Here is a 53850-nt window from a genome sequence, read left to right on the forward strand (position 1 = left end):
CGCCAACAACCGCTACCGCCTGCGCGAGATGTATTCGGGGCCGAAGACGCACGAGGCGTTCAGCCGCTTCGACATCCTCGAACGCCGCGTCGACGACGCGGAGGGCCGTGCAGAAGCGCTGGGCCTGGGCGCGCCGAAGAGCCTCGAGGACGAGATCGCCGAGCTGCGCGCCAGCGACAAGGTCGACGCCGAGCTCGCCGCGCTCAAGGCGCGCATGAAGAAGGAGGATTGAGATGGACTTCGAAGGAGTTCTGGCGATCTTCCTAGCGCTGATCGGCCTGCCGTGGCTGATCTTCCACTACATCACCAAGTGGAAGCAGGCGCCGAAGATCACCGACGAGGACGAGAAGCTGCTCGACGAGATGTTCAATCTCGCCCGCCGCCTCGAAGACCGCCTCAACACCGTCGAGCGGATCGTCGCCGCCGACAATCCGGACTTCAAGCCGGGCCTCAATGCCCCGCACCAGTCCACCCCTTACCAGATCGACCGGAGGAACTGAGATGTCCGCCCGCACCAAATTCTACGTCGACAAGCAAGAAGGCAAGTGGCTCGGCGTCTGTGCCGGGATCGCGGACTACACCGGCTTCGACATCACGCTCGTCCGGGTTGCGATGATCGTGCTGACGCTGGCGACCTCGGGCTGGGTGTTCGTCGCTTATGTCGCGGCGGGCTGGCTGGCGCCGAAGAAGCCGCTCGGCCTCTACGAGACACAGGAAGACGCCAAATTCTGGCAGGGCGTCCGGACCAATCCCAAACGCTCCACCGCCGAGGTGCGCAGCAAGTTCCGCGACATCGACCGCCGGCTCGCCGACATCGAGCTGCATTACACCAGCCGCAACAGCCGGCTGGCCGAGGAAATCGACAGCCTGCGCTGAGCAACGACTCGGCGCGGCAGGGCTCAGGGAGAATCACGATGGACATGGGTTGGATGGTGCCGGTCGGCGTCGTCGGTGCGATCAGTGCGCGCCACGCCTTCACCACCTGGGTCAAGGCCAAGCATGGCTACCCGATCGAAGACGACAGCCGGCGCAGCCGCCGTCGCTGGCGCGGCGCCACCGGGGCCGAGGATATCGAGGCGGAGCGCAAGATCATGCTGCTCAGCAACGAGAACGACAAGCTGACCGGGCAGGTCAGCCGGCTGGAGGAACGGATCGCCGTCCTCGAACGCATCGCCACCGATCCCGCCGAGCGTACCGCCCGCGAGATCGAAGCGCTCCGCGACAAATAAGAAGGAACCGGAATCATGGGTCCCGATCACGTCTTCTGCATGGTCCTCGGCGCGGCGATCACGCTCGCCATCCAGTGGTACGGCCGCCGCAAGGTGCGGCAGGCGACCGTCTCCCCCGATCTGGAGGCGCGCCAAAACATCGACCTGCTCGACGCCGAGAACGCCCGCCGCATCGGCCAGATCGACCGGCTGCAGGAGCGGCTGGCGACGGTCGAGAGCATCGTCACCGACCGGGCGCACCGACTTGGCCACGAAATCGAACAATTGCGCGCCGGCTGAAAGGACTGACCGATGAACCCCATGATGATCCCCATCCTCGGCATCTGCTGCGGCCTGCTCGCGATCTTCGGCGGCGTCTTCGTCAAGCCGTGGTTCGCGCTCCAGCACCGCCGGATGGAGATCGAGGCGGACAAGGTCGCCGAAAAGGCCGCGCAATATGCCGCGCAGACCGAGCGGCTCGAAGAACGCGTCCGCGTGCTCGAACGCATCGTCACCGACCGCGGCGCCGATCTGGCGCAGGAGATCGAGGGGCTGCGCGATCCGCACGTCGGGCGCCTGCCGATCAACTGACCGACGCTACCCGCAACCACGATACCGACCGCCTCGCGCGCGAGGCACCGACCGACCGACGCGCCCCATGTTGGCGCGCGTCATCACCCACATCCGCAGCACCGCCGATCCCCACTTATGCGATCGAAGGCTGCGCGACCGCTAACGGAGGCCGATCATGACCGATCCCAACGTCTATCTCACCCTTTCGCTGGTGGCGCTGGCCGGGCTGGCGATGCTCGTCACCGCTTGCCTCTCGGGCTGGCGCGGCTGGCTGGCGCTCAAGCACCAGCAGCTCGACGCACAGGCGCCGATCGCGGCCGGCCCCTCCGCTGGCTCGCGGATCGAGATCGCCGATCTGAAGGAGCGCATCCGCAAGCTGGAGGCGATCGCGGCGGGGGTGGATCTGTAACGGGAAGTCCTCCCCCCACCCACCGTCGTCATCCCCGCGAAGGCGGGGATGACGAAGAGGGAATAGGCGGGACTTACGGCCCGACGGTTGCCCCTCCCCGTCCCCGCCTGTACCGCGCAGGGCATGACCAGCATCGCCGACATTCGCGACGAATACGACTTCCTCGATCCCGACGATCGCTATCGCCTGTTGATCGATCTCGGCCGCTCGCTGGAGCCGATGCCCGAGGCGTTGAAGACCGAGGCGACGTTGGTACGCGGCTGTTCGGCGTCGGTCTGGGTCTATCCGACGCGGCGCGACGACGGCACGCTCCACTTCCTCGCCGACAGCAACGCCGCGATCACCAAGGGCATCATCGCGCTGGTGCTGCTCACCGTGCAGGACGGCTCGCCGACAGCGATCGCCGGCGCGGATATCGAGGGCGAGCTGGCGCCGTTCGATCTGAAGAACCAGCTCAGCTCGAACCGGACGCAGGGCATTCCCAACATGATCGCGCTGATCCGGGAGACCGCGGCGCGCTACGTCTGATTGCGGGCGGCGGGGGCCGGCCCCGCCGCCAGCCGCGCCGTCAGTTCGGCGACATCGGCGTCCTTCGGCACCACCAGCCACGTGCCGGGCGCGCGACCGTCGATCATCGCCACCGCATTGCGCGGGCACAGGCCGAGGCAGCGCGTCTCGACCACGCCGAGTGTCGCCTTGCGCCCCTTGCCCACGCCGAGGATCTTACGCAGCAGCTTGGCGAGCGGCGTGCGCCCCTTCTTGCCGAAACCGCCGTCGAGCTTCTTCGAACATTTGCCGCAGACGAGGATCGCGCCCTGCCAGGCGCTGGGGACCTGCTTCAGCGGGGGCGCCACTCGCGCCGCTCCTCTGCCGCGCGCAACACCTCATAGGCGGCCTGCACCGCCTGAAAGCGGACCGCGGCATTGCTGTCGCCGGGGCGGATGTCCGGATGGTTTTCCTTGGCGAGCTTGCGCCACGCCGTCTTCACCGCATCGAAGTCCGCGTCGGTGTCGAGGCCCAGCGCCTCGAGCGCATGCATCTCGTCGCGCGAGCGACTGCCGTCGCCCGAACCGCCCCAGGCATAATGGCTGGCATTGGCATAGCCCGATGCGGCGCTGGTTTCCGACGCCTCGCGACGCGCCGCCTCTTCCGCCGAAAGCCCCTCGAAATAATTCCAGCCGCGATTGTATTCGGCCGCGTGCGTCGCGCAGAAATACCAGCGATCCGGGCTGTTGGGCGACTTCGGCGCGGGGCAATTGCCCGGCTCGTCGCAGCCGTGGCGGTCGCAGATGCGCACCGTCGTCGTCTCGCGGCCCGAGCCATAGCCGCGCCAGCGCGGAAACCCCCAATCGTTCGAACGAGATGTGCTGCGCGCCATCGGGACCACATAAGCCTTGGGCGGCGCGGCGCAACGGGGGCATGATGTCAGAGGGTCTGTAAGCCGGGTTCTGTCCACCCCCTTGCGGAGGATAGGCGACCATTCCTCTAGGACGACGCTCGCGCGCCGCCTCAAGCAACCAACCCGGGCGACGAGCTGAAACGAAGCCCATGTGCCGCCCCTATTCGGTCTTGCTCCCGGTGGGGTTTGCCGTGCCGCCCCTGTTACCAGGCGCGCGGTGCGCTCTTACCGCACCCTTTCACCGTGGCGTGGCCGAAGCCGGCGCCGTCTGCTCTCTGTGGCACTTTCCCTGGGGTCGCCCCCGCCGGGCGTTACCCGGCACCGTCGTTCCGCGGAGCCCGGACTTTCCTCGCGTATCTCAAGAGATACCCGCGGCCGCCCGACCCTCTGACGTGACACCCCCTACTCATCCCCCTGCGGTTTGGGAAGCAATAGCGCGAGCAGGATCATGCGGCATTCGGCGTCGATCTCGCCATCGACGAGTTCGGGGCGGTAGCGGCGCTGGAACGCCATGATCGCCGCCATCGGATCGCTGACGTCATAGCCGAAGCGTTCAAGCGCGAGCAGGAAGCCGCCCTGCGGCCACATCGGGTCCATCAGATTGCGGGTCGGCCGCGGCAGCGCGAGCCGCAGCTTGGCGAGGCGATACCAGGGGAACAGCTCGCCGGGATCGCGCTTGCGCGCGGGTGCGATGTCCGAATGGCCGACGATATTGCCGCGGGTGATGCCGTGGCGGGCCTTGATCGCCGCGACCAGCGGGATCAGCGCGTCGATCTGCTCCTCGGTGAAGGGACGATAGCCCCATTCGTGGCCGGGGTTGACGATCTCGATCCCGACGCTCGCCGAATTGATGTCGGTGATGCCGCGCCAATGCGAGCGACCGGCATGCCAGGCGCGCATCGCCTCGTCGACCAGCCGGCAGACGGTGCCGTCCTCCTCGACCAGATAATGCGCGGATACCTTCGCCTCGGGATCGCGCAGCCGTGCCAGCGCCGACGGCCCGTCCTGCATGCCGGTATAATGCAGCACGATCATGGTGATCGGCAGCGACCGCTCGTCGAAGTTCGGCGAGGGCGTCTCGAGGATTGTCATCCGCGCAGCCTAGCGAAGCCCGAACGGACGCGTAAGGGGGATCAGGCGGCGGCGCGGGCGGCGGTGCGTTGGTACAGCCCGCGCAGGGCCCGGCTCGGCTCGAACGCGCTCGTCTGGCCGATCACCGTCTCGCCCGCGCCGAGCGCCAGCGTGCCGCCCGGCCGGATCGCCGCCGCGAAGCGCGCGAACACCTCGCTCTTGGCGGCCACGGAGAGGTAGAGCAGCACGTTGCGGCACAGGATCACGTCGAACGCGCCAGGCGGCGGCGGTTCGGCGACGAGATTGTGGCGGCGCACCGTCACCAGCCGGGTCAGTTCGGGCTTGGCGACCCAGTCGCCGCCGTCGGCGTAGAACCAGCGGACCATCCGCCGGATCGGCAGGCCGCGCTGGATCTCGAATTGCGTGTAGCGGCCGGCGCGGGCGCGGGTGACCGCCGCCTCCGACACGTCGGTCGCGACGATCTCGGGCACCGCCGCGCCGCCCTCCGCCCGTTCGGCGAACAGCATCGCCAGCGACAAGGGCTCCTGCCCGGTCGAACAGCCGGCACACCAGATACGCGGCCGGCGCCCCGCCGCCTCGGCAGCGGCGACCGCCTCCAGCACCAGATCGAAGATCGGCGCGTCGCGGAAGAAGGAGGTCTCCTGATTGACCAGCGCATTGACGATCTGGTCGCCGACCCGCGCATCCTGGCCGTCGAGCAGCAAGGTGACGAGCTGGTCGAGCGTGTCGAGCCGGCGTTCGCGCAGCAAGGGCTTGAGCGCGGTATCGATCCGCCACGAGCGATAGCTGGCGATCTGCTGGCCGGTGCGGGCCTCGAGCAAGGCGCTGAAGACGTTGAGGGCAACCTGGGAGATTGCGGGCGGAGCGGCGGGGCGCGGCGCGGCGGTCATGGCCGCCGCCGCGCCGCGGCGAGGCGGCCGATCGCGTCGGGGGGCAGCACCGCATCGGCGCTGCCGCCGTCGGCGACCGCGCCCGGCATGCCCCAGATCACCGAACTCGCCTGGTCCTGCACCAGCACGCATCCGCCGGCCTGACGGACCAGCCGTGCGCCCTCGGCGCCGTCGCGGCCCATGCCGCTCAACACCACCGCCAGCATGCGCGCGCCGAAGACCTCGGCCAGCGAGGCGAACATCGGATCGACCGAGGGCGTGCAGCCGCTCGCGGCGGCATCGTGGGTCAGGCGGATCGCCGCCGATCCGTCGCCGAGCGCCACGCAGCGCATATGCGCGTCGCCGGGCGCGACGATGATCCGGCCGGGCCGCAGCCGCAACCGGTCGATCGCGACCTCGCACGGGCGGTTGCCGATCACCGCGAGCTGCGCGGCGAAATAGGGCATGAACGAGGCCGGCAGATGCTGGGTGATGAGGATCGGCAGGCGAAAGGTCGCCGGGATTTGCGCGAGCAGCGCGCTGAGCGCGTGGATGCCGCCGGTCGACGCGCCGATCGCCATCACGTCATATTCGTCGGCCGCCGGCACGGCGCGCGGGACCGGCGTGGCGGCGGTGCGCAGCGGCACCACGGCAGGCGCCGGCCGGCCGGCGCAGGCAACGCTGGCGAGCCGGTCGAGCTTGTCGATCAGGATCTCGCCGAACTGGCCCAGCCGCTCGCCGCTCGCCGGCTTGAAGACGGTATCGGTCGCGCCGAGCGCCAGCGCCTGGACGGTGGTCGCGGCGCCCTCGGCGGCCTGGCCGGAGACGACGAGGACGTTCGCCCCCTGCCCCGCCGCGATCAGGCCGGGCAAGGCGGTGAGGCCGTCGACGCCGGGCATCTGCACGTCGAGCAGCACGAACTGGACGCGCTCGCGGGCGAGCACCGCCAGCGCCGCGGAGGCGGTGCTGACGCTGGCGACCACCACATAGCGGTCGGTCGCGGCGATGATCCGTTCCATCACCGCACGCGCGACCGCCGAATCGTCGACGATGAGCACGCGCGCGGGCGAGCGGCGGCCCGCTGCGGCGTCCGGCTGGTGGAGGGGATGGGCGGCGGTGGCCATGGCAGGGCTCCCGCCCGTCAGGCCATGCCGACGATCTGGAGCTTCGATTCGAGCGTGTCGCGGTCGAACGGCTTCATCACATATTCGTCCGCCCCCGCCTCGATCGCGGCGCGGATATAGGCCATGCCGTTCTCGGTGGTGCAGAACACCACCTTGGGGCGCGAGGCGATCGGTGCCTCGCGCAGCGCGCGCAGGAAATCCATGCCGCTCATCACCGGCATGTTCCAGTCGAGCAGGATTACGTCCGGCGGCGAGGCGAGGCAGGCGTCCAGCGCCTCACGGCCGTCGCACGCCTCCGCCACGGTGAAATCGAGCGTCTCCAAAATGTGGCGCGCGACCTTCCGGATCACCTTCGAATCGTCGACTACGAGGCACGTCTTCATGGATAAGCCTTTTTACCAGCGATGACCGCTGCTTGGCATGATGGCAGCGAAGCGTAAGCGTCGCGTTAAGCGGCCAGCACCTGTTGCGGGACGAGAGCGGCGAGATCGACGATCAGCAACGGTTCGCCGTCCCGCTCTACCAGCCCGACGCCGACCTGCGCCCAGCCGCGATCGAGCGCGAGGCCGGGCGACAGCGGCTGGCGATCGAAGACGGACACGTCCTCCAGCTCGTCGACCAGAACCGCATAATGATGGCCGTCGATCCGCGTGATCACCGCGCGCCGCGCCGAATCGGGGGTCGGATCGAGGCCGAGCGCGGTGCCGGTGTCGATGACGGTGACCACCCGGCTGCGCAGCGCGACCAGCCCGCGCACCGCGGCCTCCGCACGGGGCACCGCGACGATCTCGGCGATGTCGACCACCGAATCGACTTGGCTGGTCTCGATGGCGACGCCGCGGCCGGCGATCTGCGCGATCAGGAACAAGCCCATCAGCGGCCTCCCACGGCATGCGCCAGCGCGTCGAGCAGCGCCGGCCGGTCGTAACGATAGATGCTCGCGGGATCGCCGGCGTCGTGACGCTCCTGACGCAGCCGCACGACGTTGCGCGCGGCGGCAGGGGCGATCGCGACGTCGTCCATGACGAGTGCGACATCGGCCGGGCCGTCCGGCGGCGGCTGCATCACGCAGCGATAGCCGAGCGCCTCCAGCATCGGCCGCAGGAACGTCTCCATCCAGCCGCCGGCATCGGGTTGCAGCCAGCACAGACGATCACCGGCGAGCGGTTGCAGCGCACCGGCGAACAGCGCATGCGCATCGAGCAATTCGACCTGCTCGCCATCGATCATCACCACCCCGGCGACCGGCCCGACACCGCGCGCGGGCGCAACCTCGGTCGGCAGCTGGACGATCTCGACCGGCTCGTGGATCGCATAGGCGATCTCGGCGACGCCATCGGTCAGGCGCAGCACCGGCACGTCGCGGCGATCGCCGATCGGCGCGACGGAATAGAGCGGTACCAGACTGCCGCCGATCGCCAGCCGCAACTGGCCGCCGGTACGACGGATCGTCTCGGTCGAGACCGGCTCGACGCGGTCGATCGCGGCGAGCGGCAGCACGCGGCGCTGGCCGTCGAGATCCTCGAACATCAGCGCAAGCACGCCGGGCGCCGCCGCGGCGACCGCAACGTCCTGCTCGGCGGCGAGGCCGTGCAGGAAGCGCAGGCCGGCGACCGCGGCGATGCCGGATGCGTCGAGCAGCAGCATCGGCAGGCCCGAATCGGGCAACGTATGGCCGGCATAGACGCCGGTCGCCATCACCGCCGGCGCGGCGGGCTTCACCACCAGTTCCTCGGTATCGATGACGTGATCGATCGCCAGCGCGTAATCGCCGTCGCGGGTGGAGACGATCGCCAGCGTCGTCTCGCCGCCGTCGCCGATGCCGAGCAGCCGGCCGAGCGACACCAAAGGCAGCCGCCGGCCGCGGACCGTCGCCACCTCGGCATCGCCGACGGTGTCGATCCGCACCGATTCGCCGCGCACGCGCAGGATCTCGTCGACCGACTGGCGCGCGATCGCGAAGCGCTGGTCGCCGACGCCGACGACGATCGTCGACATGATCGACAGCGTCAGCGGCACCGCGATGACGATCGTCAGCCCCTGCCCCGGCCGGCTGGCGAGCTGGATACGCCCGCCGATATGTTCGATGTTGGAGCGCACCACGTCCATGCCGACGCCGCGGCCGGAGATGGCGGTGACGGTGTCGCGGCTCGACAGGCCGGCGTGGAAGACGAGATCGAGCCGCGCCGCGGCGTCCATGCCGGCGAGCGCGGCATCGGTGACCAGCCCCTGCGCCCGCGCCTTGGCGGCGAGCCGGTCGACGTCGATGCCACGGCCGTCGTCGGCGATCTCGACCAGGATCTGGTTGCCCGACTGGCGCGCCGAGACGAACAGCCGGCCGATATCGGGCTTGCCCGCGGCACGCCGCTCGGCGGGGCGCTCGATGCCGTGATCGACCGCGTTGCGGATGATGTGGACCAGCGGATCGCGCATCAGCTCGATCATTTCGCGGTCGAGCTCGACGTCGGCGCCGTCGATGCTGAGCGCCACCTGCTTGCCGAGTTCGCCGGCGGTATCGCGCACCATCCGCGGCAGCGCCGAGAAGAGCGCGTCGATCCGCTGCATCCGCGTGCGCGTGACGGTGTCGCGCATGTCGGAAACGGTCAACGACAGCCGTTCCAGTGCCGCCTCGACCAGGGGATCGACCTGTTCGTCGCGCAGCCGGCGGGCGAGTTCGTTGCGCGCCAGCACCATCTCCGACATACCGCTCATCATCCGGTCGAGCAGGTCGACGTTGAGGCGGACCGAACGGCTGCTGGCGCGGACCATCGCGGCGGGCTGAACCTGTGCGACGGGCCGTGCGTCCTCGGCGAGCGCGGCGATCAGCAGATCCTCGCTGGAATCGTCGAGCGCCGTGCCCGAATCGATCGCCTCGACCAGTTCGCCGATGCGATCGACGATCGCGAGCACCGCATCGACCAGCAACGTGTCGGGCACGCGCTTGCCGTCGCGCACCGCGGCGAGCACGTCCTCGGCGGCGTGACTGAGCCGCGCCAGCCGCGGCAGATCGAGAAATCCGCAGCTGCCCTTCACCGTATGGACGAAGCGGAAGATCGCATCGAGCCGCGCCCGATCGGTCGGCGCCGCCTCCCACGCGACGATCTCCCCCGAGAGCGCCTCGAGCGTCTCGCGGGTCTCGGCGATGAATTCCTGTAAAAGGTCGTCCATGGGTCCCCGGCAGTTCGTTACGGCTCATGGGGGGAGACAGGTTAAGGCGGCGTTTAGTCGTCGGGAGCGTGTATCGCGGAGGACGCGGGACCTATTCGAATGTCCGTAATGTCGGCGGATCAACACCGTGTTCCTGCGAAAGCAGGAACCCAGGGCCAAGCAGGACAACAACTTACGGCATACGGAACCCTGGGCTCCTGCGTTCGCAGGAGCACTGGCGGACTTTGCCGAGGTCGCGCGCAGGCTTCACCCGACCGATGCGATGCGCCGCCGCTTACACAAAAGGCACACAGAGGCCGGCTATCCTGCGCGGATGGGGACCACGCCAGCTTGTGATGGCCGGACGCGATCGGCGCTGGCGGCGGCAGTCTCGCCCTATCTGCTCGCGCATTTCGCCAAGAGCCAATTGTGGCATGCCAGCACCTTGCTGTTCGGCTTCTTCCTCACCGAGGCCTGTGGCCTGAACGCTTCGGCGATGAGCCTGGTGATGGCCGCGACGCTCGCGCTCAACGGCGTGGTCGATGCGGCTCTGGGGGTCCACTGGCGCGGGCGGATGGTCGGTCTCGCCGGCGCGGCGCGGTTGCAGCTTGGCGCCACGCCGGCGACCTGCCTGTTCTTCCTGTCGTTCTGCGCGACGCCATTGCTCGGGGCGGAACTGCGGCTGCCGTGGGCGCTGGCGACGTTGCTGGGGTTCCGCGTCGCCTATCCGTTCATCGACGTGCCGCAGAATGCGATGGTCGCGCTGGCGCCGCTCGACGAGGACGGGCGCTGCACGCTGCTCGCGCGGCGCAACGTCGCCTCGGGGCTTGCGAGCATCGCGGTCGGTGGCTGCGGCGGGCCGCTGCTGATCCACGGCCATGCCGATCTGCCGTGGCTGGCGTGGGCGACGACCCTGTCGCTGCTGGTCTGCGCGACCGGCTGGTGGCTGGCCCGCGCGCCGGTCACCGGGGTCGCAGGGCCGCCGGCGCGGCGCGACGGGGACGGTAACGGGGCGGCCCTGCGCTTCACGACGATCCTCGCCGCGTTGACGGTGATGGTGGCGGCGAGTTCGTTGTTCCGCGCGCTCGAGCCGTATTATGCCGCTTATGCCGCGGGGGGTGTCGGGCTGCTGCTGTGGGCGGGGATCGGCGGGCTCGTCAGCCAGCCGGCGTGGCTCGCCTGCCGGCGCCGGGTGCGGACCAGCGGCGCCTTGGGCGCGGCGGCGCTGGCGTTGCTGCTCGCCGCGCTGATCCTGCTCGGCCCGCTGCGGACCACGGCGGCGGGCGTGATCCTCGCCGGGCTCGGCTTCGGTGCGGGGACGAGCGGCCTGTGGCTGATGCTATGGGCGGCGATGATGCACCGCGCTGCGGCGGGCGGCGCGACCGGCTATGTCGGCGTCTTCACCTGCGTGTCGAAGCTGGCGCAGGCGGCAGCGATGCTGCTGCTCGGCCATGTCCTCGCCGGCTCCGCCTATCGCGATACGCTCACCGATCCGCACTCGCCGCCGTCGCTGCTGATCGTCGCGGCGCTTTCGACGCTGGCGGCGACGTGCGTCGCGCTGGCGCTCGCCTGCCGACACCGCGCGGCGTCCGGCGCGAGACTGCGGGCGGCGGTCAGCGGCAGCTAGGCGATTCGGTGCCGTCGGTCCCGAACCGCCAGATCGTCGTCTGCCGATAGGTCTGGCCCGGTCGCAGGATCGTCGTCGGGAATTGCGGATGATGCGGACTGTCGGAGACGTGCTGCATCTCCAGCGCGACGCCGTCGCCGGGCTGGTAGACGTGGCCGCTCGGGCCGGCGTCGCTGCCGTCGATATAGCCGCCGGTATAGACCTGCACCGACGGCTCGGTCGTCTCGATCGTCAGCGTCCGGCCCGACGCCGGATCGATCAGCCGCGCCACCGGCGCGAGCGTCCCGACGGGCTTGTCGAACAGCCAGGCGTGATTGTAGCCGCGACCCTTGAGCACCGGGCTGGCGATCCGCTCGCCGATGCGGCGCGGGCAGCGGAAGTCCATCGGCGTATCGGCGACCGGCGCCAGCGCGCCGGTCGGGATGCCGCCGGCATCGGTGACGATCGCTTGCGCCGCCTTGAGCTGCAGCCACTGGCCGAACACGCTGCCGCTGCCCTCGCCCGCGAGATTGAAATAGCTGTGATTGGTGATGTTGAGCGCGGTCGGCCGGGTGGTGCGCGCGGTATAGTCGATGTGCAGCGCATTGTCGGCGGCGAGCCGGTAGCGCACCGTCACCGTCAGGCGGCCCGGAAAATTCTGGAAGCCGTCGGCACTGACCAACGTAAAGGTCGCACGGTCGCCGCCCGATCGGCGGCTCAAGCGCCAGTCTGCGGTGTCGAAGCCGAACGGGCCGCCGCCATGCAGCGCGTTGGCGCCGTCGTTGGCGACCAGGCTCACCGGCCGGCCATCGATCGCGAAGCGCGCGCCGGCGATCCGCCCGGCATAGCGCCCGATCGTCGCGCCGAACCCGTTCTTGCGGATCTTGGTCCGATAATCCGCGGCCCTGGGATAGCCGAGCACGACATTGGCGACGCGGCCGGTCCGGTCGGGCACCTCGATCGCGGTCACGATCGCACCCTGCGGGATCAGGCGGACCGCCATCCCCTTGCCGTTGCGCAGCGTGATCGTCGGATCGGCCGGGGTCGGCGCGGTGGCGGCGACGAGGAGCAGGAGAAGCATCACCCGCCGGTTCTATGGCAGTGCTTCCATCGGCGCGAGCTTCTTTTCACCTTGGTTGGCGCGCCGACGGGGTACGATTCCTGAACATCGGATACAGCCAAGGTTCAGCGCTTATGCTTAATATCGCCGTCATGATTGACTCCGATCTGCCAGCAACCGGGCCGCAAACGCCGCAGGCGACGCCCAAGATCAAAGGCGTGGCCGACGACATGGCCGCGATCTTCGGGCGCGAATTGCGCAGCGCGCCCGCGGCACTGCCGGTCCTCGCCCACCCGGAACGGCTGCGCCGCAGACGTCGCCCGTGGCTGGCGATGCTCGCCGCCGGCGGCGTGCTGGCGATGCTGACCGCGGGAATTGTCGGCGGCAGCAACGTCATGGAGGCACCGGTCGCCGCGCCGGCGAAGCGCGTCGCGACGAAGCGACCGCAACCCCTGCCGCAACCGGCCGCCGTACCGGCCGTCGCGCCGCAGCCGGTCCAGATCGCCGACGCCACTCCAGCTTTGCCGCCCTCGCCCGACGCCGGCACGGAAGACGCGCCGGTGACGCCCGAGGCCCCCGCCCCCCGTCCTTATACGCCGGCGCGGGAGATGAGTGTCGACGCGCCGCCGCGCCCGGTTGCGCCCCGCGTCGAACGGCCGAGCTCTGCACCCGAGCGTGCCGCCGTACTGGCCACCGCACCGGTCCGCAGCGCCTGTTTCGACGAGGCGAGCTGCCTTGCGCCGCAATTGCGCAGCGCGGAGCGCACCGTCGCGATCGCCTACGACCAGGCGACGATGGCGCAGGTCCGTGCCGGCACGCTGCGCGATTATCGGGACGAATGGCTCCGCGCCCGCCGCGTCGCCGTCCGGCGGCCGCGCGAGGCGTTGCGCATTTATGGCATGATCGCCGCCGACCTGCGCCTTTTCGCCGAGGATGCGCCGGCGGGGGATCGCGTGGCGCTGCAATGATCGGCTTCCGGCGCGAGCGGCTCGCGCCGGCGGACGGCGTGCGGGCGGGCGTGCAGCCGCTCTATGCGATCGGCGACGTCCACGGCCGCTACGATCTGCTGCATGCACTGCTCGCCGAGATCAACCGCGATGCGGCGGAGCGCTATCCGGGCGTGACGCCGCTGCTGGTGCTGTGCGGCGATTATGTCGATCGCGGGCCGGCGTCCGCCGAGGTGCTCGCCGCGCTGACCTGGTTATTGCGCTCGACCGCCGTGGAAGCGCGGCTGCTCGAAGGCAATCACGAAGCGATGCTGCGCGACTTCCTCGAACGGCCGACCGATCATGGCCGCTGGCTGGCGGTCGGCGGTGCCGCGACGGTGCGATCGTACGGCGTCGACCTGCCCGAGCCGGCCGAGCTGGAACGACCGGCGGCGCTGACCGCGCTGCGCGACAGCCTGCTCGATGCAATGCCGACCTCGCATTATCATCTGCTTCTCCGGCTCGAACTGCTGATCGAGATCGGCGATTATGCCTTCGTGCACGCCGGTGTCGTGCCCGGCGTCGCGCTGCACGCCCAGCGCCGCGACGACCTGCTGTGGATCCGCGAGGGGTTCCTCGACCATCCGAAACCCGCCGCGTCGATCATCGTCCACGGCCACACCTGGACGGGCGACCGCCCGACGGTATTGCCGCACCGTATCGGCATCGACACCGGCGCCTACAAGACCGGCGTACTCACCGCATTGCACCTGTGCGAGGATCGCGCCGAGATCATCCAGGTGATCGACGGGAGCACCGCGCGCTGACCGGATTCAGGAATAGCGTTCCTCCGTCCAGGGATCGCCGCGCATGTGATAACCGTTGACCTCCCAGAAGCCGGGCGCGTCGGCGCCGAGGATGTCGATGGCACGCAGCCATTTGGCGCTTTTCCACAGATAGAGATGCGGGACGAGCAACCGCGCCGGGCCGCCATGCGCGCGCGTCAGCGGCGCACCGTCCCAGCTGTGCGCCACCATCGCCTGCTCCGCCGCGAAATCGGTGAGCGGCAGATTGGTGGTGTAACCGTCATAGCCGTGCAGCATGACGAACGCCGCCGCGGCGCTCGGCTGCACCACGTCGAGCAGGTCGCGCGTCGCGACGCCGGCCCATTCATTGTCGTAGCGCGACCAGGTCGTGACGCAGTGGATGTCCGACCGGTCCTGCGTCTGCGGCAGCGCCATGAACGCCGCCCAGTCGAGCGTCACCGGCCGCTCGACCAGGCCGCCGATGCGCAATTCCCACCGGTCGGTGGCGATATCCGGCTGGCGACCGAGATCGAGCACCGGCCAGTCACGCACCAGATGCTGCCCGGGCGGCAACCGCTCGCCCTCGGGTCGCGCGCCATGGCCGGTCAGGAACTTGTGCTCGCTCGCCCAGCGCCGCTTCGAGCGGGTCAGCTTGCTGTCGGGCGGCGTCGCATCGTCGGTCATGTCGATCTCCGTTCCGTTGTACATCCCGCATCATCGCCCCCGATGGCAAGCGGGATGACGGGCAGGTGAATTCCGCGTCACGATGACGTGTCGGGGGCACGGCGAGGTTGAACGCAGCGGGTCGGCGACCGATCTCCGCCGCCGTTCACTGCGAGGACGAAGCATGACACCCGACGAACGCACCCTTCTGACGAATTTCCTCAACGAGCTGGTCGCGACGCGCGGCGTCGCCAAGGACAATGAGGCGGACGCGCTGATCCGGCAGGCGCTCGCCGCCAATCCCGACGCGGGCTACGTGCTGGTCCAGCATGCGATCGTCGCCGACCAGTCGCTGCACGCCGCGCAGGCCCGGATCGCGGAGCTGGAGCGGCAAATCGCCCCGCCGGCGCCATCGCCAAGCTTTCTGCCGACCGACCGCGGACCATGGGGCGGGTCGCAACCCGCTTATGCGCCACCGGCACCGGAGGCACGGCCCGGCATCCTGTCGGGGGGTGGCGGCCTCGGCAGTTTCCTGCGGTCGGCCGGCACCACGGCGGCGGGCGTCGCCGGCGGCGAGATGCTGTTCAGCGGGCTTTCCGACCTGTTCGGCGGCCACCACGGCGGTGGCTTCGGCGGTGGCGGCCAGGGCTTCCTCGGTGCGCCCGAAGAGAATGTCGTGATCAACAATTACGGCGACGACGACGACGATAGCAACGACAGCAGCGGCTGGTAGGTGCCGGCGCGGGCCGTGCCGCGCCGGACCATCGTCACTTCCCGCTCGGCGTGGCCCGCATGCTGGTGTAGCGAAGCGCACGACACCGCCCCTGTAGGCGACCGATCGAGGCAGACGCATGGCCCGCAAGCACGGCAAATTCCGGTACGACGACGACCTCCCCGCCGAGGAGGAGGCGGCACCCGTGCCCCCCTGCTGGCTGTGCGGCCGGCCGACGGGCAAGACGATCGTCTGGCATCATCCGGTGCCCAAGAGCCGCGGCGGGCGCGACGTCGTGCCGATGCATCCGATCTGCCAGCAGACGGTGACCGCCAATTTCACCAATTCCGAGTTGCAGCGCCACGGCATGAACGCCGAGGGGCTGCTCGCCGACCCGGCGACGCGCAAGTTCGTCGACTGGGTGGCGAACAAGGACCCGGACTTCACCGCCACCATCACCAAGAAGCAGCGCTGACCCGGCGTCTATCGTGACGCGAGCGGGACCCCCTGCCGCGCCGGCAGCTCGGCGATGTCGGACGAATCCGACCAGATATTGATCCCGCCATCGACCGCGGCCGCGTCGATCGCGGCGAGTTCGTCCGCCGAGAATGCCGGATTGTTCAGCGCGTTCAGCGAATCGTCGAGCTGGGCGACCGATCGCGCGCCGATCAGTGCGGAGGTGACGCGGGGATCGCGCAGCACCCAGGCGATCGCCATCTGCGCCAGCGTCTGGCCCCGTGCCCGCGCGATCCCGTCGAGCGCGTGGATCGCCGCCACGTTCGCCTCGCTGAGCAAGGTCTGCGACAGCGAACCGTCACGGCTGGCCCGCGCATCGCCCGGCACGCCATCGAGGTATTTTGCGGTGAGCATACCTTGTGCGAGCGGCGAAAAGGCGATGCAGCCGGTACCCAGATCCGCCAGCGTCGCGAGCAGCTCGCGTTCGATCCAGCGGTTGAGGATCGAGTAGCTCGGCTGGTGGATGAACAATGGCACCTTCTCCTCGGCGAGGATCGCCGCCGCCTGCCGGGTCAGCCCCGGCTCGTAGGAGGAGATGCCGACGTACAGCGCCTTGCCCTGGCGGTGGAGCTGCACCAGCGCGCCCATCGTCTCCTCCAGCGGCGTCGTCGCATCGACGCGGTGGGAGTAGAAGATGTCGACGTAATCGACGCCCATGCGCTTGAGGCTCTGGTCGCAACTGGCGATCAGATACTTTTTCGAGGAGCCGATGTCGCCATAGGGACCGGGCCACATGTCCCACCCCGCCTTGGTCGACAGGATCAGCTCGTCGCGATGCGCCCTGAAGTCGGTCGCGAGGACGCGGCCGAAATTCTCTTCCGCCGATCCGTAGGGCGGGCCGTAATTGTTGGCGAGATCGAAATGGGTGACGCCGCGGTCGAAGGCGCGACGCAGCACCGCGCGGCCGGTCTCGAAGACGTCGGTGCCGCCGAAATTCTGCCACAGCCCGAGGCTGATCGCCGGCAGGCGCAAGCCGCTGCGGCCGGTGCGGCGATAGGACATGCCGGCATCGTAGCGGCCGGCAGCGGCGGTATAGGGTTCGGGAAAGGCCATGAAAAATCCTCGATCACGCAGCTGGGGAGACAGCGACCAAAGCCATCGCCCGGGCAAAAGGTTGCCGGATCGCCGGCGACTACATCGCGAGCGGCTTGTCGTAGCCGGTCAGTTCCAGATAGCCGCGCCCGCCGGGCGTGCGCACCGCCCCCTCCCAATAGACCGGCAGGCCGCCGCGCCGCGCGTCGAGTTCCTGCGCGGCGAACAGCGGCGTCAGCCGGTGCGTCGTGACCTTGCCGTCGACGCGAATGCTGAGATCCTGCATCACTGGATAGACCGCCCCGGTCGCGCGGCTGCGCCAGGTGGCGACCGGCCGGAAGGCGACGTCCCCCGGCGCCAGTACCGTCGTCCGTCCGTCGGGCCGGCGCAAGGATCCGCCCGTCCAGAGCGTTCCGCCGCCCTTGCGCCGGATGCGGAACGCCATCAACGCCGATCCGTCGTCGAGGTTGAGCCCGGTCCAGTCCCAGCCCTGCGCCGCGGGTGCAAGGTAGTTGGACGACCATTCGCGATCGAGCCACGCCTCGCCGGTCACCGCGACCGCGCGCCCGCCGATCTGCACCTGCCCGGCGACCCGCAGATGCGGGATCGAATAATAATAGCTCGCCTCGTCGGGGAGCGGTCCCTTGCGGCTGTAGCCACCGCGTCCCTGCGGCAGCGGCGGCTGCGTCGGCCGGAACGCCAGTGCCAGCCGGAAGCCGTCCGCCGTCACCGCGGTCTGCCAGCGCCCGTCGGAGGCGCGCCGCAACCGCCAGTCGCGGATCGCCACGTCGGCGTCGCCGGTCCGCGCCGCGGCGAGGCCGAAGCCCTGCCGCGCGGAGCGCTCGCCGTGCAGCAGCCGCCCGGTGGCCGGATCGGACAGCGCGGCATGCGCGAACAGCACCTGCCCGGCGGCGAACCGGCTGGGGTTGCGCGGATCGACCGGCGGACGCGTGCGGAAGAAGGTGACTTGAAAGCCGAGATCGCGCCCCTCCGCGGTCTTCAGCCAGCCGGTGACGTACCACCATTCGGTCCGGAACGCGGGGTGCGCTCCGTGATCGACGGGAAAGCGCAGCACGATGCCGGGTCGCACCTGCGGATAGGGCGCCGCCGCCGGGGCCGCCACCGCGACCGCCGCCAGGCAGCCCGTCATCGTCGCCAGAGGCTTCATCACCAATCCTCCCGTACCGAGGTGATCGCGCTGCGTGCGGTCGCGCGCCGCCCGGCGAGCACCGCCGTCACCGCCGCCGCCCCGGTCAGCGCCGTGGCGACGCCGACCAGCGTGCCGAACGGGATGCGGGTCGTCATCGTCCAGTTGAACGACTGCGGGTTGATGACGTGGATCAGCACCTGCGCCAACAGCAGGCCGAGTCCGATGCCGGCGAGCGCCCCGGTCAAGCCGACGATCGCGCCCTCGATCCCGAGCATCGCGGTCAACTGGCGGCGCGTCAGGCCGAGGTGGCGGAGCATGCCGAATTCGCGCTCGCGGGCGATCGTCTGCGCCGACATCGTCGCCGCCACCCCCGCCAGCCCGACGAGGATCGCCACCGCCTCGAGCAGATAGGTCACCGCGAAGCTGCGGTCGAACAGCGTCAGCGCCAATTGCCGCAACGTCGCCGGCCGGGTGATCTCGACCTGCCCGCGCAAGCTCGCGGGCAGCCGTGCGGTGAGCGCGGCGGCGACGCGGCCGGCGTCCTGCCCCGGCGTCAGCATCACCGATATCTCGTCGCGGCCCTCGTCGCCGGTCAGCCGCTGATAGTCGCGCTCGTCGACCAGCACCGCGCCCGCCTGCCGGCCGTAGTCGCGCCAGACGCCGGCGACGACGAAGCGGGTGCGGCCGGCGATCGGCAATTCGATCGTCTCGCCGGGGTCCCAGCCGTACAGACGCTGCGCCGGCTCCGACACCCAGACCGGCAAGGCGCCGCGCGGCAGCGACGGCGCGCGGTCGATCAGCACCAGCAGCGGATCGCGGCCGCCCCGCTCCGGTCGAGCGATCAGGCTGATCGGCGGGCGGTCGGCGGTGATCGTCAGCGGCGATTGCCGGCTGAATGCCACCGTCGCGATGCCCGGCGTCGCCGCCAGCCGCGCGCGCGTCGCGGGATCGAACGACGCCCCAGCGGTGGTGCGCGCGTAGAGATCGGCGCCGAGCACGTCGCCGAGCCAATCGTCCACCGCGCCGCGGAAGCTCGTCACCATCGTCGCCATCGCGATCATCAGTGCGGTCGACGCGACGATGCCACACAAGGCGGTCGCCGCCTCGCCCGGCGCGCCGTGCAGGTGCCGCACTGCCAGCAGGCGCGGCACGTCGCCACCGCCGCGACGCGCGAGCGGCGCCAGCAAGGTCCGGGCGAACCACGGCACGCCCGCCACCCCGCCCGCCAGCATCAGCGCCATGCCGACGAAGCCGAACAGCGGCAGGCCGGCGACCGCGGGTAGCAGCGCCGCCGCCGCGCCGGCGGCGAGCAGGGTCGCGGCGGGCCACCAGGCGACCGGCCGGCGCGGATCGAGCACGTCGCCCGCATTCTTCAGCGCCGCCGCCGGCGCCGCCCGCGCCGCGACGCGCGCCGGAAGCGCGCTGCCGAGGATCGCCGCGGCCAGACCGAGCGCGAAGAAGCCGAACGCCGCCGCAGGCTGGAAGACGACCTGCGCACGACCGCCACCGAAATAGCCCGCGCCGAGATCGCCGCCGAACCAGTGCAGCGCCGCCCAGGCGAGGCCATAGCCGGCGAGAAGACCCGCGGCGGCCCCGACCAGCCCGATCGCGACGCCCTCCACCACCACCGCGGCGATCACCCCGCCGCGCGGCATGCCGAGCGTCCGCAGCAAGGCGAAGGCGCGCTGCCGGCGGACCACCGACAAAGATTGCGCCGAGTAGACGAGGAAACCGCCGGTCAGCAGCGCGACCAGCGCCAGCATGTCGAGATTGACGCGATAGGCGCGCGACAGCGCATCGCCCTGCGCGTTCTGCGACGCCGGAGAGGACAGCACGGCATCGGCGGGCAGCAGCGCGCGTAACGTCGGCTCGGCCGCGTCGCGATCGGACATGGCGAGATCGAGCCGGTCGATCCGCCCCAGCCGGCCGAACCGCCATTGCGCCGCGGCGATGTCGATCACGCCGACCGCGGTCTCGTCCGCCCCCGGCAGCGTCCCCGCGATCCGCAGCGGCACCGTCCGGCCGTTGGCGGTCGCCTGAACGATTTCCCCGACCCGCGCCTTCGTCTGGGCGAGCGCGCGGCGGGAGAGGAACAACGCCGCCTCGTCGAACACGCCGTCGTTGCCGGTATCGGGGCCGGCGGGGCGGATGCCGATCAGCGACGGCGTCACCGCCGCGGCGCGGATCACGTCGATGCCGAGCAGCGTCAGGCGCGTGCCGCCGATCCGCGCGTCGAGGCTGACGACCGGGCTGGCATCGGCGACGCCGCGCGCCGTCGCCACGCGCGGATACAGCGCCTCGTCGAAGCCGAGCGGGCTGGTCGCGCGCACCGACAGTTCGGCCTCGCCGCTGATGCCGCGCATCGCGCCGTCGAACGACGCCAGCGCCGATCCGTTGACGAGATGCACCGCGAAGCCCAGCGCGACGCCGACCGCGATCGCCACCGCCGTGGTCAGGAAGCGCGCCGGATGGAACCGCCACTCGCCGCCGATCAGCCAGCCGAGCGCCAGCCGTCCCCGGATCAGCCCGGCGCGCTCAGCCACGCCGATCGACCAGTCCGTCCGCGCCGAGCGTCAGCACGCGGTCGGCGATCGCCGCGCTCGCCTCGGAATGCGTCACCATCACGCCGGCTGCGCCATGACCGCGCACCGCGGTGGCGAACAGCGCCAGCACCCGCGCCGCGGTATCGGGGTCGAGATTGCCCGTCGGTTCGTCGGCGAGGATCAGCGCCGGGCGATGGACCAGCGCCCGCGCGATCGCGACCCGCTGCAACTCGCCGCCCGACAGGTCGCGGGCATAGCCGCCGCCGCGCCCGTCCAGCCCGACCGCATCGAGCATCGCATCGGCCCGCCGGTCGGCCTCCGCCGCGTCCGGCGAGACCAGCGCCAGCGGCAAGGCGACATTCTGCCGCAACGTCAGATAGGGCAGGATATGGAAGGCCTGAAAGACGAAGCCGATCCGCTCGCGGCGCAGCCGCGTGCGCGCCGCCTCGTCGAGCGTGCCGAGATGAATGCCGTCGATCGCGACTTTGCCCTCGTCGGCGTCGTCGAGCCCGGCGAGGATGTTGAGCAGCGTCGACTTGCCGACACCGGATTCGCCGATGATCGCGACCAATTCCCCCGCCGCGACCGACAGGTCGAGATTGCGGAACAGCCTTCGCGGTCCGGGCACCGATTTGCCGAGCGCGCGCACCGCGAGCAACGGCCGCTCGCCATGTCCATCGCTCGTCCCAGCGTCCATGCTCATCCTACCGCCCCCCCGTGCGCGCACCGCAGGCTGCGCCGGCACTTAGTCGGTACATCTGGTCACCCATTCGGTTCCCGCCACTGTCGGGCGGGCAACGCGAGGGTTTGCGAACCCGCACGTAACGCAGGCGGTCGCAGGCGATGATGAGGCTCGATCGGTTTCCCCGACAGATCCGTCACCCCGGATCCGTTCCGGGGTCCACCGGGCCGCAAGGGCAACGTCGCGCCTCCAGCCTTTCTCCTCGCCGCGGGGTGGACCCCGGAACCAGTCCGGGGTGACGGAGTGGGCTTGGATAGCGCCGGGCCCATATGGACGGCCATATGCGATAGCGCCGCGATGCAAACCCAAGCCAGTGCTCCCGCGGAGGCGGGAGCCCAGGGCCAAGCAAAACAATATCCTATAGCGTGCGTGACTCCTGGGCTCCCGCCTGCGCGGGAGCACTGATGGTGTTTTCGGAAGTTTCACCCCCGGCAGGTAACACACCAATTTTCCAAGAGGTCTCGCAACGCGGCGCTTGCACTCCACCGGCAACCTCCCGCACCACAAGCGCATGGTCAGCACCGCCCCCGCCCCGTGAACCGGCATCATACCCCACGGCCGGCGCTGGCACCCGGGCGGATGGCCGCACCGGCGGCCCTGCGCCCGGTGCGCCCGCGCTTCTATCGCGCCGGGCGGCTCGGCCCGCTCACCACGCTGGCGATCCGCGCCGCCGCCGTGCTGCTGCTCGTCGGCATCGCGCTCGGCGGTCACTGGATCGACCGGGCGGGCCTGCGCGACAATACCGACGGCGCGGTCAGCTTCCTCGACATCGTCTATTTCACCGTCATCACCGTGACGACGGTCGGCTATGGCGACATCGTCCCGGTCAGCGATTCGGCGCGGATGTTCGATACGTTCGTCGTCACGCCGATCCGCATCTTCGTGTTCCTCATCTTCCTGGGAAGCGCCTACAGCTTCATGCTGCGGCAGGGATGGGAGCGGTGGCGTATGGGACTGGTCAGGCACGAACTGAAGGATCACGTCATCGTCTGCGGCTTCGGCCGCTCGGGCTCGGCGGCGGTCGGCGAATTGATCGAACGCGGCCATCCGCCGGAGCGGATCGTCGTGGTCGACGCCAACGCCGACCGGCTGCGCCTCGCCGAGGCATGGGGCGTCGCCACCGTCGAAGGCGATGCGACCCACAACAAGGTGCTCGAAACCGCCAAGGTCGGTGCCGCGCGCAACGTCATCATCTGCCCCGGCCGCGACGACACCGCGGTGCTGATCATCCTCACCTGCCGTCGCCTCGCGCCGCATGCCGGCATCGCCGTCTCGATCGCGGCGATCGAGAACGAGTTGCTGGCGCGCGACGCCGGTGCCAGCATCATCGTCAACCCGGTGAGCTTCGGCGGCCAGTTGCTCGCGCAATGCACCGCCGGCCCGCACGTCGCCGACTATGTCGCCGACCTCGTCACCCGCGGCGGCCAGATCGAATTGCGCGAACGCCCGGTCCGCGCCGACGAGATCGGTACCGCGCCGCGCGACGGCACCGACGGCCAGATCGTCCGCATCTATCGCGACGACCGGGCGATCGGCGTCCTGCAACCCGAAGCGCGCGAGCTGCGCGCCGGCGATTGGGTGATCGAGCTGGTCGAGGCCGCCGATGCGACCAAAATCTGAACCGCGCCGATGCAGGAACTGACCCTCGCCGTCGTCGGCATCGACTTCGCCAATGCCGACGGCAGCAACCGCCGCTCCGAAACGATGATGACGCTGCCAGGCGAGCCGGTCGCCCTGGTGCCGGAGCCGAAGAACAAGCACGACGGCAATGCCATTGCGGTCATCGGCCCGCGCGGCGTGCAGCTCGGCTATCTCAGCGCCGAGCGGGCGCCTTATGTCGGCATGCGGCTGGGTCGCGGCGAAGCGGTGGCGGCGATCTTCCAGGGCATGGACGGCAATGCGGCCTATATCCGGCTGCGCTTCGGCGGCGGCCAGCCGACCTTGCCGACGCCATCCGCGCCGGCGCGACGGTCCGCACCTTATGACCCGGACGCCTTCTATCCCGACGACGACGGGCCGGAATGGGGCGCCTGACCGCCTAGCGCAGGCCGAAACCGGCGGCGCTGCTCTCGCCGTCATCGGTCCGCTCGCGCCCGGCGAGGATATTCTCCAGTTCGCCGAGCGTATGCGGCACGTCGAGATGCTGCGCCCCCAGGAACAGGCGGCTGCCCTCGCCCTCCGGCACCGCATGGGTCAGTTTGTCGATATCGACCAGCGCCTTGCCCGTGGGCAGTATCTCGATCTGAACGAACCGCATCGTCTTCTCCAAGTCGCACCGCCTCGGCGCGTCGGCAGGAAACGAACCACCGCCGCGAAAGACGCGTGGGCGGAAACCGTCATCGGGCGTTATACCCGTCCGACCCGTGCAGGAGCCTCCATGCCAAGACCCGATATCCTCCGACCGCGCCATGCCGGCGAGCCGCGCTGATCCATGGCAGAGGTGGTAATCAGCCCGAGCGGGCCCGGCGCGATGGAAGCCGGCCTGATGATCGACGAGACCGGCACCCGCTTCGTGGTGCTGACCTTCAACGAGCCCGATGCCGATCCGGTGCTCGTCACCTTCACGGTGCCGATCTTCCAGGATTACGTCCGCCATCTCGTCAAGACCGCCGAGGCGGCGGCGGACGAGCTCAATTGGGTGGTGCCGGACTGATCCGCCACGCCGCCGACCGCCCGTGTCTGTCCGAGGAGACCAAAGATCGCCCATGCCAGCAACGTCGTCTATTGCGACGGCCCCAACAGCCCGCATGCCTTCGACATCATCGCGCTGCAGCCGCGTAACGGCACGCTCGATGCGAAATGCCCGATCTGCCACGGCTATGGCCAGTGGAACGTCGAGATCGACCTGGTCAGCTTCCGCTGCAAGCGCGCGATCTGCGACACCTGTCACGGCGCCGGCTGGATCGAGACGGGCAACGACCCCGTCGGCCATGCCGACATCGTGATGGCACCCGACGGCTATCCGCAATGGGTGGTCACCTTCGACCGCCCGCAGGAAGCCGGACCGGCGCCGAGCGACCCCGCCGCACCGCTGTCGCCGGAATGATGCTGGAACTCTGCGAATGCCGTCACCAGCGGCATGCCGACCATGGCCGGTTGCGCTGCTGGTGACCCCTACGGGAATCGAACCCGTGCTTCAGCCGTGAAAGGGCCGCGTCCTAACCGCTAGACGAAGGGGCCAGCGAGGGGTGCTGCTAGAGGGGGGTCGGCGATCGGTCAAGGGGTTGTGATGCATCAATTCGCCCAGGCGGCGTCTTCCAGGTGCATTTCCGCCGCCGGGCGGCTGCCCCAATCGTCGATCCTGGCGCGGCCGGCGAGCCATAGCCGGCGGTGCGGCGCGGCGGCGAGCAGCGCCTGCCCCAGCGCGGTGTCGGCGGCGCGGAACGCCACCGCCTTGAAGCTGCGGCCGTCGTCGCCCGCCACCACCGCGCGGACGTGGCCGCTGCCGACGACGTCCGCCTTGATGATCCGCACCGGCCCGGCGGCGATCCGCGGCGCCGGCCAGCCCATGCCGTACGGTCCGCCGACATCGAGCGATTCGACCAGCAGCGGGTTGATCCCGCCGGGCGCGAGCACCGCGTCGACCAGCAACGCGCGCTCACCGATCGCGCGGTCGACGCCGGCGGCCAGCCGCTCTTCGAGGAAATCGGCGAAGGCGGCGATGCCGTCGGCGGCGATCGTCAGCCCCGCCGCCATCGCATGGCCGCCGCCGGCGACGAGCAGGCCCTGCTCCTTCGCCGCGAGCACCGCCGCGCCGAGATCGACCCCGGCGATCGACCGGCCTGAGCCTTTGCCGAGCCCGTCCTCGCCGATCGCGATGACGATCGCCGGCCGGCCGAACTTCTCCTTCAGCCGTCCGGCGACGATGCCGATCACGCCGGGATGCCAGCCCTCGCCGGAGACGACGACGACGCGGCGGCCGTCGTTGGCGAGCAGCTCGGCGGCTTGCTGCACCCCCGCCTCGATCAGGCGGCGCTCCTCGTTGAGCCGGTCGAGTTCCTCCGCGATCGCGCGCGCCTCGTCGGGATCGCGCGTGGTGAGCAGCCGCACGCCTAGATCCGCGCGGCCCACCCGGCCGCCGGCGTTGATCCGCGGCCCGAGCGCGAAGCCGAGGTCGCTGCACGTCGGCGCGCGCGTCAGCCGCGACGCCTCGATCAACGCGGCGAGGCCGACGTTGCGGCGCTGCGCCATCACCTTGAGCCCCTGAGCGACGAAGGCGCGGTTGAGGCCGCGCAGCTGCGCGACGTCGGCGACGGTGCCGAGCGCGACGATGTCGAGATGGTGGATCAGATTGGGCTTGGGCCGATCGGCGAAGAAGCCGCGTGCCTCCAGCGTGCGCAGCAGCGCCGCGGCCAGTAGAAAGCAGACGCCGACCGCGGCGAGATGGCCGTGCGCCGCGCCTTCGTCCTCGTCGAGCCGGTTGGGATTGACCAGCGCATGCGCCAGCGGCAGCGCGGCGGCGCATTTGTGGTGGTCGACGACGACGACGTCGACCGGATGCGCGTGCGCCATCGCCAGCGCCTCGAACGCCTGTGCGCCGCAGTCGACGGTGACGATCAGCGACGCCCCCTCCCCCGCCAGCCGGACCAGCGCGTCGCCCGACGGGCCATAGCCTTCGAGCAACCGGTCGGGAATGTACGGCCGCGCCTCGAGCCCGAGATCGCGCAGCACGAGGATCATCAGCGCCGCCGAGGTCGCGCCGTCGACATCGTAATCGCCGAACACCGCGACGCTCTCGCCCGCCTGCACCGCATCGGCGAGGCGGATCGCGGCGCGGTCCATGTCGCGGAACACCGACGGGTCGGGCATGAAGGCGCGGATCGACGGCGCGCGATGCTGGTCGAGCGTCTCGCGCTCGGCGCCGCGGGCGAGCAGCAATTGCGTGACGAGATCGTCGGCACCGAAACCGTCGCGCGCGTCGGCGGCGAGGCTGCGCCAATGCCAGGGCTGGCCGAGAATCGAATGCGATACGCCGAGAACGGGGGTCATGGGTGTCGAGGGGTTCCGGGATAGGTGCCACGATCAGGCACCCTCATGCCTTAGGGCAGAACGGACGTTATCGTAACCATATTGCCCGAGGTACCTCTATCTATTTGCGTCCTCGCTCGCATGCGCGTTTCGGAACCACCAGACCCAAAGCAGCGTCAGCGCCGATAGCGTCCCGATCGCCCGGACGAGCAAGGGCATCGCCGCCCAGGGCGGCGCCGACCCGCTATACCGGGCGAGGGCATAGCCGATCGCCAAGGTGAAGGCGCCGAACCGCGCCGGAGCGAGCGGCGCCAACCACCGTATTCCCCAGAAGGCCACCGCGGCGACCAATAGCGTCGAACCGAAGGCGTTCAGCAGGTGCGACAGCAAATCCATCGCCACAGGCTATGCCGCTCCGCGACCAATGGCCAGATCGAATAGCGCGCGCGACGGAGTGCCGACCCTATGCACCTTCGACACCGGCCCCCCGCCGCCCTATATGCAAGCCAATGGCCGATTCCTTCGATCTGGGCGAACCGCCGCAGCCCGCGGCCAAGGCCGCCCCCTATCGCGTGCTCGCGCGCAAATACCGTCCGCAGACCTTTTCCGAGCTGATCGGGCAGGATGCGATGGTCACCACGCTCGGCAATGCGATCAAGCGCGACCGGCTGGCGCATGCCTTTCTGATGACCGGCGTGCGCGGCGTCGGCAAGACCTCGACCGCGCGGCTGATCGCCAAGGCGCTCAATTGCGTCGGTCCCGACGGCACCGGCGGCCCGACGATCGATCCGTGCGGCGTCTGCGAACCGTGCCGCGCGATCGCCGAAGGGCGCCATATCGACGTCATCGAGATGGACGCCGCCAGCCATACCGGCGTCGACGACGTGCGCGAGATCATCGACGCGGCCCGCTATGCCGCGGTGTCGGCGCGGTACAAGATCTACATCGTGGACGAGGTCCACATGCTCTCCAAGAACGCGTTCAATGCGTTGCTGAAGACGCTGGAAGAGCCGCCCGCGCACGTCAAATTCCTGTTCGCCACGACCGAGGTGAACAAGGTGCCGATCACCGTGCTGTCGCGCTGCCAGCGCTTCGACCTGCGCCGCATCTCGGCGGAGCAGCTCGCCGCGCATTTCGCCTTCGTCTGCAGGCAAGAGGGCGTAGAGGCCGAGCCCGAGGCGCTGATGCTGATCGCGCGTGCGGCGGAAGGCTCGGCGCGCGACGGCCTGTCGATCCTAGACCAAGGCATCGCGCATGCCGGGCTCGAAGGCGGCGGCGTGACCGCGGCGGCGGTGCGGCAGATGCTCGGCCTGTCCGATCGCGGCGCGGTACGCGACCTGCTCGCCCTCGTGCTCGCCGGCGATGCGGCGGGCGCCCTCGCCAGCCTGCGGCGGCAGTACGATTACGGCGTCGATCCGCAATCGGTGCTGCGCGCGATGCTCGAGAGCGTCCACGGCATCACGCTCGCCAAGGTCGGCACCGCCGAAGACCCGGCGCAGCCGGTCGAGGAGCGCAACGCGCGCGCCGAATGGGCGGAAAAGCTGTCCTTCCCTGCCCTGCACCGGCTCTGGCAGCTCTTCCTCAAGGGGCATGACGAGGTCGCCAGGGCGGCACTGCCGATCGAGGCGGCGGAGATGGCGCTGCTGCGCGCGATCCACGCCTCGACCTTGCCCGACCCCGGCGAGCTGGCGAAGCAGATCGCCAGCGGCAAGCTCGGCGCTTTGTCGGCGCCCGCGGCCGCTGCCCCCGCAGCACCGGCCGCGCCGGTCGCTGCCGAACGGCCCGGCGCGCCCGCCGATTTCGAGGGCCTCGTCACCCTGCTCGAGGACAAGGGCCATTTCGCCGTCGCCGCGCAGCTCAGCCACGGCGCGCGCGTCGTCCGCTACGAAGCGCCCGAGCTGGTGCTCAGCGGATCGCGGCCGATGTCGGCGGACACGCTGCGCGACGTCGCCGAGGCGCTGAAGGCGGCGACGGGGCAGGTATGGAAGATCGTCTTGGAGGATGCGCCCGGCGCGCCTACCTTGCGCGAGAAGGCCAAGGCGGATGAAGAGGCGACACGGCAGGCGATCCTCGCCACGCCGCTGGTGAGGGCGGCCTTCGCGGCCTTTCCCGAAGCCGAACTGGAAGCCTGGCCGGGCAAACGGAGCAACGCATGAAGAATATCGACGAAATCCTCGCCATGGCGCAGAACGTCCAGAACGAATTGCAGAAGGCGCAGGACCAGCTCGACACGATCGAGGTCGAGGGCGTCTCGGGCGGCGGCCTCGTCAAGGTCAAGGCGAGCGCCAAGGGCCGGATCATCAACATCGCGATCGACGATTCGCTGATCGAAGTGTCGGAAAAGCAGATGCTCGAGGATCTGCTCGCGGCGGCGTTCAACGACGCGCGGACCAAGGCAGACGCGGTGTCGGGCGCTGAAATGTCGAAGATGACCAGCGGTCTGCCCCTCCCGCCGGGCTTCAAACTGCCGTTCTGACCTTTCCTTACCAAGGACTGTCATCCCCGCGCAGGCGGGGATCCAGACGCGCGGATTTCTCTTGAGCCGCAACGCCAGCGTTTATGGATCCCCGCCTGCGCGGGGATGACGATGATTTGGGAGGAGCGGGAAACCCCTTATCTCAAACAGCTATCCAGCCCGCTCCGTCGCACCACGCCGACGTAGCGCGACAGCGCATTGCCATGCCGGCGCACGAAGCCATGCGGGTCGATCGCCGCGCGCTTCTTGGGCAGCGGCAGCACCGCGGCGATCCGTCCCGCCTCGGTCGGCGACAGGTGCGACGCGTCGTGGTGGAAATAGCGCAGCGCCGCGGCATTGGCGCCATAGGTGCCGATCCCCGTCTCGGCGACGTTGAGATAGACCTCCATGATCCGCCGCTTGCCCCACAAGGTCTCGATCAGGACGGTGAAATAGGCCTCGAACGCCTTGCGGACATAGCCGCCGCCCTGGAACAGGAAGACGTTCTTCGCGGTCTGCTGGCTGATCGTCGAGCCACCGCGCAGCCGCTTGCCCTGCGCGTTGCTATAGGCGGCGCTGGCGATTCCCTTCCAGTCGAAGCCGTGATGCTCGCAGAAGCGCGCATCCTCGCCGGCGATCGCCGCGCGCGGCATGTCGGGGTCCATCTGCGACAGCGGCATCCAGTCCTTGGTGACGCTGCGCCCGCCGAGCAGGTCGCCCGCCATCGTCCAGGTGAACGGCACCGGCACGAACCGGTAGATGCCGACCCACAGCAGGCTGATCGCGACGAAGACCAGACCGGCCTTGAACAGGAGGAGGAGGATGCGGATCATCCCCGCTCCTTACGGGGACGGCGCAGCCCCCTTCAAGTGGAGGATCGCGGCGGCGGCGGCGGTGCCGGTCCGATACGCGCCGTGCGCGGTGGAGAAATCATGCGGCGAGCACGCCTCGCCGGCGAAGAACAGCCGGTCGTCGACCGGCGCGGCGAGGATCGCACGGGCGCCGGCCTGACCGACGCGGGCATGGCTGTAGCTGCCATGGATATACGCCTGCCCGCGCCAGTGCGTCGCGTGCAGCGGGACGAGCCGCTTGCGCCAATCCGCGCCGAGCAGACGGACCAGTTCCTCGATCGCGAAGTCGCTCGCGGCACGGCCGTCGGGCATCGCCTCGGCGCAGGCGCCGCCGAAGAAGCTCTCGACGATCGGCAGGCCGAAGGGCGACAGCCGGTGGCTCGCGGTGCAGGCGCTATGCGGATCGCCGATCAGATGCGCCTGCGCCGGCCATTCGGGGCGATCGACCGCGAGGAATACCTTGTCGGCGAGCCCCAGCGGCAGTGCCGCCCCAGCCTCCTGCTTCTCGGGCAGCGGCGGATCGAAGACGATCTCCGCATAAGCGGTGGTCGGGATGGCGAGGACGACGCGGTCCGCTGCGATCGTCCCGGCGGGGGTGTCGAGACGGATCGTCCGGCCGGCATGATCGATCCGCGTCACCGGCGTGTTCAGCCGCACCGGCACATCGCCGGCGTGGTCGACGACCAGCGTGCCATAGCCCGCCGGCAACGCCCAATTGTCCTCGGTCGCCGCATCCTCATATGCCGCCCAATCGTGCAGCGAGACGCGGTCGAGCGGCGCACCATTGGCGTAGCCGGAGATCGCATCGATCATCGGCCGCCATGGCTCGTCCCCGGCAGCGACGAAGTCGGACAAAGGCCGGTCGGGACCGTCAAGCGCCGCATGGGCGGACTCGTCCCATCGTTCGTAAGCCGCGCGGAACGCCGCCTGTTCCTCGGGCGGATAGCCGAGGCCGCGCCATTGCACACCCCAATTGGGCGACGAACGGTCGATCGTGAACCCCTCGCGCTCGGCGATCGCAGTCCACGGATTACGTCCGGCGGAATGGAGCCAGCCGCAGCCAGCGTCGAGGACCGCCTCCCGGTCCGTTCGGGCTGAGCCTGTCGAAGCCCCGGTCTGCGGCCGAGAGAGGCCCTTCGACAGGCTCAGGGCGAACGGGATAGGGGAAGCGGCGCGCTGCAAGTCCGACAGGCGGAGACTATGCGCCCGCCCGCCGAGCCGGTTCCCGGCCTCGACCAGCAACACGTCCTCGCCGGCATCGTGGAGCCGCCGCGCCGCCGCAATACCGGCCGCACCGCCGCCAATCACGACGGTGCCGACCATCTTACGCCGCGAGCAGCCGCTTCTCGCCGGCGATGCGCATCATCGCCTTCTGGAGCTTCTCGAACGCGCGCACCTCGATCTGCCGGACCCGCTCGCGCGACACGCCATAGACCTGGCTCAGCTCTTCAAGCGTCTTCGGGTCGTCGGTCAGCCGCCGCTCGGTCAGGATGTGCTTCTCGCGATCGTTGAGGTCGTCCATTGCCGACACGAGCATGCCGTGGCGGACGTCCGCCTCCTGTGCCTCGGCGACGACGCTGTCCTGCAACGGCGCATCGTCCTGCAGCCAATCCTGCCACTGGCCCTCGCCGTCCTCGCGCATCGAGACGTTGAGCGACGTGTCGCCGCCCATCGCCATGCGGCGGTTCATGCTGATCACGTCGCTTTCGGCGACGCCGAGATCGGTGGCGATCTTGGTGATATGCTCGGGCCGCAGGTCGCCGTCCTCGAACGCATCGAGCTTCGACTTCATCCGCCGCAGGTTGAAGAACAATTTCTTCTGTGCCGCGGTGGTGCCCATCTTCACCAGGCTCCACGAGCGCAGGATATATTCCTGGATCGACGCGCGGATCCACCACATCGCATAGGTGGCGAGGCGGAAGCCGCGATCGGGCTCAAACTTCTTCACGCCCTGCATCAGGCCGATATTGCCCTCGGAGATCAGCTCCGACGTCGGCAGGCCATAGCCGCGATAGCCCATCGCGATCTTGGCGACGAGCCGCAGATGCGAGGTGACGAGCTGCGCCGCCGCATCGGTATCGCCATGCTCCTGGAAGCGCTTGGCGAGCATGAACTCCTGCTCGGGCGCGAGGATGGGAAATTTCTTGATCTCGGACAGGTAGCGGTTGAGGCTCTGCTCCCCGCCGAGGGCAGGAATCGTCGCGGGGACGTTGCTGCGGGCTGCCATGATCTGATCTCCCTTTCTTGCGGAGGCATTCGTCCCGCACTGCGGCGACGAACGGCTCGAACCTATACGTGAAGCTCGGTGAACAGTTCCTGCATATCGGCAGGCATAACGCTATCGAACGCCAAAGCGGTGGTTTTCACCGGATGGATGAACCCCAGATGCGCCGCATGCAAGGCCTGACGGCGGAAACCGAGGGTTTCGAGCAGCGCCTTTTGAGCACCCTTTGTTCTACCATAGACCGGGTCGCCCAGCAAGGCGTGGCCGATCGAGGCCATGTGCACGCGGACCTGATGCGTCCGCCCCGTCTCCAGCCGGCATTCGACCAATGCCGCGTCGCGCAGCAACTGCATCGTGGTAAAATGCGTCACCGCACGCTTGCCGCCCTGGACGATCGCGATCTTCTTGCGGTTGGTCGCCGAGCGCGCGAGCGGTGCGTCGACCTTGCCCGCCGGCGGCCGCGGCACGCCGCCGACGATCGCGCGATAGCGGCGGTCGATGCTGTGGTCGTGGAACTGGCGCGCCAGCCCCTCATGCGCACGGTCGGTCTTGGCGGCGACCATCAGCCCCGACGTGTCCTTGTCGATGCGATGGACGATCCCCGGCCGCGCGACCCCGCCGATCCCCGACAGCGAGCCCTGGCAATGATGGAGCAGCGCGTTGACCAGGGTTCCGTCGAGATTGCCCGCGGCGGGATGGACGACCAGCCCGGCGGGCTTGTCGATGACGATGAGATGCTCGTCCTCATAGGCGACGACGAGCGGGATATCCTGCGCTTCGTTATGCGGCAGCGTCGGCACCGGCACCGCGACCGCGAACGTGTCGCCCGCCGCCGCCTTCTTCGCGGCATCGCGGACCATTTGCCCGTCGCGGGTCACCGCGCCGCTGGCGATCAGCACCTTGAGCCGCTCGCGCGACAGCGTCGGCACCGCGTCGGCGAGCGCGCGATCCAGCCGCCAGCCGTTCGCCGCCGGTGCGATCGTCGCGTCGATGATGGAAACCCCCCGGTCCATGGGATAGGGATGTGGGCATGACGGTGGCGATTACAAGCGATCTTGTCGGACAGATCCTGCGCGACGCCGCCGCTACGCCCCAAGCCGAGGTCTGCGGCCTGCTGTTCGGCACCGCGACCGCGATCACCGCGATCCAGCCGTGCCGCAACGTCGCGGCCGATCCGGCTTGCTGGTTCGAGATCGACCCCGCCGCGCTGATCGCCGCGCATCGCGCGCAGCGCAGCGGCGGTCCGGCGATCGTCGGCCATTATCATTCGCACCCCAACGGCGATCCCCGCCCCTCCCCGCGCGACGCGGCGAGCGCCGCGCCGGACGGCGCCTTGTGGCTGATCGCCGCGGGTGGCGTGCTGCGCGGCTGGCGTGCCGGCGCTGGCGGTGCCGTCGAGGGACGGTTCGATCCCGTCGCGCTCGGCGACGACCCTTGCGCACCGGAGCCGGCTCGGCCACATCGGTCGTCGCTTTTTCGAGGAACCTGAATGTCCGTCAGCCCGGTCGATTTCGCCAGCCTGCTCTGTTCGCGGCTGTGCCATGACCTGCTCTCGCCGGTCGGCGCGCTCAACAACGGGCTGGAACTGCTGACCGACGAGACCGACGAGGAGATGCGCGCACGCGTCTTCCAGTTGCTCAGCGAGAGTGCCCGCGCCTCGGCCAACAAGCTCAAATTCTTCCGCCTCGCCTTCGGCGGCGCCGGCGGCTTCGGCGAGCAGGTCGACAGCCGCGAGGCGAAGGCGGCGATCGAGGGGCTGCTGATCGACAACAAGCGCACCACCTTCAACTGGTGGGTCGAGGCGGAGACGCTGCCCAAGGCGGCGCTCAAGGTGATGCTCAACCTGACGCTGATCGCCAGCGAATCGCTGGTGCGCGGCGGCACGCTCGACGTCGGCGGCGAGGAGAACAACGGCCAGCTCGAGATCGTCGTCAAGATCGAGGGGCCGCGCATCATCCTCGCGCCCGAATTGCGCACCGCGCTCAACCATGGCGAAGGCCCCGAGGGCGTCACCCCGCGCACCGCCGCCGCCTATCTCGTCCACAGCCTGGTGACGCAGGCCGGCGGCACGATCCAGATCAGCGAACCCACCGAGACGATCATGATCTTCGGCGCGGTATTCCGGGGAAAGTAGGCGGAAGGGGGACGCCGCTGACCTCCCAATGCGCGTCCGCGGTCACACAGGGCGATCACATATCACGACGGCGATGAGGCTCCATCAATATCCCCAAAGGATCCGTCACCCCGGACTCGTTCCGGGGTCCACCCTGTGGCGAGGAGAAAGGCTTGAGGCGAAATCGCTCTCTCGCGGCCTGGTGGACCCCGGAACGAGTCCGGGGTGACGGTGTGGGTTGGGAAAGCGTAGGGCCGACCTGAACGCCCGTTTTCGCGGGCATACAATTCAGCAGCCTCCAACCATCCCGCTCAGTCCGCCAGCATCGCCTCCAACGCCGGGGTCAGGGTCTCGTCCCCACCCTCCACCACGATCCGCGCCGCGACGCCCTGCCCGGCCGCCAGCGCGCGACCCGCGTCCGGCCCGAGCACGGTCAGCGCGGTCGCCCAGGCATCCGCGCTCAGCGCATCCGCCGCGATCACGCTCACCGACACCACGCCGTTATCCGTCGACCGCCCCGTCCGCGGATCGATCGTATGCCCCCCGCGCCGATAATCCCCCGAGGTCGCCACCGCGAGCCCGTGCAGTGCGATGCGCAGCGGCGCGACATCCATCCCCGGCGGCGCCTCCAGATCGACCCACCACGGCTGGCCGTCCGGCCGCACCCCGCGCCCGACCAGTTCGCCCCCGATCTCGACCAGGGCATGGACGACACCGAGCCGTGCCAGCGTCGCCGCCACCGCATCGACCGCGAAGCCCTTGGCGATCCCCGACAGATCGAGCGCCACCCCGCCCGGCTGCGACAGCCGCCGATCGCCGGCGCTCCAGCCGAGCCGCCGCCAGCCGGAGGCGGCGCGCGCCGCGTCGAGCGCCGCCGCGTCCGGCGCCGACGCCACCAGCACCGGCCCGAAACCCCACAGGTCGACCAGCCGTCCGATCGCCGGATCGAACGCGCCGCCGGTCGCCGCGGCGATCGCCAGCCCGCGCGCCATGACGTCCGCAAAGTCGGGCGGCAGCACCATCGCGCTCCCCGCCGCCGCGCGATTAAAGCGCGACAGCAACGACGTAGGCAGCCAGTGGCTCATCTCCGCGACGATAGCGTCGAGCCGCGCGACCACCGCCGCGTGCACCGCGCTCGCGCCCAGCCCGGCCGGCAGGACGGCGCGCACGCTCCACCGCGTCCCCATCGTCTCGCCGCCGAGATCGGTCACCACCGCCGCCGGATCGCACGCCGCGATCGCCGCTGCGGAGATCGCCGCGGGAAGCGCGATCCTCACCGCGCCGCCGTCACGGCGTCAGCACTTCCAGCGTCGTGACGTAGCTCATCCGCCGCTCGGTCGCGCGCGGCGTCGTGGTCTTCGCGTCCGTCGCGGTGGCGTTGAGCCAATACATGCCCGCCGCCGGCCAGGTCACGCTGACCACGCCATCGCCGCCGGTGGTCAGGGTCATCGCGTTTTCGTCGTTGCGATAGCGCTTACCGCCGGGAATGACGGTGACCTTGAGCCCCGCCGCCGGCTTGCCATCGATCAAAAATCGGAATTTCGCCGCCTCGCCGGCGATCAGTTCGTCCGGATGCGTCACCGGCGCGAATTCGAGGCCCTTGCCGGTCGGCGCAAACACCGTCGTCGTCGGTGCGCCCGCGGTCAGGAACACCTCGTTGCGCGACGATGTCTCGGTCAGCTTCACGTCGGTCGCATTGGCCGGGATGTCGGCGACGGTCAGCGGCGCCGGCTGGCCGGGACGCGGCGGGCCGCCGCGACCGCCGACTCGCTTCTCGACGCCGTCGACCTTGAAGCTGCCCATCACCCCCGACATGGCGGTGCCGACCTTCCACGTCCCCGGCTTGTCGAGCTGGACGTCGAATACCGAGCGATAGCGCCCGGTCGCGCCATTCTGGAGCTGCCCCGGCGTGCCGTCGGGCTGCCAGACCTTCATCCCGTCGAGCCGCAGCGGCTGGTGATCGAAGAAGAACAGGTCGTTCGACACCGCGGCGTCGATCGTCACCCAGCTGTCGGTGCCGGAAAAGACCGTGCCCGACGGCAGCAGCCACATGCGATGCGCGGAGAGCATCGCCGGCGTGGCGAGCAGCGCCGCGGCGGCGAGCAGGCGGACGGTGAAGGGCTTCATGATATGCGCTCCTTTCAGCGGGCGGACACGGTGACGGCGCCGAGCTCGGTCTTGCCCGATCCGCGCGCGCTGGGATTGGGGACGGTCAGCGGCAGCGTCACCAGCTCGCGCCCCCCGGTCTCGCGCGCGGCCTCGACGGTAAGCACATAGGCGCCGGGCTTCAGCCCGTCGGGCAGCTTGACGCTATATTGACCGGGTGCGCGCGTCGCGCCGCTGATGCCGTCGGCGGGGACGGTCATCGACCGCCCGCCCTTGCGCCACCAGGCGCGCAGGTCGGCGAGATATTTGGTGCCCGCATCCTTGCCGGTCTTCTTGGTCTCGTACCACAGGGCCACCGTCCGCGCCGCGCCGCCGCCGGCGGGCTCCAGCCAGATCGCGACATAGGGCCGGTGATATTCGGCGACGTCCTGCTTGGGGATCGTCACGGTGACGGTCGCGGCACCCGCCGGCGCGGCGATCACGCCGCCGAGCAGGGCAAAGGTCGTTGGGCGCATGGTTCGTTCCCCTTTCAAATCAATCAATTCTCGTCGGGTATCGGCGTCACGGCATCAGTGGATGAAGACGAGGATCAGGACGACCGGAACGATCACGCCGAGCGCCACGATCGGCCAGGTCGCCGGGCGGTGCTTGCCGTGCATCTGCAGCAGCAGCAGTCCGGTCAGCGTGAACAGGATGCAGGCGACCGCGAACACGTCGAGGAACCAGCCCCACGCTGCTCCGGCATTGCGGCCTTTGTGCAGGTCGTTGAGATAGGCGATCCAGCCACGACTGGTCACTTCGGCGGTGATCCTGCCGTTGGTCCGGTCGATGCTGACCCAGGCGTCGCCGCCGGGCCGCGGCAGCGCGACATAGACGTCGCTGTCCGACCATTCGCCCGGCTTGCCCGCCGCATCGAGCTCCACCGCGCGCGCCACCGCCGCCGCAACCCGCGGCGGCAAGGCCGCATCGGCCGCCGCCGGTGCCGGTGCCTTGAGGTCGCGCAGGAGCGGCGGCGGCAGCGTCCCCGCCCGGTCGGTCACCACCGGCGTCGCGCCGATCGACGCGGCGTGGTTGAGCGTGATCCCGGTCGCCGCAAACAGCAGCATGCCGACCAGCGACACCGCCGCACTCATCCAGTGCCAGCTGTGCAATTGCTTGAGCCACCAGCCGCGCCATTTGCGCTTGGCCTGACGTGCCGGAGCGGCGGAAACGGATCGGACGGTGCTCACCGCTCCCGGCTAGCGGGCAAAGCCACATATTTCAACCGTCTTGCGAATGAGTATCATCCGCATGGCCCACCCTGTGCTTGCCCTGCCCTACCGACAGGCGGTAACCGCCGCGCACGCCTTACCGGAGCCTGCCCCATGAAGACCCGCGCCGCCGTCGCCTTCGAAGCCAAAAAGCCGCTCGAGATCGTCGAACTCGACCTCGAAGGGCCGAAGCCCGGCGAAGTGCTGGTCGAGATCATGGCGACCGGCATCTGCCACACCGACGCCTATACGCTCGACGGGCTCGACAGCGAGGGGCTGTTCCCCAGCGTGCTCGGCCACGAGGGCGCCGGCATCGTCCGCGAGGTCGGTGCGGGCGTGACCAGCGTCGCGGTCGGCGATCACGTCATCCCGCTCTACACGCCCGAATGCCGCCAGTGTAAGTCGTGCCTCAGCCAGAAGACCAATCTGTGCACCGCGATCCGCGCGACGCAGGGCAAGGGGCTGATGCCCGACGGCACCACCCGGTTCAGCTACAAGGGCCAGCCGATCTTCCATTACATGGGCTGCTCGACCTTCTCGAACTTCACCGTGCTGCCCGAGATCGCGGTCGCGAAGATCCGCCCCGACGCGCCGTTCGACACGAGCTGCTACGTCGGCTGCGGCGTCACCACCGGGGTGGGCGCGGTCGTCCACACCGCCAAGGTGCAGCCGGGCGACACCGTCGTCGTCTTCGGCCTCGGCGGCATCGGCCTCAACGTCATCCAGGGCGCGAAGCTCGCCGGCGCGAAGATGATCGTCGGCGTCGACATCAACCCCGACCGCGAGGACTGGGGCCGCCGCTTCGGCATGACCCATTTCGCCAACCCGCGCGACGTCGGCGACATCGTCGCGCATATCGTCCAGCTCACCGACGGTGGCGCCGATTACAGCTTCGATGCGACCGGCAACACCGACGTGATGCGCCAGGCGCTCGAATGCTGCCACCGCGGCTGGGGCACGTCGATCGTCATCGGCGTGGCCGAGGCGGGCAAGGAGATCAGCACGCGGCCGTTCCAGCTCGTCACCGGGCGCAACTGGCGCGGCACCGCCTTCGGCGGCGCGCGCGGGCGGACCGATACGCCGAAGATCGTCGACTGGTATATGGACGGGATGATCCAGATCGATCCGATGATCACGCATCGCCTGACGCTCGACGAGATCAACAAGGGCTTCGACCTGATGCACGCCGGCGAAAGCATCCGCAGCGTCGTGATCTACTGACCCGCGCATTCGGCGCTACAAGGACAAACCAGATGTTTTCCCACGTCATGCTCGGCACCGACGATATGGCTGCCTCGAAAGCCTTCTACGACGCAGCGCTCGGCGCACTCGGCGTGCCTGCCGGGATCAGCGATCCCAAGGGCCGTACCGCCTATATGCATGCCGGCGGCCGGCTGCTGCTGAGTAAGCCGATCAACGGCGAGCCCGCCTGCCACGCCAATGGCGGCACGATCGGCTTCGCCGCCGGCTCACCCGAGGCGGTCGAGGCATGGCATGCCGCCGGCCTCGCCAACGGCGGCACCGCGATCGAGGATGCGCCCGGCCCGCGCGAATCGCCCTTCGGCAAGCTCTATCTCGCCTATCTGCGCGATCCCGCCGGCAACAAGGTGTGCGCCGCGCATCGCATGGCGGCCTGAGCGATGACGTTCGAAACCGTCTCGACCGCCAAAGCCTACGGCGGCACGCAGGGAGTCTACCGCCACGACTCGACCGCGACCGGCACGCCGATGACCGTTTCGGTCTACGTACCGCCGCATAAAGAAGGGCAGAGGCTGCCGGTCGTCTGGTATCTGTCGGGACTGACCTGCACCCATGCCAACGTCACCGACAAGGGTGAATACCGCCGCGCCTGCGCCGAACTCGGGCTCATCTTCGTCGCCCCCGACACCTCGCCGCGCGGCGAGGGCGTCGCGGACGATCCCGCCTATGACATGGGTCAGGGCGCGGGCTTCTACGTCGATGCGACGCAGGCACCGTGGGCGCCGCATTTCGGCATGTGGTCCTATGTCACCGAGGAACTGCCGGCGCTGGTCGCCACGCATTTCCCTGCCGACATGGATCGCCAGTCGATCATGGGCCATTCGATGGGCGGCCACGGCGCGCTGACCATCGGCCTGACCTTGCCCGAGCGGTTCAGGGCGATCTCCGCCTTCGCGCCGATCGTCGCGCCGAGCCAAGTGCCGTGGGGCGAGAAGGCGCTCGGTGGCTATCTCGGCGATGATCGCGCATCGTGGCGCCGCCACGATGCGGTCGCGCTGATCGAGGACGGTGCGCGCGTGCCCGCGATGCTCGTCGATCAGGGCGATGCCGATCAGTTCCTCGAGGAACAGCTCAAGCCGCACCTGCTGGCGACGGCATGTGAAGCGGCGGGCATCGACCTGACGCTGCGCATGCAGCCGGGCTACGACCACAGCTATTATTTCATCTCGACCTTCATGGCCGACCACCTCGCGTGGCACGCCGAGCGGCTGCGGTAGCAACCGGGAACGCCGTTATACTGGACAAACCTCCTTCATCCCCCCGGACTTGATCGAAACCTCTGCGAAACCCCACCAGTGCTCCTGCGAACGCAGGAGCCCAGGAGTCCGGAACGCCGTCAACCGTTGCTCTGCTTGGCCCTGGGTTCCTGCGTTCGCAGGAACACTGCACAGCAACCATGGCCGGGTCGACTTTCGCGGAGGTCTTGAACTGGCGAGGGCAAGGCGAACCTCCCGCTATGCCCCCTTCGCCAGCATCTTCTCCGCACTCGTCTTCACGAATTCGGCGATCGGGCCGGACATCATCGCCAGCATCATCGGCACCTTCACCGTACCGCTGACGTTGCCCTCGCCCACCGCCATGTCGACCGCGACCTTCTGTCCCATCGCGACGATCGCCAGCGCGAGCGCATCCGGCCCGGTCCATTCGGCATCGACCGTGCCGCCGCCGGGAATATGCTGCGCCAGTTTCGGCAGCCCCGCGTCGATCCGCCGCCGCGCCTCCGCGCGACCGAGGCTGTGGGGAATGTCGAACGGAATCGCGGCCATCATCGTCTCCAGAAATCTAGTGCCGCGCGCCCTGCCCGTGTCTGTCGTACAGCGTCAACCGATCACCACAGGTGACGAACCCGCCCCGCCCCGCTAAGGCCCCGCGCATGACCGAGATCACGCCCCAGATCGTCGCCGACCACGGCCTGTCCACGGAAGAATATGAGCGCGTCCTGCACGCGCTGGGCCGCGAGCCCAATCTCGTCGAGCTCGGCATCTTCTCGGTAATGTGGTCCGAGCATTGCAGCTACAAGTCGAGCCGCATCCACCTCAAGAAGCTCCCCACCGAAGGCCCGCAGGTGATCTGCGGCCCCGGCGAGAATGCCGGCGTGATCGACATCGGCGACGGCCAGGCCGCGATCTTCAAGATGGAGAGCCATAACCACCCCTCGTATATCGAGCCCTATCAAGGCGCGGCGACCGGCGTCGGCGGCATCCTGCGCGACGTCTTCACGATGGGCGCGCGCCCGGTCGCCAATATGAACGCGCTGCGCTTCGGCTCGCCGACGCACCCCAAGATGCGCCACCTCATCGCCGGCGTCGTCCACGGCATCGGCGGCTACGGCAATTGCGTCGGCGTCCCGACGGTCGGCGGCGAGGTCAATTTCCACCCCGCCTATGACGGCAACATCCTCGTCAACGCGATGACCGTCGGCGTCGCCGATCAGGACAAGATCTTCTATTCGGCCGCCAGCGGCATCGGCAATCCGATCGTCTACGTCGGCAGCAAGACCGGCCGCGACGGCATCCACGGCGCGACGATGGCGTCGGCCGATTTCGGCGAGGACGCCGACGCCAAGCGCCCGACCGTACAGGTCGGCGATCCCTTCACCGAAAAGCTGCTGATCGAGGCGTGCCTCGAACTGATGGCGACCGACGTGATCGTCGCGATCCAGGACATGGGCGCCGCCGGCCTCACCTCCTCCTCGGTCGAGATGGCGTCGAAGGGCGGCGTCGGCATCGAGCTGGTGATGGACGACGTCCCCCAGCGCGAAACCGGCATGACGCCGTACGAGATGATGCTCTCCGAATCGCAGGAGCGCATGCTGATGGTCCTCAAGCCCGGCCGCGAGGCCGAGGCGGAGACGATCTTCCGCAAATGGGAGCTCGACTTCGCGGTCATCGGTCGCGTCACCGACACCGGCCGCATGGTGCTGACCTTCAAGGGCGAGACCGTCTGCGACATCCCGCTCGGCCCGCTCGCCGACGAGGCGCCGCTCTACGATCGTCCGCACGTCCCGACGCCCAAGCCCGCGCCGCTCGCCAACGTGCCGGAAAGCAAGGACATCGCCGCCGACCTGCTGACGCTGATGGGCTCGCCCGACGTCGCCAGCCGCCGCTGGATCTGGGAGCAATACGATCACATGGTCGGCGCCGACACGGTGCAGGCCCCCGGCGGCGACTCCGCCGTCGTCCGCGTCCACGGCACCGACAAGGCGCTGGCGATCACCACCGACTGCACCCCGCGCTATTGCTTCGCCGACCCGGTCGAGGGCGGCAAGCAGGCGGTCGCCGAGGCGTGGCGCAACCTCACCGCGGTCGGCGCGACGCCGCTCGCGATCACCAACTGCCTCAACTTCGCCAATCCGCAGCGCCCGGAGATCATGGGCCAGATCGTCGGCTGTCTCGACGGCATGGCGCAGGCGTGCCGCGCGCTCGACTTCCCGATCGTCTCGGGCAACGTCAGCCTCTACAACGAATCGAAGGCGACCGGCGGCGGCAGCGCGATCCTGCCGACCCCGGCGATCGGCGGCGTCGGCCTGCTCAAGGACTGGACCAAGAACGCGACGATCGCCTTCAAGGGCACCGGCGACATCATCCTGACCGTCGGCAAGCGCGGCGGCCATCTCGGCCAGTCGCTCTATTTGCGCGAATGCCACGGCCGCGAGGAAGGCCCGCCGCCGCCCGTCGACCTCGATGCCGAGCGCAAGACCGGCGACCTGATCCGCACCGCGATCCGGGATGGCCAGCTCTCCGCCGTCCACGACGTCTCCGACGGTGGCATCGCGGTGACGCTCGCCGAGATGGCGCTTGCCGGCAACATCGGCGCGATGATCGACCGCAAGCAGCCGTTCGACTGCGCCCGCGCCTTCTTCGCCGAGGATCAGGGCGTCTACGTCGTCACCGTCCACGACCATGCTTTGCTCGACTTCCTCGGCGCCGCGCACGCCGCCGGCGTCGAAGCCGAACCGCTCGGCCGCACCGGCGGCAAGCGCCTCATCTTCGAACGCCCCGACCGCGACGACGTCGCCACGATCGAGGCGCTGCGCAGCGCCCACGAGGGCTTCTTCCCGAAACTGATGGGTACCGACTCGGCGCTGGCTTGAGGTTCCGGTTCCTCCCCCGCCAGGGGGAGGTGGCGCGCCGAAGGCGTGACGGAGGGGGAGGACAGGTGGGCGTTCCGTTATGGAGCTCCCACCTGTCCTCCCCCTCCACCATTCGGCTAACGCCGAACGGTCCCCCTTCCCCCTGACGGGGGAGGATTTTCGCAGTTGCGACGAACCGTGCGTCAGCGACTGCGAATTAGTCGCAAATCCACTTGCGAACGTCTCGCAGTATCCGCATACAGGCGGCGAAGCGAGGAGCATCCATGGTTGTCTGCGTTTGCAATGCCATACGAGAATCCCAGGTCCGTGCCGCCGCGCGCAGCGGCTGCCAGACGGCCTGCCAGGCCTATCAATCGCTTGGCTGCCGGGCGAAATGCGGCCAGTGCGTCGTGGTAGCGAGAGCCATTATCGACACCGAACGCGCTGCTGCCTGACGTTCGCAACGTAAAAAACGGCAGATTTCTGCGGTTTTTTGCTTGCAGCACTACCCTTCCGAAGCCTAGATCGTCCGCAACACGGACAATCTAGGGTGGACATATGGCGATCAAGGGCGACCCGCGGGTCATCGAATATCTCAACGAAGCGCTCAAGAACGAGCTGACCGCGATCAACCAATATTGGCTGCACTATCGCGTCCTCGACCATTGGGGCGTCTACAAGCTCGCCCAGTATGAGCGGATGGAATCGATCGACGAGATGAAGCACGCCGACTGGCTGTCGGAGCGCATCCTCTTCCTCGACGGCCTGCCCAATTTCCAGCTGCTCGGCCGGCTGCGCATCGGCGAGACGGTGGAGGAGATCCTCCGCGCCGATCTCGCGATGGAGGAAGAGGCCGTCGTCCAGCTCAAGGGCGCGATCGCTTATTGCGAGGAGGTCAAGGACTTCATCAGCCGCGACCTGTTCACGCGGATCCTCGCCAGCGAGGAAGAACATGTCGACACGCTCGAGCGCCAGTTCGAGATGATCGAGCGGATGGGTATCCACAATTACGTGCAGCTCAACTCGATCAGCGAGCATGATTCGCCGAAAGCCGGCGCTGCGCCGCATCTCAACGGCTGATCCCCAATGCAAAACGGCCCCGCGTGATCGCGGGGCCGTCGAACGTTCAGCTTAGCGGCACTTGACCTTGCCGCGATCGACCGACCGGCCCAGCAACGCGCCGCCGCCCGCGCCGAGCAGCGTGCCCAGCGTGCCGCCGCCGACGAGGTTGCCGAGCACGCCGCCGCCGACCGCACCGACCACTAGGCCCGTCGTGCCGTCGTTGCGCTTGCAATAGGCGCGGCCGTCGCGGCCGCGATAGATCCGGTCGTCGCGGCCGAGGCGGCGCTCGCGATAGCGGCCGTCGCGATAGGAATTGGCGGGGTCCCAATTGCCGTCATTGTCGCCCTGCCAGCGATTGTCGCGCCGCTGATCCTGATACCGATCACCGCGCTGCGCGGAGGCCGGCTCCATGGCGATCGGCGATACCATCGCCACGGTCGCCAGTACGGCTAGAAATCCGGTCTTCATCGCTGCTCTCCTGAAAGATAGCGTGATAACCGGGCCGGCGGGCAATGGTTGCACCAGCCCCTTGATATGGCTCAATTCGCTTTGCGGTCCGTGGTCTTCACCAGCCACGGCTTGACCAGTCCCGTGGGGTGCGGCGTGCCGGTCAGCCGGCGTGCGGCGACCAGCCGGATCGGCTTCAGCAGCAGCTGTCCGCCCATCCCGCCCCCGGTCGGCAGCGCCAGGATACGCTTCACCACCGGCATGCCCGACACGACATGACCGAAGGCCGCATAGCCGGGATAGTCGCCCTTGGCGTCCATGCTCGGCATCGCGCCGACGGTGATGAAGAAATTGCCGCCCGCCGACCCGGCCTCGGCACGCCGCGCCATCGAAATCGTGCCGTCGACGTGGCGCAGCCCCGTCATCGCCGTCGTCTCCAGCGGGAACGACGGCAGGATGCGCCGCGCATCGGTGCGGATACCGCCCTGGATGAAGCCATAGGTCGGCGCGCTGCGATTGCGAGCGGACCGGTAGAAGCTCATCCCGTCGAACCGCCCGTCATCGACATAGCCCATGAAATTGGCGACCGTCCGCGGCGCATGGCGCGCATCCAGCGCCAGCACGATCGGACCATAAGGCGTGTCGAGGCGCACCCGGACGATGGCGGGCTCGCGCGGTGCCGCCGCCGGCGTGGCGCTGGACAGAGCGATGGTAGCAAGCAGGATCAAGGGCAGACGCATGCCACTCCGCTATGCCGATCCCGACGCGGGCACAACCGCCGCGGTCGCCGTGACGGCATGACGATTGTCATTAACGAAAGCGTGATTGCGCCTTTTGCAATTGCACCGATCCTTGCTGCGATGCACAAAGACCGTGCCTTTCAGGCATCCTCTCCTAAAAACTTTTCGGCCGGTCGCAAGACCGGCCTTTTTTTTGGCCGCGGACTGCGCTATTCGATCCTTGCCCAGAACGCGCCGTCAACGAAATATACGGAGCGGAGCCAGCCGGTAAAAGCCGGCACCGGCACGTTTCGGGACGCGGGGGATCGAGTGTACCGGCTGACGGACTCTCCCCCGCGGTTTCCCTGATCCAATCTTCCATCGCGGCAAACGCCGACCTTCCCCCACGTCTACAATATCCCTGGACGGCATGCCCACGCTGCGGATGTCCGCCGGGGAGACATGACGCACGATGACCTGTTCCAGCCGCCGCAATGCCTTAGTGACGACCTTCCATCGCATCTGGTTCGGCGATGCGACGATTCCCGAGCGGTACGAGCAATATTGGCGGGCGTGGCAGCGTCAGTTTCCGCAATGCCGGTTCGTCACTTGGACGGATGCGGACATCGATCGACTGCCGCTCAGCCGCGATCGCCTCCAGGAGTTCACAAGCCACGCCACCCGGGCCGACCTCGCCCGCTACGAGATTCTCCACGCGGAGGGGGGCATCTATCTCGACTGCGACATCAGGCCGCATCTGCCGTTCGCCGTCGATGACATGACGAGCCGGCTTACGGTCTGCAACGAGACCGAGGCCACCGATTACTGCTCGATCGGCTTCATCGCCACGCCGCCCGGCCATCCGCTATTTCTGGAACTGACCAACCATATCCTGCAAAGCCCGATCGACGAGACGCGTCCCAACGTCTCCACTGGACCGTGGCTGTTCGGCGCGGCGCTGCAACGGCACCCGCACCGGCGGCTGCCGCCCGCGGCTTTCTATCCCTATCTCTACGACGAGCCGCTGGCGGCGACCCGGATGCGCGACCTCGATCAGACGTTTGGTGTCCATATCTGGGGCGGATCGTGGCTGACACCTGCCGCGAAGCAGGACATCGCGCTAAAGCTGCTCGGCAAGGGTGATATCGCCGAGACCGCCGCCATCGTCGCGCGCCTCGACGGACCATGGGCGCAGGATGCCGCCGCAATGATCGACACGATCCGCGACATCCGGGAAAAGACGCTGCAGGTCGGCCCCGCGCTGTTCCCGGATCTGGCGATTAGACCCCATGATCGGCCTGCCTTCGAATTCGCCAAGGTGGTCGATTGGCTGTTGTCGCAGGATGCGGATCGCATGGTGTGGCAGATCGGCGCCGCCGACGGCACGCTGGTCGACCCGCTGCGCCCGGCATTGGTCAATTACGACCCGCCGGCGGTGTTGCTCGAGCCCAACCCGCATCTCTTCGCGATGCTGAAACAGGCCTATGCCGGCAATTGCAACAGCCGCCTGCTTCCCGTCGCTTATGGCACGCGCGCCGGCACATTGATCCTGAACGCGATCGATCCGGCCCGCGCCGTCGCGCTCGCCCTTCCCGACTGGGTGCTTGGTATCTCTTCGGTCTACGACGACCGCAAAGCCCTTGGCGGCAAGACGATCGACGCGGCGACGACCGAGCGGATCCACCGCTGCATCGATCGCATCCCCGTGCCGGTCATCGATCACCCGATGATGCTTGCCGAGGCGGGCGGGCGAGCCCCCGACATCCTCGTCGTCGATGCCGAAGGCATGGACCGCGAGATCATCGACGACATCCTCGTGCAAGGTGCCCGGCCGCAGGTGATCCACTTCGAGATCCAATGCCTCGATCCCGCCGACCAGCAGGGATTGCTGGCAGCGCTGGCCGAACATTATGCGGTGATCGCTTTCGGCAACGACATGACCGCCTATCGCCACGACGTCATGCTCGATTATGCCCGCGCGCTGTATGTCGAGCATGGCCTGCCGACGATATTCGCGGGTGCCGTCGCCGGTATCAACGGCTTGGCCTAACGGCCTTGGTCGTTGAAGTTCGCTCTTTCGTCACCCGGGGCTTGATCAAGACTTCTGAGAAAGCGCGGTGCTCCTGCGGACGAAGGAGCCCAGGAGCCGCGGCGCCAGTGAGGGTCGATCCCGCCTTAGATCTTGCGCCCGAAGCCCCCCGGCACCGGCCGGCGCGGGACGAGCGGATTGGCTTCGCGTTCGAGCAGGCCGAGCGTTTCGAAGAACAGCGGCCGCAGTTGCACGACCAGCTCCAGCGCCTCCTCGCAGGTGTCCTGCCGCTCGACACAGCCGCGGGCGAGTTCCTCGATCGATTCGGCCAGCGTCGCCAGCGGCTCCGCACCGAACTGGCGCGCCTCGCCCTTCAGCGTATGGGCGGGGATGACGATCGCCGCGGCGCTGCTGGTGCGCATCGCCTGTTCGATCGCGACCACCGACTTGACGCCGTCTTCGCGAAAATAGCCGAGGATGCGCACGAAACCGGCGCCGAGGTCGCTGCGCGCCTGCGCGAACACGGCCCAGTCCACCAACGTGCTGCCTGCGAACGACACTGCCTTCTCCCCTCGGCCGTGGGGACATCCCACATCGGTTCGCCGGCGATCCTAAGCCCAAGCGGTAAACACGACGTTGCCAAGTCTTTCCGCTTATTCCTTGTTGTCGAACGGATTCTTCGGCGCGCGAAAGGTCATTCGCACCGGAACGGCGCCGAAGCCCAGTTCCTTGCGCATCGAATTGACGAGATAGCGTTCGTAGCTTGCCGGCAATTGGTCGACGCGGGTGCCGAACACCACGAAGCTCGGCGGCCGCGTCTTGACCTGCGTGACGTAGCGCATCTTGATCCGCTTGCCACCGGGCGCGGGCGGCGGGTTGGCCTCGATCGCGCGCTCGAACCAGCGGTTCATCTCGCCGGTGCCGACGCGCTTCGACCACGCCTCGCGCGTATCGAACGCCGCCTGGATCAGCTGGTCGATGCCCTTGCCGGTCGCCGCCGATACCGTCATCACGGTGACGCCCTTCACCTGGCTGAGGCCATCCTCCAACGCCCGCTTGACGCCGTTGAACAAAGACGAGGCATTTTCCGCCACGTCCCATTTGTTGAGCGCGATCACCAGCGCGCGCCCCTCTTCGAGCACCTTGTCGGCGATGCGCAGGTCCTGCGCCTCCAGCCCCAGCGTCGCATCGAGCAGCAGCACCACGACCTCGGCGAAGTCGACCGCGTGCAACGCGTCGGCGACCGACATCTTCTCGAGCTTGTCCTGCACCTTGGCGCGCTTGCGCATGCCGGCGGTGTCGATCAGCCGCACCGGGCGGGGTTCGCCCTTGGGATCGTGCCACAGCCAGTCGACCGCGATCGAATCGCGCGTGATCCCCGCTTCGGGGCCGGTGATCATCCGGTCCTCGCCGAGCATGCGGTTGATCAGCGTCGACTTGCCCGCGTTGGGCCGACCGACGATCGCGAGCTTGAGCGGCGCGTCGGGACGGTCGTCCTCGTCCTCCTCGGGAATTGCGGCGAGCGCCTTCTCGATATGCGGCAGCAGCGCCTCGAACAGGTCGCCCATCCCCTCGCCATGTTCGGCGGACAATTGCACCGGGTCACCGAAGCCGAGGCTGAGCGATTCGAGGATACCCTGTTCGCCCGCCCTGCCCTCGGCCTTGTTGGCGGCGAGGATCACCGGCGTGGTCGAGGACCGCAGCCAGCGGCCGATCTCCTCGTCGAGCGGCACGATGCCGGCGCGCGCGTCGAACAGGAACAGCGCGACGTCCGCCTGACCGATCGCCGCCTCGGTCTGGATGCGCATCCGGCCGGGCAGCGTCTGGGCGTCGTGATCCTCATAGCCCGCGGTGTCGATGACGCGGAAGTCAAGGCCGATCAGATGCGCATCGCCCTCGCGCCGGTCGCGGGTGACGCCGGGCCGGTCGTCGACGAGCGCGAGCTTCTTGCCGACCAGACGGTTGAACAGCGTCGACTTGCCGACGTTGGGACGGCCGACGATCGCGACGGTGGGAATACGGGACATGCCCCGGCTCTTAGAAGAGGTGGCGGGAAATACCAATCCTCCCCGGCACGGGGAGGTGGCAGCGCGTCAGCGCTGACGGAGGGGGGGCTTCCACGCACGACTCGCTTGTGGAAGCCCCCCTCCACCATTCGCTTCGCAAATGGTCCCCCTCCCCGTGCCGGGGAGGATCGGCTTTACCGATACGCGGTGATCTTGCCCGATTGTCCCAGCGTGTACAGCGTCGACTTCACCACGATCGGCGGCAGCGCGAAACTGTCCTTCGCCTCGACCGTCGTCGCGATGCTGCCGTCGGTCGGCGAGGCGAACACCACCTGCCCCAGCGAATTGGTCAGCACCAGCCGCCCGCCCGCCAGCACCGGGCCGAACCAGGTGACCTGCGGCCCCTTGTTCTTCTTGGCGTTCTTGAACCGCTGCAATTGCGCGATCCAGCGTGCCTTGCCGTTCGACCGCGCGAGGCAGACGAGGCGCGCATCGTCGGTGACGACGAACAGCCACTCGCCCGCGATCCATGGCGTCGAGATGCCGGCGAAATTCTGCTCCCACAGCCGCTGGCCGGTGGCGAGGTCGAGGCTGACCATGCGTCCGCCCTGGCCGACCGCGAAGACGCGACCGTTGTCGACCACCGGCGCCGCGTCGATGTCCGATAGGCTCGACACCGAGGTGGTGATCGAGGTGCGCGACAATGCGTCGCCCCACAGCACGCGGCCGTTCTCGTAGCGATAGGCGTTGAGCTCGCCGCTCGAGAAACCGGCGACCACCGTCCCCTGGCTGGCGGCGGGTGCGGCGACGCCGAACACGCCCTGCGTCTCGAGCGTGCCCGACTGCGCCCACTGGACCTTGCCGTCGCTCTGATCGAGCGCGAAGATCTGATTGTCCTGGCTCAGCACATAGACCGAGCCGTTGGCGACGGTCGGCGCGCCGCGCAGCGGCCCGCCCGGCTTGGCACGCCAGATCTCCTTGCCGTCCGCGGCATTGAGCGCGACGACGTCGCCGACGCCGTCGGTCGCGAAGACGCGGCCCTCGTCATAGCTCGCGCCGCCGCCGAAGCGCGCCGGGCGGTTCTCGTCGCCGCTGCTGACCGAGGCGTCCCACAATTTCGCGCCGGTATCGGCGGCGAAGGCATGGACCTGCGCGGCGACGTCGACGACGAACAATTTGTTGTCCGCGACCACCGGCGCCGCGCCGAGCCGCTCGCGGTTCGAGCCGCCGGCGATCGACGCCTGCCACGCGCGCGACGGCGTCGCGGCGAGTGCGAGCTGGCCCATCGACTTGGCGGCATTGCCGCCCGGCTGCGTCCAGGCATCGTTCGCCTCGGCAGCGGGGAGCGTCACCTGGATGTCGGCGATCGTGCTGTCCGCCTCGATCGCGTTTTCGGAGGCGAGGATCGGCACGCGCTCGCCGACCGTCGGGGTCTTCTTGGCGCCGCCCTTGAAGATGCCGCAGGAAGACAGCGCGATCAGCGCGGCGACGGCCACCGAGGCCCGATATCTGGTCGTCATTGCGCAGGTGCTTCCTTCGATTGTGCCGCGGCCGCGCTGGCGGGGGAGACGATGCGCACGTTCGCGCCGCCGTCGGCACCCGCAGTGTCGACCCCCATCGTGCCGGCCATCTGAACCGCGCGTTGACGGATCGAGTCGGGGACGGCGTCGCTCTGCGCGAGCTGGCCGAACAGCCGGCCGGCGAGGTCCTTGCGGCCGCTGTCGAGATAGGCGATCGCGACCAGCTCGCCGGCGCTGCCGAAATAGGCGTTGCCCGGCACCGCCAGCGGCCGCAGCCGCTCGATGACGACCTGCGGTTTCAGCGTGTCGAATTCGGCGGTGGTCTGGCGGATCAGCGCGATGTCGCGGAACGGCTGCGCGAGGCTCGTGTCGGCGGCGATCTTGGCGAAGAGCGCGGCGGCGGCCTTGTCCTGCTTCTTGCCGAGCAGGATGTCGGCCTGCGTCATCAGCGCGAGCGCGCGATAGCCCTCGCGGCCCGAGCCGGCGATCGGCGCGAGCGCCTTGTTCGCCTGATCGGCCTGCCCCGCGCCGAGCGAGTCATAGGCCGCCTGCAATTGCTCGCCCTCGACCCCCGCCGCCTCGGTCTGGCGATGCTGCCAGTAGAGGACGCCGGCGAAGGCCGCGAGCGCCACCACGATTCCCGCGATCGTCCAGCGGCCGTAGCGCTCCCAGAAGCTGGTCAACTGATCGCGGCGCAGCTCGTCGTCGACTTCGCGCAGGAACGCTTGGTTGTTTTGCGGCGTGAGGGCCAAGGAGGGCTCCGGAACAGACAGAGGAAGTGGCGCGCACTCTTAGCGGCGACGTCGGCGAAACGAAAGCACGGGAAATGTGGCGGGTTGAGGGCGTCGCCTGCCTAGTCCTTCGCGGGATAGATCTGCTCGGGTCCCGGAAAGACGCGCGCGCGGACCTCGCCGGCATAGGCTTCGACGGCGGCGGAGATCCGCCCGGCCATGTCGTCGTAGCGCTTCACGAAGCGCGCGGTGCGCTCGAACAGGCCGAGCATGTCCTCCGCCACCAGCACCTGCCCGTCGCATTGCGCGGAGGCGCCGATGCCGATCGTCGGACAGGCGATCGCCTGCGTGATGCGGATCGCGATCGGCTCCATCACCCCCTCGATCACCACCGCGAAGGCGCCCGCCTCGGCGACCGCGGTGGCGTCGGCGACGATCTTCGCCGCCTCCGCCTCGCTTTTGCCGCGCGCGCCATAGCCGCCGAGCACGTTGACCGCCTGCGGCGTCAGCCCGACATGGCCCATTACCGGGATGCCGCGTTCGCTAAGGAAGCGCACCGTCGGCGCCATCGCCTCGCCGCCCTCCAGCTTCACCGCCGCCGCGCCGGTTTCCTTGAGCAGGAACGCCGCGCTTTCGAACGCCTGCTGCGGCGAGGCCTCGTAGCTGCCGAACGGCATGTCGATGACGACGACGGCATGATAGCTGCCGCGCACCACCGCCGCGCCATGCGCCGCCATCATCTGCAGCGTCACCGGCACCGTCGACGGCAGGCCGTAGATCACCTGCCCCAGGCTGTCGCCGACCAGCAGCATGTCGCAATGCGGATCGAGCAACTGCGCGGTACGCACGGTATAAGCGGTGAGCATCGCCAGCGGCTCGCCGCCGCCCTCCCGGCTCGACTTGCGCCGGCGGATCGCCGGCACGGTCAACCGCTTGCGCGGCGCCGGGGTGGGATTGGCGCGGCTGGTGGCGGTATCGATGGTATAGGTGGTGGACATCGCGCGGCTGTACCGCGCGGCGCGGACGCGATCCAGAGCCGTCGATCGGCGCCCTGCTTACCGTATCGCGGCGCCGCCTTCCCCCAACGCCTGTTGCCATTCGGCCGGCTTGAACCCCACGAGCAGCGTCTCGCCCGCCTCGATCACCGGTCGCTTGATCATCGACGGCTGCGCGCACATCAGCGCGACCGCGCGCACCGCGTCGAGGTCGGCCTTGTCCGCGTCGGGCAGATTGCGGAACGTCGTCCCGGCGCGGTTGAGCAGCACCTCCCAGCCGCGCCGCTCCACCCAGCCTTCCAGCCGCGCCCGGTCGACGCCCTGCGTCTTATAGTCGTGGAATTCGTAGGCGATCCCCGCCCCGTCCAGCCACGCCCGCGCCTTCTTCACCGTGTCGCAATTGCGGATGCCATAAACGATCGTGTTCATGCGGCGCCCTTACCACGCCGTGAGCAGGACGCCACGCGCTCACCATCGGCGCCATGCTTCCATGCGTCCCGACCTGCGCGGGGACGACGGTAGGGGGAGAGCGTATCCCCCACCCCCAAACCGTCATCCCCGCGCAGGCGGGGATCCATACCCGCGGACCTCACCGCTCCATCGCGACACCTGCGGATCTGGATCCCCGCCTCCGCGGGGATGACGACGGATGGGGTGTCCCCGTATGACCCCCCGCCCCGTATAACCGTCCGCGTTGCCACGAGGTGATCGGACGTACGCCCCATCGTCATCCCGGCGAACGCCGGGACCCATGGACACGATGCAGCCAGCGTCTGCCCCCACCATCGGCGTTCCGCATCCGTGGGTCCCGGCCTGCGCCGGGATGACGATCAGAGAAAGCGCATTCCACTGCCCACCCGGTCGCGGGCGAGACCAGTTTCACGCCACCCATGCATCCTGCCCCCTCCCGGACCAGTCGTTGCAAAGGGTGACTTCTCCCCATCATCACGGCTACCACCGCTCCATGACCGACGCCTTCCCCTCGATCCACCGCCATCAGTTCGCCCGCGTCGCCGCCGCGACGCCGCTCGCCAGCGTCGGCGACGTCGCCGCCAACGTCGCCGCGACCGTCGCGATGGCGGGCGAGGCGCACGATCGTGGGGTCGATCTCGTCGTCTTCCCCGAGCTCAACCTCACCTCCTACGCGATCGACGATCTCCATTTGCAATCGGCGCAGCAGCGCGCCAGCGAGGCCGCGGTCCTCGCGGTCGCCGAACAGACCGCCGGCCTCGCGCCGCTGCTGCTCGTCGGTGCCGCGCTCGTCCGCAACGGCCGGCTCTACAACACCGCGGTGGCGCTCCACCGCGGCCGCATCCTCGGCGTCGTGCCCAAGACCTTCCTGCCCAATTACCGCGAATATTACGAAAAGCGCTGGTTCGCCTCCGGCCTCGGCCTGCACGGCCTGACGATCCGCCTCGGCGACGCCGACGTGCCGTTCGGCACCGACCTGCTCTTCGCCGCCGAC

The 53850-nt window shown here is 69.1% G+C and carries 63 protein-coding genes, 1 tRNA gene and 1 other RNA gene (2 of these 65 running past the window's edge); 29 read left to right on the forward strand and 36 right to left on the reverse strand.

Annotation, left to right across the window (positions count from 1 at the left end; genetic code table 11):
- The 8 genes from pspA to MC45_RS06395 all read left to right on the forward strand — a co-directional run.
- Positions 1–232, forward strand: the end of a protein-coding gene (gene pspA / locus MC45_RS06360; protein ID WP_038660919.1) for a phage shock protein PspA. The gene continues 434 nt to the left of window position 1, outside the view; 232 of the gene's 666 nt are visible here — the last part of the coding sequence; the start codon falls outside the window, past its left edge; its stop codon occupies positions 230–232.
- Positions 228–500: an envelope stress response membrane protein PspB gene (pspB, locus tag MC45_RS06365; protein WP_038660922.1), complete on the forward strand. Its 273-nt coding sequence runs from the start codon at positions 228–230 to the stop codon at positions 498–500. Before pspA ends, pspB begins: the two co-directional genes overlap by 5 nt.
- A gap of 1 nt (position 501) precedes the next feature.
- Positions 502–876 (forward strand): envelope stress response membrane protein PspC, encoded by a 375-nt coding sequence (pspC, locus tag MC45_RS06370; RefSeq protein WP_038660925.1) that lies wholly within the window; start codon positions 502–504, stop codon positions 874–876.
- Between the two features lie 44 nt (positions 877–920).
- Positions 921–1229, forward strand: coding sequence for a hypothetical protein (locus MC45_RS06375; RefSeq protein ID WP_038660928.1), 309 nt, complete (start codon positions 921–923; stop codon positions 1227–1229).
- Positions 1230–1244: 15 nt separating this feature from the next.
- On the forward strand, positions 1245–1508 hold the full coding sequence (locus MC45_RS06380; RefSeq protein WP_038660931.1) for a hypothetical protein: 264 nt from the start codon (positions 1245–1247) through the stop codon (positions 1506–1508).
- Between the two features lie 12 nt (positions 1509–1520).
- Complete coding sequence (locus MC45_RS06385; RefSeq protein WP_038660933.1) at positions 1521–1799, forward strand: hypothetical protein; 279 nt, start codon at positions 1521–1523, stop codon at positions 1797–1799.
- 157 nt (positions 1800–1956) lie between these two features.
- Positions 1957–2190, forward strand: a complete 234-nt coding sequence (locus MC45_RS06390) for a hypothetical protein (RefSeq protein WP_038660937.1) — start codon at positions 1957–1959, stop codon at positions 2188–2190.
- Positions 2191–2313: 123 nt separating this feature from the next.
- Positions 2314–2718 (forward strand): SufE family protein, encoded by a 405-nt coding sequence (locus MC45_RS06395; RefSeq protein ID WP_038660940.1) that lies wholly within the window; start codon positions 2314–2316, stop codon positions 2716–2718.
- On the opposite strand, the gene MC45_RS06400 is transcribed toward MC45_RS06395, so the two are convergent.
- The 9 genes from MC45_RS06400 to MC45_RS06435 form a co-directional block, all read right to left on the reverse strand.
- The gene (locus MC45_RS06400; RefSeq protein WP_081974354.1) at positions 2709–3044 is read right to left on the reverse strand and encodes a hypothetical protein; all 336 of its coding nucleotides are present in this window, start codon (positions 3042–3044) and stop codon (positions 2709–2711) included. The genes MC45_RS06395 and MC45_RS06400 overlap by 10 nt on opposite strands.
- On the reverse strand, positions 3029–3568 hold the full coding sequence (locus MC45_RS06405) for a J domain-containing protein (protein WP_038666657.1): 540 nt from the start codon (positions 3566–3568) through the stop codon (positions 3029–3031). Before MC45_RS06405 ends, MC45_RS06400 begins: the two co-directional genes overlap by 16 nt.
- Before the next feature lie 43 nt (positions 3569–3611).
- Positions 3612–3980, reverse strand: an RNA gene (rnpB, locus tag MC45_RS18670) — RNase P RNA component class A.
- Positions 3981–3991: 11 nt separating this feature from the next.
- Positions 3992–4681, reverse strand: a complete 690-nt coding sequence (locus MC45_RS06410) for an N-acetylmuramoyl-L-alanine amidase (protein WP_038660943.1) — start codon at positions 4679–4681, stop codon at positions 3992–3994.
- 41 nt (positions 4682–4722) lie between these two features.
- Positions 4723–5571, reverse strand: a complete 849-nt coding sequence (locus tag MC45_RS06415; protein WP_081974355.1) for a CheR family methyltransferase — start codon at positions 5569–5571, stop codon at positions 4723–4725.
- Positions 5568–6674 carry a chemotaxis-specific protein-glutamate methyltransferase CheB gene (cheB, locus tag MC45_RS06420; protein ID WP_052075540.1) on the reverse strand — a complete coding sequence of 369 codons (1107 nt, stop codon included), beginning with the start codon at positions 6672–6674 and terminating at the stop codon, positions 5568–5570. Before cheB ends, MC45_RS06415 begins: the two co-directional genes overlap by 4 nt.
- A 17-nt stretch (positions 6675–6691) precedes the next feature.
- On the reverse strand, positions 6692–7057 hold the full coding sequence (locus MC45_RS06425; RefSeq protein ID WP_038660946.1) for a response regulator: 366 nt from the start codon (positions 7055–7057) through the stop codon (positions 6692–6694).
- 65 nt (positions 7058–7122) lie between these two features.
- Complete coding sequence (locus MC45_RS06430; RefSeq protein ID WP_038660950.1) at positions 7123–7548, reverse strand: chemotaxis protein CheW; 426 nt, start codon at positions 7546–7548, stop codon at positions 7123–7125.
- Entirely contained in the window at positions 7548–9842 is a 2295-nt protein-coding gene (locus MC45_RS06435; protein ID WP_038660952.1) for a chemotaxis protein CheA, read from the reverse strand. Before MC45_RS06435 ends, MC45_RS06430 begins: the two co-directional genes overlap by 1 nt.
- Positions 9843–10155: 313 nt before the next feature.
- Between MC45_RS06435 and MC45_RS06440 the strand changes: the two genes are divergently transcribed.
- A complete protein-coding gene (locus MC45_RS06440) occupies positions 10156–11448 on the forward strand; it encodes an MFS transporter (protein ID WP_038660954.1) in 1293 nt (430 codons plus the stop codon).
- Here the strand turns inward: MC45_RS06440 and MC45_RS06445 are convergent.
- Positions 11435–12508 carry an aldose epimerase family protein gene (locus MC45_RS06445; RefSeq protein WP_052075541.1) on the reverse strand — a complete coding sequence of 358 codons (1074 nt, stop codon included), beginning with the start codon at positions 12506–12508 and terminating at the stop codon, positions 11435–11437. The two genes, MC45_RS06440 and MC45_RS06445, sit on opposite strands and share 14 nt — an antisense overlap.
- A gap of 131 nt (positions 12509–12639) precedes the next feature.
- On the opposite strand from MC45_RS06445, the gene MC45_RS18575 reads away from it, so the two are divergent.
- Positions 12640–13455 (forward strand): hypothetical protein, encoded by an 816-nt coding sequence (locus tag MC45_RS18575; protein ID WP_156143786.1) that lies wholly within the window; start codon positions 12640–12642, stop codon positions 13453–13455.
- A complete protein-coding gene (locus tag MC45_RS06455) occupies positions 13452–14240 on the forward strand; it encodes a metallophosphoesterase (protein WP_038660957.1) in 789 nt (262 codons plus the stop codon). The genes MC45_RS18575 and MC45_RS06455 overlap by 4 nt, the downstream gene beginning before the upstream one ends.
- 6 nt (positions 14241–14246) lie before the next feature.
- On the opposite strand, the gene MC45_RS06460 is transcribed toward MC45_RS06455, so the two are convergent.
- Positions 14247–14903, reverse strand: coding sequence for a sulfite oxidase-like oxidoreductase (locus MC45_RS06460; RefSeq protein WP_038666672.1), 657 nt, complete (start codon positions 14901–14903; stop codon positions 14247–14249).
- 163 nt (positions 14904–15066) lie between these two features.
- Between MC45_RS06460 and MC45_RS06465 the strand changes: the two genes are divergently transcribed.
- Positions 15067–15615, forward strand: coding sequence for a DUF2076 domain-containing protein (locus tag MC45_RS06465; protein ID WP_052075543.1), 549 nt, complete (start codon positions 15067–15069; stop codon positions 15613–15615).
- 118 nt (positions 15616–15733) lie between these two features.
- Entirely contained in the window at positions 15734–16069 is a 336-nt protein-coding gene (locus MC45_RS06470) for a hypothetical protein (RefSeq protein ID WP_038660960.1), read from the forward strand.
- Between the two features lie 8 nt (positions 16070–16077).
- On the opposite strand, the gene mgrA is transcribed toward MC45_RS06470, so the two are convergent.
- The 4 genes from mgrA to MC45_RS06490 all read right to left on the reverse strand — a co-directional run bounded on the left by mgrA (position 16078) and on the right by MC45_RS06490 (position 21532).
- Positions 16078–17163 (reverse strand): L-glyceraldehyde 3-phosphate reductase, encoded by a 1086-nt coding sequence (gene mgrA, locus MC45_RS06475; protein ID WP_038660963.1) that lies wholly within the window; start codon positions 17161–17163, stop codon positions 16078–16080.
- Positions 17164–17242: 79 nt separating this feature from the next.
- Positions 17243–18310 carry a lipocalin-like domain-containing protein gene (locus MC45_RS06480; protein WP_038660966.1) on the reverse strand — a complete coding sequence of 356 codons (1068 nt, stop codon included), beginning with the start codon at positions 18308–18310 and terminating at the stop codon, positions 17243–17245.
- A complete protein-coding gene (locus MC45_RS06485; protein ID WP_179944566.1) occupies positions 18310–20835 on the reverse strand; it encodes an FtsX-like permease family protein in 2526 nt (841 codons plus the stop codon). The genes MC45_RS06480 and MC45_RS06485 overlap by 1 nt, the downstream gene beginning before the upstream one ends.
- The gene (locus MC45_RS06490; RefSeq protein WP_156143899.1) at positions 20828–21532 is read right to left on the reverse strand and encodes an ABC transporter ATP-binding protein; all 705 of its coding nucleotides are present in this window, start codon (positions 21530–21532) and stop codon (positions 20828–20830) included. The genes MC45_RS06485 and MC45_RS06490 overlap by 8 nt, the downstream gene beginning before the upstream one ends.
- A gap of 579 nt (positions 21533–22111) precedes the next feature.
- Here MC45_RS06490 and MC45_RS06495 point away from each other — a divergent pair.
- Complete coding sequence (locus MC45_RS06495) at positions 22112–23197, forward strand: potassium channel family protein (protein WP_245640859.1); 1086 nt, start codon at positions 22112–22114, stop codon at positions 23195–23197.
- 9 nt (positions 23198–23206) lie between these two features.
- The gene (locus MC45_RS06500) at positions 23207–23611 is read left to right on the forward strand and encodes an HIRAN domain-containing protein (protein ID WP_038660972.1); all 405 of its coding nucleotides are present in this window, start codon (positions 23207–23209) and stop codon (positions 23609–23611) included.
- Positions 23612–23615: 4 nt separating this feature from the next.
- Here the strand turns inward: MC45_RS06500 and MC45_RS06505 are convergent, their stop codons facing one another.
- Entirely contained in the window at positions 23616–23834 is a 219-nt protein-coding gene (locus MC45_RS06505; protein ID WP_156143787.1) for a hypothetical protein, read from the reverse strand.
- Positions 23835–24008: 174 nt separating this feature from the next.
- Here MC45_RS06505 and MC45_RS06510 point away from each other — a divergent pair, with 174 nt between their 5' ends.
- Positions 24009–24230 (forward strand): hypothetical protein, encoded by a 222-nt coding sequence (locus tag MC45_RS06510; protein WP_137899029.1) that lies wholly within the window; start codon positions 24009–24011, stop codon positions 24228–24230.
- Between the two features lie 452 nt (positions 24231–24682).
- Here MC45_RS06510 and MC45_RS06515 read toward each other — a convergent pair.
- The 3 genes from MC45_RS06515 to MC45_RS06525 form a co-directional block, all read right to left on the reverse strand.
- Positions 24683–24757: transfer RNA gene (locus MC45_RS06515), tRNA-Glu, on the reverse strand.
- A 54-nt stretch (positions 24758–24811) separates the two neighbouring features.
- Entirely contained in the window at positions 24812–26566 is a 1755-nt protein-coding gene (gene recJ, locus MC45_RS06520; RefSeq protein WP_038660980.1) for a single-stranded-DNA-specific exonuclease RecJ, read from the reverse strand.
- A gap of 96 nt (positions 26567–26662) precedes the next feature.
- Entirely contained in the window at positions 26663–26941 is a 279-nt protein-coding gene (locus MC45_RS06525; RefSeq protein WP_038660982.1) for a hypothetical protein, read from the reverse strand.
- Between the two features lie 113 nt (positions 26942–27054).
- Here MC45_RS06525 and MC45_RS06530 point away from each other — a divergent pair, with 113 nt between their 5' ends.
- Positions 27055–28701: a DNA polymerase III subunit gamma/tau gene (locus MC45_RS06530; protein ID WP_038660984.1), complete on the forward strand. Its 1647-nt coding sequence runs from the start codon at positions 27055–27057 to the stop codon at positions 28699–28701.
- On the forward strand, positions 28698–29021 hold the full coding sequence (locus MC45_RS06535) for a YbaB/EbfC family nucleoid-associated protein (RefSeq protein WP_038660987.1): 324 nt from the start codon (positions 28698–28700) through the stop codon (positions 29019–29021). Before MC45_RS06530 ends, MC45_RS06535 begins: the two co-directional genes overlap by 4 nt.
- Positions 29022–29158: 137 nt before the next feature.
- On the opposite strand, the gene mtgA is transcribed toward MC45_RS06535, so the two are convergent.
- From mtgA to MC45_RS06555, 4 genes are all read right to left on the reverse strand, one after another.
- On the reverse strand, positions 29159–29833 hold the full coding sequence (gene mtgA / locus MC45_RS06540) for a monofunctional biosynthetic peptidoglycan transglycosylase (RefSeq protein WP_038660991.1): 675 nt from the start codon (positions 29831–29833) through the stop codon (positions 29159–29161).
- Positions 29834–29842: 9 nt separating this feature from the next.
- Positions 29843–31174 (reverse strand): flavin monoamine oxidase family protein, encoded by a 1332-nt coding sequence (locus tag MC45_RS06545; protein WP_038660993.1) that lies wholly within the window; start codon positions 31172–31174, stop codon positions 29843–29845.
- Between the two features lies 1 nt (position 31175).
- Entirely contained in the window at positions 31176–32078 is a 903-nt protein-coding gene (gene rpoH, locus MC45_RS06550) for an RNA polymerase sigma factor RpoH (RefSeq protein WP_038660996.1), read from the reverse strand.
- A gap of 62 nt (positions 32079–32140) precedes the next feature.
- The gene (locus tag MC45_RS06555; protein ID WP_038660998.1) at positions 32141–33088 is read right to left on the reverse strand and encodes an RluA family pseudouridine synthase; all 948 of its coding nucleotides are present in this window, start codon (positions 33086–33088) and stop codon (positions 32141–32143) included.
- Between the two features lie 17 nt (positions 33089–33105).
- Between MC45_RS06555 and MC45_RS06560 the strand changes: the two genes are divergently transcribed.
- Positions 33106–33564, forward strand: coding sequence for a M67 family metallopeptidase (locus MC45_RS06560; protein WP_052075545.1), 459 nt, complete (start codon positions 33106–33108; stop codon positions 33562–33564).
- Positions 33565–34209 carry a histidine phosphotransferase family protein gene (locus tag MC45_RS06565; RefSeq protein WP_038661000.1) on the forward strand — a complete coding sequence of 215 codons (645 nt, stop codon included), beginning with the start codon at positions 33565–33567 and terminating at the stop codon, positions 34207–34209.
- Between the two features lie 290 nt (positions 34210–34499).
- On the opposite strand, the gene MC45_RS06570 is transcribed toward MC45_RS06565, so the two are convergent.
- The 4 genes from MC45_RS06570 to MC45_RS06585 are packed head-to-tail and all read right to left on the reverse strand — an operon-like array spanning position 34500 to position 37523.
- Positions 34500–35465: an FAD:protein FMN transferase gene (locus MC45_RS06570; RefSeq protein ID WP_425423996.1), complete on the reverse strand. Its 966-nt coding sequence runs from the start codon at positions 35463–35465 to the stop codon at positions 34500–34502.
- 10 nt (positions 35466–35475) lie between these two features.
- Positions 35476–36315 (reverse strand): DUF4198 domain-containing protein, encoded by an 840-nt coding sequence (locus MC45_RS06575; RefSeq protein ID WP_038661003.1) that lies wholly within the window; start codon positions 36313–36315, stop codon positions 35476–35478.
- 14 nt (positions 36316–36329) lie between these two features.
- Positions 36330–36809 carry a DUF2271 domain-containing protein gene (locus MC45_RS06580; RefSeq protein ID WP_038661005.1) on the reverse strand — a complete coding sequence of 160 codons (480 nt, stop codon included), beginning with the start codon at positions 36807–36809 and terminating at the stop codon, positions 36330–36332.
- A 54-nt stretch (positions 36810–36863) separates the two neighbouring features.
- Entirely contained in the window at positions 36864–37523 is a 660-nt protein-coding gene (locus MC45_RS06585) for a PepSY-associated TM helix domain-containing protein (RefSeq protein ID WP_038661008.1), read from the reverse strand.
- A 135-nt stretch (positions 37524–37658) separates the two neighbouring features.
- On the opposite strand from MC45_RS06585, the gene MC45_RS06590 reads away from it, so the two are divergent.
- The 3 genes from MC45_RS06590 to fghA are packed head-to-tail and all read left to right on the forward strand — an operon-like array spanning position 37659 to position 40021.
- Positions 37659–38765, forward strand: coding sequence for an S-(hydroxymethyl)glutathione dehydrogenase/class III alcohol dehydrogenase (locus MC45_RS06590; protein WP_038661011.1), 1107 nt, complete (start codon positions 37659–37661; stop codon positions 38763–38765).
- Between the two features lie 32 nt (positions 38766–38797).
- Complete coding sequence (locus MC45_RS06595) at positions 38798–39181, forward strand: VOC family protein (protein ID WP_038661015.1); 384 nt, start codon at positions 38798–38800, stop codon at positions 39179–39181.
- 3 nt (positions 39182–39184) lie between these two features.
- Entirely contained in the window at positions 39185–40021 is an 837-nt protein-coding gene (gene fghA / locus MC45_RS06600) for an S-formylglutathione hydrolase (RefSeq protein ID WP_038661018.1), read from the forward strand.
- Between the two features lie 237 nt (positions 40022–40258).
- Here fghA and MC45_RS06605 read toward each other — a convergent pair whose 3' ends face one another.
- Positions 40259–40573 (reverse strand): polyhydroxyalkanoic acid system family protein, encoded by a 315-nt coding sequence (locus MC45_RS06605; protein WP_245640860.1) that lies wholly within the window; start codon positions 40571–40573, stop codon positions 40259–40261.
- Between the two features lie 104 nt (positions 40574–40677).
- Here MC45_RS06605 and purL point away from each other — a divergent pair, with 104 nt between their 5' ends.
- The 3 genes from purL (at position 40678) to bfr (ending at position 43956) form a co-directional block, all read left to right on the forward strand.
- Positions 40678–42897, forward strand: coding sequence for a phosphoribosylformylglycinamidine synthase subunit PurL (gene purL, locus MC45_RS06610; RefSeq protein WP_038661024.1), 2220 nt, complete (start codon positions 40678–40680; stop codon positions 42895–42897).
- Positions 42898–43160: 263 nt separating this feature from the next.
- Positions 43161–43331 carry a (2Fe-2S)-binding protein gene (locus tag MC45_RS19780; RefSeq protein WP_081974359.1) on the forward strand — a complete coding sequence of 57 codons (171 nt, stop codon included), beginning with the start codon at positions 43161–43163 and terminating at the stop codon, positions 43329–43331.
- Positions 43332–43440: 109 nt separating this feature from the next.
- Positions 43441–43956, forward strand: coding sequence for a bacterioferritin (bfr, locus tag MC45_RS06615; RefSeq protein ID WP_052075790.1), 516 nt, complete (start codon positions 43441–43443; stop codon positions 43954–43956).
- A 51-nt stretch (positions 43957–44007) separates the two neighbouring features.
- On the opposite strand, the gene MC45_RS06620 is transcribed toward bfr, so the two are convergent.
- On the reverse strand, positions 44008–44406 hold the full coding sequence (locus MC45_RS06620; protein ID WP_038661030.1) for a glycine zipper 2TM domain-containing protein: 399 nt from the start codon (positions 44404–44406) through the stop codon (positions 44008–44010).
- A 71-nt stretch (positions 44407–44477) separates the two neighbouring features.
- Positions 44478–45125, reverse strand: coding sequence for a peptidylprolyl isomerase (locus tag MC45_RS06625; protein ID WP_038661033.1), 648 nt, complete (start codon positions 45123–45125; stop codon positions 44478–44480).
- 57 nt (positions 45126–45182) lie between these two features.
- Here MC45_RS06625 and MC45_RS19240 point away from each other — a divergent pair, with 57 nt between their 5' ends.
- Both MC45_RS19240 and MC45_RS06630 read left to right on the forward strand, forming a co-directional pair.
- The gene (locus MC45_RS19240) at positions 45183–45473 is read left to right on the forward strand and encodes a hypothetical protein (RefSeq protein ID WP_156143788.1); all 291 of its coding nucleotides are present in this window, start codon (positions 45183–45185) and stop codon (positions 45471–45473) included.
- A gap of 103 nt (positions 45474–45576) precedes the next feature.
- Positions 45577–47154, forward strand: coding sequence for a glycosyltransferase (locus MC45_RS06630; RefSeq protein WP_081974360.1), 1578 nt, complete (start codon positions 45577–45579; stop codon positions 47152–47154).
- 125 nt (positions 47155–47279) lie between these two features.
- Here MC45_RS06630 and MC45_RS06635 read toward each other — a convergent pair whose 3' ends face one another.
- From MC45_RS06635 to MC45_RS06660, 6 genes are all read right to left on the reverse strand, one after another.
- Entirely contained in the window at positions 47280–47693 is a 414-nt protein-coding gene (locus tag MC45_RS06635) for an Hpt domain-containing protein (protein ID WP_038661039.1), read from the reverse strand.
- 93 nt (positions 47694–47786) lie between these two features.
- Positions 47787–49160 carry a ribosome biogenesis GTPase Der gene (der, locus tag MC45_RS06640; protein WP_038661041.1) on the reverse strand — a complete coding sequence of 458 codons (1374 nt, stop codon included), beginning with the start codon at positions 49158–49160 and terminating at the stop codon, positions 47787–47789.
- Positions 49161–49333: 173 nt separating this feature from the next.
- Entirely contained in the window at positions 49334–50659 is a 1326-nt protein-coding gene (locus tag MC45_RS06645; protein ID WP_038661044.1) for an outer membrane protein assembly factor BamB family protein, read from the reverse strand.
- The gene (locus MC45_RS06650; protein WP_038661047.1) at positions 50656–51411 is read right to left on the reverse strand and encodes a tetratricopeptide repeat protein; all 756 of its coding nucleotides are present in this window, start codon (positions 51409–51411) and stop codon (positions 50656–50658) included. Before MC45_RS06650 ends, MC45_RS06645 begins: the two co-directional genes overlap by 4 nt.
- Before the next feature lie 101 nt (positions 51412–51512).
- A complete protein-coding gene (gene panB / locus MC45_RS06655; protein WP_038661049.1) occupies positions 51513–52388 on the reverse strand; it encodes a 3-methyl-2-oxobutanoate hydroxymethyltransferase in 876 nt (291 codons plus the stop codon).
- Between the two features lie 57 nt (positions 52389–52445).
- Positions 52446–52814 (reverse strand): ArsC family reductase, encoded by a 369-nt coding sequence (locus tag MC45_RS06660; protein ID WP_038661052.1) that lies wholly within the window; start codon positions 52812–52814, stop codon positions 52446–52448.
- A gap of 535 nt (positions 52815–53349) precedes the next feature.
- Here MC45_RS06660 and MC45_RS06665 point away from each other — a divergent pair.
- Positions 53350–53850 carry the 5' end (the start) of an NAD(+) synthase gene (locus MC45_RS06665; protein ID WP_038661055.1) on the forward strand. Its footprint extends 1545 nt past the window's final position, so only the first 501 of its 2046 coding nucleotides appear in the window; it begins with the start codon at positions 53350–53352; its stop codon lies off the right edge, out of view.

It is taken from the genome of Sphingomonas taxi (genome assembly GCF_000764535.1).
In the GTDB taxonomy this organism is placed as follows: domain Bacteria; phylum Pseudomonadota; class Alphaproteobacteria; order Sphingomonadales; family Sphingomonadaceae; genus Sphingomonas; species Sphingomonas taxi.

What these genes read in the sequence shown, in the direction of transcription:
- MC45_RS06625 (WP_038661033.1), bottom strand. Translation starts at nt 45,125, where the DNA reads ATGCGTCTGCCCTTGATCCTGCTTGCTACCATCGCTCTGTCCAGCGCC.
- cheB (WP_052075540.1), bottom strand. Translation starts at nt 6,674, where the DNA reads ATGGCCACCGCCGCCCATCCCCTCCACCAGCCGGACGCCGCAGCGGGC.
- MC45_RS06575 (WP_038661003.1), bottom strand. Translation starts at nt 36,315, where the DNA reads ATGAAGCCCTTCACCGTCCGCCTGCTCGCCGCCGCGGCGCTGCTCGCC.
- MC45_RS06385 (WP_038660933.1), top strand. Translation starts at nt 1,521, where the DNA reads ATGAACCCCATGATGATCCCCATCCTCGGCATCTGCTGCGGCCTGCTC.
- MC45_RS19240 (WP_156143788.1), top strand. Translation starts at nt 45,183, where the DNA reads ATGACGATTGTCATTAACGAAAGCGTGATTGCGCCTTTTGCAATTGCA.
- rpoH (WP_038660996.1), bottom strand. Translation starts at nt 32,078, where the DNA reads ATGGCAGCCCGCAGCAACGTCCCCGCGACGATTCCTGCCCTCGGCGGG.
- MC45_RS06465 (WP_052075543.1), top strand. Translation starts at nt 15,067, where the DNA reads ATGACACCCGACGAACGCACCCTTCTGACGAATTTCCTCAACGAGCTG.
- panB (WP_038661049.1), bottom strand. Translation starts at nt 52,388, where the DNA reads ATGTCCACCACCTATACCATCGATACCGCCACCAGCCGCGCCAATCCC.
- MC45_RS19780 (WP_081974359.1), top strand. Translation starts at nt 43,161, where the DNA reads ATGGTTGTCTGCGTTTGCAATGCCATACGAGAATCCCAGGTCCGTGCC.
- MC45_RS06645 (WP_038661044.1), bottom strand. Translation starts at nt 50,659, where the DNA reads ATGACGACCAGATATCGGGCCTCGGTGGCCGTCGCCGCGCTGATCGCG.
- MC45_RS06460 (WP_038666672.1), bottom strand. Translation starts at nt 14,903, where the DNA reads ATGACCGACGATGCGACGCCGCCCGACAGCAAGCTGACCCGCTCGAAG.
- MC45_RS06395 (WP_038660940.1), top strand. Translation starts at nt 2,314, where the DNA reads ATGACCAGCATCGCCGACATTCGCGACGAATACGACTTCCTCGATCCC.
- MC45_RS06470 (WP_038660960.1), top strand. Translation starts at nt 15,734, where the DNA reads ATGGCCCGCAAGCACGGCAAATTCCGGTACGACGACGACCTCCCCGCC.
- MC45_RS06605 (WP_245640860.1), bottom strand. Translation starts at nt 40,573, where the DNA reads ATGATGGCCGCGATTCCGTTCGACATTCCCCACAGCCTCGGTCGCGCG.
- MC45_RS06630 (WP_081974360.1), top strand. Translation starts at nt 45,577, where the DNA reads ATGACCTGTTCCAGCCGCCGCAATGCCTTAGTGACGACCTTCCATCGC.
- MC45_RS06480 (WP_038660966.1), bottom strand. Translation starts at nt 18,310, where the DNA reads ATGAAGCCTCTGGCGACGATGACGGGCTGCCTGGCGGCGGTCGCGGTG.
- MC45_RS18575 (WP_156143786.1), top strand. Translation starts at nt 12,640, where the DNA reads ATGATTGACTCCGATCTGCCAGCAACCGGGCCGCAAACGCCGCAGGCG.
- MC45_RS06435 (WP_038660952.1), bottom strand. Translation starts at nt 9,842, where the DNA reads ATGGACGACCTTTTACAGGAATTCATCGCCGAGACCCGCGAGACGCTC.
- MC45_RS06565 (WP_038661000.1), top strand. Translation starts at nt 33,565, where the DNA reads ATGTCCGTCAGCCCGGTCGATTTCGCCAGCCTGCTCTGTTCGCGGCTG.
- MC45_RS06595 (WP_038661015.1), top strand. Translation starts at nt 38,798, where the DNA reads ATGTTTTCCCACGTCATGCTCGGCACCGACGATATGGCTGCCTCGAAA.
- MC45_RS06535 (WP_038660987.1), top strand. Translation starts at nt 28,698, where the DNA reads ATGAAGAATATCGACGAAATCCTCGCCATGGCGCAGAACGTCCAGAAC.
- MC45_RS06510 (WP_137899029.1), top strand. Translation starts at nt 24,009, where the DNA reads ATGGCAGAGGTGGTAATCAGCCCGAGCGGGCCCGGCGCGATGGAAGCC.
- MC45_RS06445 (WP_052075541.1), bottom strand. Translation starts at nt 12,508, where the DNA reads ATGCTTCTCCTGCTCCTCGTCGCCGCCACCGCGCCGACCCCGGCCGAT.
- MC45_RS06455 (WP_038660957.1), top strand. Translation starts at nt 13,452, where the DNA reads ATGATCGGCTTCCGGCGCGAGCGGCTCGCGCCGGCGGACGGCGTGCGG.
- MC45_RS06440 (WP_038660954.1), top strand. Translation starts at nt 10,156, where the DNA reads ATGGGGACCACGCCAGCTTGTGATGGCCGGACGCGATCGGCGCTGGCG.
- MC45_RS06415 (WP_081974355.1), bottom strand. Translation starts at nt 5,571, where the DNA reads ATGACCGCCGCGCCGCGCCCCGCCGCTCCGCCCGCAATCTCCCAGGTT.
- mgrA (WP_038660963.1), bottom strand. Translation starts at nt 17,163, where the DNA reads ATGGCCTTTCCCGAACCCTATACCGCCGCTGCCGGCCGCTACGATGCC.
- MC45_RS06430 (WP_038660950.1), bottom strand. Translation starts at nt 7,548, where the DNA reads ATGGGCTTGTTCCTGATCGCGCAGATCGCCGGCCGCGGCGTCGCCATC.
- MC45_RS06620 (WP_038661030.1), bottom strand. Translation starts at nt 44,406, where the DNA reads ATGAAGACCGGATTTCTAGCCGTACTGGCGACCGTGGCGATGGTATCG.
- pspC (WP_038660925.1), top strand. Translation starts at nt 502, where the DNA reads ATGTCCGCCCGCACCAAATTCTACGTCGACAAGCAAGAAGGCAAGTGG.
- MC45_RS06580 (WP_038661005.1), bottom strand. Translation starts at nt 36,809, where the DNA reads ATGCGCCCAACGACCTTTGCCCTGCTCGGCGGCGTGATCGCCGCGCCG.
- der (WP_038661041.1), bottom strand. Translation starts at nt 49,160, where the DNA reads ATGTCCCGTATTCCCACCGTCGCGATCGTCGGCCGTCCCAACGTCGGC.
- MC45_RS06505 (WP_156143787.1), bottom strand. Translation starts at nt 23,834, where the DNA reads ATGCGGTTCGTTCAGATCGAGATACTGCCCACGGGCAAGGCGCTGGTC.
- MC45_RS06530 (WP_038660984.1), top strand. Translation starts at nt 27,055, where the DNA reads ATGGCCGATTCCTTCGATCTGGGCGAACCGCCGCAGCCCGCGGCCAAG.
- MC45_RS06500 (WP_038660972.1), top strand. Translation starts at nt 23,207, where the DNA reads ATGCAGGAACTGACCCTCGCCGTCGTCGGCATCGACTTCGCCAATGCC.
- MC45_RS06590 (WP_038661011.1), top strand. Translation starts at nt 37,659, where the DNA reads ATGAAGACCCGCGCCGCCGTCGCCTTCGAAGCCAAAAAGCCGCTCGAG.
- MC45_RS06660 (WP_038661052.1), bottom strand. Translation starts at nt 52,814, where the DNA reads ATGAACACGATCGTTTATGGCATCCGCAATTGCGACACGGTGAAGAAG.
- MC45_RS06425 (WP_038660946.1), bottom strand. Translation starts at nt 7,057, where the DNA reads ATGAAGACGTGCCTCGTAGTCGACGATTCGAAGGTGATCCGGAAGGTC.
- purL (WP_038661024.1), top strand. Translation starts at nt 40,678, where the DNA reads ATGACCGAGATCACGCCCCAGATCGTCGCCGACCACGGCCTGTCCACG.
- MC45_RS06490 (WP_156143899.1), bottom strand. Translation starts at nt 21,532, where the DNA reads ATGGACGCTGGGACGAGCGATGGACATGGCGAGCGGCCGTTGCTCGCG.
- fghA (WP_038661018.1), top strand. Translation starts at nt 39,185, where the DNA reads ATGACGTTCGAAACCGTCTCGACCGCCAAAGCCTACGGCGGCACGCAG.
- MC45_RS06380 (WP_038660931.1), top strand. Translation starts at nt 1,245, where the DNA reads ATGGGTCCCGATCACGTCTTCTGCATGGTCCTCGGCGCGGCGATCACG.
- MC45_RS06555 (WP_038660998.1), bottom strand. Translation starts at nt 33,088, where the DNA reads ATGGACCGGGGGGTTTCCATCATCGACGCGACGATCGCACCGGCGGCG.
- MC45_RS06375 (WP_038660928.1), top strand. Translation starts at nt 921, where the DNA reads ATGGGTTGGATGGTGCCGGTCGGCGTCGTCGGTGCGATCAGTGCGCGC.
- mtgA (WP_038660991.1), bottom strand. Translation starts at nt 29,833, where the DNA reads ATGATCCGCATCCTCCTCCTCCTGTTCAAGGCCGGTCTGGTCTTCGTC.
- recJ (WP_038660980.1), bottom strand. Translation starts at nt 26,566, where the DNA reads ATGACCCCCGTTCTCGGCGTATCGCATTCGATTCTCGGCCAGCCCTGG.
- MC45_RS06545 (WP_038660993.1), bottom strand. Translation starts at nt 31,174, where the DNA reads ATGGTCGGCACCGTCGTGATTGGCGGCGGTGCGGCCGGTATTGCGGCG.
- MC45_RS06405 (WP_038666657.1), bottom strand. Translation starts at nt 3,568, where the DNA reads ATGGCGCGCAGCACATCTCGTTCGAACGATTGGGGGTTTCCGCGCTGG.
- MC45_RS06525 (WP_038660982.1), bottom strand. Translation starts at nt 26,941, where the DNA reads ATGGATTTGCTGTCGCACCTGCTGAACGCCTTCGGTTCGACGCTATTG.
- MC45_RS06560 (WP_052075545.1), top strand. Translation starts at nt 33,106, where the DNA reads ATGACGGTGGCGATTACAAGCGATCTTGTCGGACAGATCCTGCGCGAC.
- MC45_RS06410 (WP_038660943.1), bottom strand. Translation starts at nt 4,681, where the DNA reads ATGACAATCCTCGAGACGCCCTCGCCGAACTTCGACGAGCGGTCGCTG.
- MC45_RS06390 (WP_038660937.1), top strand. Translation starts at nt 1,957, where the DNA reads ATGACCGATCCCAACGTCTATCTCACCCTTTCGCTGGTGGCGCTGGCC.